Consider the following 54,575-nt stretch of genomic DNA (forward strand, 5'->3'; position numbering starts at 1 on the left):
CCCGATACGGTCGCGCCCGCGCCGAGCGCAGTGGCATTTGTCGCAGCCGCATTGCTCGACGTTCCGACCGCAACGGTCCCCTCGCCGTTGGCATTGCTGAAGACACCGACCGACGTTGCGGTGTTGCCGGTCGCAATGGCGTTACTGCCGAGCGCCGTTGCGAAATTGCCGTTGGCGCTGCTGGTTTCGCCGATGGCCGTGGCCCGGGTGCCCGTCGCGATGCTGCCCTGACCGTAAGCACTGGCCGAGCCGCCATTGGCGAAGCTGTTGGCACCGTTGGCGGTGGCGTATTGACCATTCGCCCTGCTGTTCTGGCCCGTGGCCGTCGCGGTGTCACCATTGGCGGAGCTGTTGGCGCCGGTCGCGGTGGCGTTGTTGCCGTTTGCGTTGGCGCTCGCGCCCGTTGCCGTGGCTGAGGTGCCGAATGCGAAGCTGCTTGCGCCCGTCGCCGTGGCCGTCGGGCCGTTCGCAATGGCCGATTGGCCGACCGCCGTTGCACTGGCGCCGCTTGCGGTTGCGTGCGAGCCGGCTGCAATGGCTCCGGCGCCCGTTGCGGTCGCGTTGTCACCGTAGGCGCTGGCCGACAGGCCCGTGGCGGCGGCGCCGTTGCCGATCGCGGTTGCCTGGTCGCCCGTCGCGCCGGACAACGCGCCGATCGCCACCGCGGCATTGCCGGTCGCGTTGGATGAGTAGCCATAGGCCGAGGCGAAGATCCCCTCTGTCGTCGCGCTCGGCCCCACCGCCGTGGCAAAGCCGGAGGGAGCGTTGTTGACGCCGCCGCCGGCCGAATAGTCGGCGGCAAGCGCGGAACCGGTGTGCAGGAAGGTGGTCGCGAGGAGGATAGAAAGGCAAGAGGCCAGCGGGTGGCGCCCCCTGCTGCCGATCCCGGCGATGATGCTGTTCGGTAAGGTCATTTTCGACTCCATTCCCTGCTTGTCGCAAGGTCTGGAGGAAGGGCGAAAGCCGCACATCAACCGTACGGTTGAAGAAGCCCGAAGGCCGGCAGCGCCTCATCGCTTTCCGGCAGGATGTTGCCGAGATGCATCGCTGGATAGTGCCATGGGCAAAGCGGAGCGTGCCCACCCATTTGCGAAACGCGGGGCAGTCGTGGGCACGGCGCCAATGCGCCTTGGCCCACCCTGCAAGAGCCGGGCGCGGCGAGACGGCCGCGCCCTCCTCACGCTCAGGTCTTGTTGCGCATCTTGCTGAGCAGGTAGTTGTCGTAGAAGTTTTCCGCGATCTGCGTATAGAACAGCAGCTCCTTCATATACGCGTCGTGACTTTCCTTGGTCCGCTTGAACAGGTCGCTCTTGGCGGCGAGCTCGTTCAGGTGCTCCTGGGTCGCGTTGTAGCAGGCCTCCATCACCGGCTGCGGGAACGCCTTCAGCTCGGCGCCACCGGCAATCAGCCGCTTCAGTGCCGCGGGGTTCACGCTGTCGTATTTCTCGACCATCCAGGCGCCGGCGGCCGAGGCCGCTTGGTTGACGATCGCCTGATACTGCTTGGGCAGCGACGCCCATTTCTCGTCGTTGACGATCATGTGCAGCATGGCACCGCCTTCCCACCAGCCGGGGAAGTAGTAATACTTGGCGACCTTGTGGAAGCCGAGCTTCTCGTCGTCATAGGGACCGACGAACTCGACCGCGTCGATGGTGCCCTTTTCCAGCGCCGGATAGATGTCGCCGCCCGCGATCTGCTGCGGCACGACGCCGAGCTTGGCCAGCACATGGCCGCCCATGCCCGCGATGCGGAATTTGAGGCCCTTGAGGTCGTCGACCGTCTTGATTTCCTTGCGGAACCAGCCGCCCATCTGGGTACCGGAATTGCCGCAGAGGATCGCGTGCGCCTTGAACGGCTTGAGCGCTTCGTTGGTGAGATCGGCGCCGCCGCCGAAGTGCCACCAGGATTCCTGATGGCGGTGGTTCATGCCGAAGGGCGCGCCGGTGGCATAGGCCAGCGCCGGCTCCTTGCCGATGTAGAAATACAGCGGGGTCTGCGCCATCTCCACCGAGCCGGTGTTGACGGCGTCGAGCGCCTGCAGGCCCGGGACGATCTCGCCGGCGCCAAAGGTCTGGATCTGGAATTTGTTGTCGGTGGCCTCGGCGATATATTTCGCGAAGGTCTGAGCCGTGCCGTAGATGGTGTCGAGCGACTTCGGGAAGCTCGAGGTCAGGCGCCATTTGATCTCGGGCGCGCTCTGCGCGATCGCAGGTGCAGCAACCAGCGTCGTCGCGCCGGCGACCGCGCCGCCCTTGAGGAATGTACGGCGTTTCATGATGAGCTCTCCTGAAAGTAAGGTTCAAACATATGGGCTTGCAGCGACGATCCTGGCGGATCGTTTGCCCGTTCCCAAAGCAGAGTTCAAGATGCGACAGAACGGCTGATGGCCTGTAGCCGGGGTGGAGCCAACGTCGGCGCGGAGCGCCGCCCGATGGCTTCATCCGGGCTACGAGCGATCCTCAGAGCAGCTTTGCGCTGACGAAAAGTGCGCGCACGGCATTGGTGGCCTGCACCGCCAGCATCGCGTTACCAGCCGCGTCTTCCAGGGCCGCGACGGCGTCCTCATGCAGCGAGCGGAATTCCATCCACTCGACCGACTTGAAGTTTGTGAGGAATTGGTAGGCCTGTCCGACCGTCGCGATCGCCAGCGTGTCCCCGTTCAGCTTGATCTTGAACGTCGTACGCAGCGGGGTCTCGGAACTTGATGGATCACTCATGGGCTGCTTCTGGACGATGACGGCTTAACGAAGGGGAAACGGCAGCCCCGCCGTCACAGGCGAATATCAGGAGTCGGTGCTCGCGCGCTGCGAGGCGGTCGCCGCCCCGCTCAGGCTCGGCACCACGACAAGACGGTTGAACTCGCCATTGTCCCAGGACTTGAGGAACCGATCATAGTCCTTGATCGAGACGCAGCCGTTGGAATCGCCGCGCGGGCCCAGCATGTAGCTGTGCGTCAGGAGGCCGACCCGGCCGAGCGCGCTGGTGCCCTCGGTTGGTGTCAGGCGCAGCGCCCTGATGCCGTGGAACAGCTTTTCACGCGGCTTCAGATCGTAGATCGCGGGCGGGGTCGCGCCGACCATGCGCTGATCGACGTGGTCGGGGTCGTCCATCAGTGCGCCCATGCCCGAATGGGCTTCCAGCGCGATGCCGCTCGGCAGGTACAGCGCCTTGGCCTTGATGTCGTAGACCGCGGTACGGGAATCGTAGCCGAGAGCGGCGAGATCCGGCGCCTTGCCGAATAGGCCGTCACCGGGCGTCAGCGACGCCAGGCGGATCTTGTCGGTGAATTTTTCGAAGAAGTTGCGGTTGTCGACCCTGGGATTGGTGTCGGCATAAGCCTGGCTTGACGCGATCTGGGCTGAGAAGTCCGCCTGCGCCGGGCGCGAGCGCGGCATCGGGACGGCGTCAGCGCGCTGCGCCGGCCTCGTCTCCTCGGTCACGGAGCGGTCGTCGTCGGTCAGGCTCGACCGCCACTCGTCGCTCTGGAGCCTCTGGGCCAGCATCGCCTTGGCGTCGCGAAGCTTGAGCTGGACCGCGCTCAGGGCGGAGCGCTCCTGCGTCCGCAGGCCGAGCTCCCGCGCCGGCGGATTGCCGGACGCCGAAGCGAAACGGTCCTCGAAGGAAGAATTATTGGCCGGCGGCAACGCGGCGGAGACGAGCGGGGTCGAAGCGCCAAATTTCGAATCGCCGATGTCAGCGACCCAGGCAGCGGCACCAAGTGCCAGCGCGACGGCAGCCAAAGACAGCAGAACGCGCTCGGGCCGCCCAATTCGGCGGCGCGACAACAGCCTCTCGGCGCGTGCGCGGTCGGAAACCATCAGATCCCCAAATCGACCCCCGGGGGGCCCAACCCCCACCCGGAGACTCTATACCAGCTACCACATTGGGAGCCAAAAGTTAGGCATAATCGCGGCCGGCAAGCTCCGAACAGGCGCCCCTGGGGTATCCAATGACCGATCCTTTCGATCTAGAACGCTTCGTTCAGGCCCAAAGCCCGGTTTATCGCGACGTCCAGGGGGAGCTGGCCCGGGGCCGGAAGCAGAGCCACTGGATGTGGTTCGTCTTCCCGCAGATCGCCGGCCTCGGCCTCAGCGCCGTGTCGCAGCGCTATGCCATCGGCTCCCGTGCCGAGGCGGCGGCCTATCTCGCCCATCCCGTGCTCGGGGCGCGCCTGATCGAATGCACCAAGCTCGTGCTCGCCGTGCAGGGACGGAGCATCAACGCGATCCTCGGCGCGCCGGACGACGCCAAATTCCGCTCGTCGATGACGCTGTTCGGCGCAATGTCCGACGATCCCGTTTTCGACCAGGCGCTCGCCCGCTACTTCGCAGGCGAGCGCGACGGCGCGACGCTGGATATCCTGGCCAGGCTCGACGGGAACGCCTCGCGCGGTTGATCAACGCCCCTGGAACACGGCTGCACGACGCTCGATGAAGGATTGAATGCCCTCCCTTGCGTCGGCGCTATCAAGCACACGATCGCGAATTGTCGGGATGTAGGCGATCGCCGCCGCCTCGCCGGCCTCGATGTATGTCGCGGCCGCCTCCTTGGTGACCTGGATGCCGAGCGGCGCGTTGCGCGCGATGATGGCGGCAAGCGCCATCGCACGCTCGATCTGCTCGCCTGCCGGAACGACCTCCTGAACGAGACCGATCGCACGGGCGCGCTCGGCCGAAAACTCGTCGCACAGGAACAGATGATACATCGCATCGCCCCAGCCGGCGCGCGACAGGAAGCGGAAATGCGCTCCGCCAAGCGGCGCGATGCCGCGCCTGGATTCCATCTGGCAGAAGCGCGCATCCGCGGCGGCCACCACGATGTCGCCGGCGAGCATCAACTCGATGCCGACGGTGAACACGATGCCTTGTACGGCCGTGACGACAGGCTTGCGGCAGCGCTTGGCAAGGCCAAACGGATCGACATTGCCTTCCCTGATGCTGCGTTTCTCCGCGGTCGGCCCGAAGAATTTCGGCATGTCCAGACCTGCGGTGAAGTCGCTGCCCTCGGCACAGATCACCCCGGCGCGGTAGGTCTCGTTGTCGTGCAGCTCGGTCAACGCATCGGACAATTGCTCCATCATCGCCGGCGTGAACGCGTTCTTCTTCGCGGCATTGTCGATGATGATCTTGAGAACGTGGCCGTGCGTCTCGGTCCGAATGTGTCCTTCGCTCATGCGTGTCTCTCCATGATTGATCGTGCTTGATGTCAGCGGGCGTCAGGCCGACGGTGAAATCGCAGCGCGGATTGCCTTGATCCGCTCCAGCGTAAAGACGCCGGACTGAAGCAGTTGGAGGATCGAGAGCACGCCGCCGCGCGAGCCCCAGCTTCCCTCCGCGATGACCTCGAAATTGACCCACCAGGTCGGCGCGGGCCTCTGCATTCCGCAGGCCTCCGCAAGCCGCGCGAGCACGTTGCGGATCACGTCGGCGCGCACCTCTGCCGGCCAGGCCGCGTTCATCACCGCAATCCTGACGGTGATGATGTCGCGCGGGCTCTCCCGATCGGACAGGAGCTGGCCGCCGATCGCCATGCAGTCGGGCGGCAGCTCGTGGAAATGAACCTGAAAACCCATTCGCGCGGCCGCCACCTGCTGGCCGATCTCGGGCACGAGCACGGCATCGGTCAGGCTTTCCGCAAGACGTCGACGCTGCACCAGGCTGAGCCGACCCGCAGGCGCGGTCACGGTGATGATGGTCAAGGGGCGCTCTCATTTCATAAGCTATGACACTCGTCATATTTCAGTGCCGCTTGCCTATGTCAAGCGTCATAGTCTAGATCAGGATGCCAACCACGGGATTTCCTATGACCTCCAGCACCCGCGACAAGATGATCGCCGGCGCCGCCGATTTGATGAGCCGCCGCGGCGTCAATGCCACCAGCATGCGCGACGTGGTCCGCCACACGGCGACGCCGCGCGGCTCGATCAGCCACCACTTTCCCGACGGCAAGCGGCAGTTGATCGCCGAAGCCGTGATCTTCGCCGGCGCGGAAGTCGCCACTCCCCTGGAGAAAGCCATGCGCGACCGCGGTGTGATCGACGGCTTGCGGGCCTTTGTCGCCTCCTGGCGCCGCCGCCTGCAGGCGACCGGCTTCGAGGCCGGATGCCCGGTGCTCGCGGTCGCCGTCGACCGCTATGCCGGAGAAGCCTCCGACAAGGATGATGAGGCGGCGCAGCAGCATCTGCTCGACCTCGCCGACGGCGTGTTCACGCAGTGGCGGCAAATCATGCGCGCAGCCTTGCTGCGGGAAGGCTTGGCTGAGGCGCGCGCCGAGCGACTCGCAACCCTCGTCGTCGCCTCGATCGAAGGCACGGTCGCGATGTGCCGGGCCAACCGCAGCACCGATGCGCTCGATCAGGTTCAGGAGGAGCTGGAAACGGCCCTCGCCGCCGCCCTCGCCCGCACCAACGAATAGATTGGAGACGTATCGTGGAAATATCCCGACAACGCGAACTGGCGCGTCATCTTGCCACTCTGCGCCGCGAGGGTCGGCAGCAAAGCGGCCTCGATGAACGGCTGGTCCCGCCCGATGCAGACACGGCGTACCGCGTCGCACGAATGGTGGAAGAGGAGTTGGGCTGGGATGTCGTCGGCTGGAAGATCGCCGGCATGAAGTCCGGGCTGCAGCGCCAGCTTCGCATCTCCACGCCGATCTATGGGCGGGTGTTCGCGCCGCTGATCAAGTCTTCGCCGGCCAGCGTCGAGCACGCCAGGCAATGCAGTCCGATACCCGAAGTGGAGTACCAGGCGCGGCTCGGCGCCGATCTGCCGCCGCGCACGAGGCCCTACACGGCGGACGAGGTCGGCGACGCCGTCGCCTCGCTGCATCCCGGCATCGAGCTCGCAGAGTGCCGCTTCGTTCACGACGCGGCGTTTCCACCAATGCCGGCAATCATGGCCGACGGCTCCGGATCCGGCACGATCGTGATCGGGGCGCCCATCGCGGACTGGCGCAACCGCGACATCGCCAATCAGGACGTGATCCTCAACTGCAACGGCGCCGAGAGGCGTCGCGGTTCCGCTGCAGCGGCGATCGACCATCCGCTACTGCCGCTGGCCTGGCTCGCCAACGAGCTGTCGCGGACCGGCATAGGTCTCAAGGCCGGCCAGACGATCAGCACGGGCACGCTGACCGGAATGCTGCGGCCGAAGGCCGGCGAAACCTACGTCGCCGATTTTGGTCCGCTCGGATCGGTCAGCGCGACCTACAACTGAGGATCTCCGCCGGCCCGCAGCGTAAACCCGGGATTAACACGGGCATCCTAGGTTCAGGAGAATATCCTTCTCCCCGCGCCAATTGCCGGACAGATCAATGAAAATCGGTACGCTCCTGACCACCGCCATCGTTTCGCTCTCAACCGTGGGCGGCGGCCTCGCCGTCTACGTCGCCGTGACGAAGTACCAGACGATGGACCGGATCAGCGAGGCCCAGGGCCGGCTCGCGATCGTCCGCGCCGCCAGCGACATCCCGCGCTACCTCAACCCCGAGCGCGGATTCTCGACCAACATCCTCTACGGACCCGCGACGGTGGACCCGGCGCAGGTGGCCGAACAGGGCAAGCTGCGCAAGCAGACCGACGGCGCGCGCGACAGGATGAACGCGCTGCGCAAGGAATTGCCCGGCTCGTTCGACGACGGCGCCACCATCGGCAGCGAGATCGACGGCATCAATTCGAAGTTCACCGCACTCCGCGAAGCCATCGACAAGGCGATCGCGGGACCTGCGGAGGCCCGCAAGGACGCGGCCCGGAAGGTCGTCGCCGACAACGCCGTTCTCAACGCCGGCGTCACTGCATTGCTCAACGAGCAGGTGCGCCGGATGGCGATCCTGAACGGCGATGCCTACCGGCAGTCGAACTACGCTAACATCGCCATGACGCTACGCGACATCGGCGGCCTCAATGCCAGCGTGCACAAGAACCTCGTGGGCGGCAAGAAGGTCGGAACCGACGCGGAGAAGGCCGACGTCGCCCGCATGCAGGGGCGCAGCGACCAGATCGTGATGTCGCTGATGGAGTTGCGCGGCAACCCGGCGACTCCCGCCAATGTCGGCGCGGCGCTGGAGAACATGAATTCGCGCTACGTCGAGGAATTCGGCCGCGAGCTCAAGCTGGTCAAGGACGGTTCCGTCAGCGGCAAGTATGAGCACGACGTCGACACCTATTACGCGGCTTCGCAAAAGGGCCTCGGCTCCATCATCGGAGTTCGCGACGCGTTCTACGACAACGCCGAGCAGATCCTCGCCGGCGCTTCCTCCGCCGCGCGCACCAGCTTCACCGTCGCGCTGCTCGGCCTTGCCGCCGTTTTGATCGCCAGCGTCGGTCTCATCGTGATGGTTCGCCGCCGCGTCTGCGCGCCGATCGTCCACCTGACCAGCCGCATGTCGCGGCTCGCCGAGGGCGAAGTCGCGGACAGCATCCCGGGCGCCGAGCGCTCCGACGAGATCGGGGCGATGGCCGCGGCCGTCCAGGTCTTCAAGGACAACATGATCCGGGCCGATCGGCTCGCTGCCGAGAAGCAGGCCGAGAATGACGGCAAGATGCGCCGCGCCCAAGCGCTCGACGTGCTCACCCGCGCGTTCGAAGCCAAGGTCACCGAGCTCGTCGGCGGCCTGTCCGAGGCGTCCTCGACCATGGAAAGCACCGCGCAGTCGATGACCTCGACGGCAGCCCAAACCAACAGCCAGGCCGCGGTCGTCGCCGCCGCCTCCCATCAAACCTCGACCAACGTGCAGACCGTCGCCAGCGCCACCGAGGAGCTGACCTCCTCGATCTCCGAGATCGGCCGCCAGGTCGCACAAAGCACGGAGATCGCGGCGCGCGCCGTCGAGAATGCCCGCCGCACCGGCGACACCGCGCGCACGCTCGCCGAAGGCGCGCAGAAGATCGGCGACGTCGTCACGCTGATCCAGAGCATCGCCGAGCAGACCAATCTGCTGGCGCTAAACGCGACCATCGAGGCCGCCCGCGCCGGCGATGCCGGTCGGGGCTTTGCCGTGGTCGCCTCCGAAGTGAAGTCGCTGGCGGGCCAGACCGCTAAGGCCACCACCGAAATCTCCGAGCAGATCGCCGCGATCCAGACCGCGAGCGACGAAACGGTAGCTGCGATCCGCAACGTCGCCGACGTCATCGGCGAGATCGACCAGATCGGCACCGCGATCGCCGCTGCGATCGAGGAACAGGGCTCGGCCACCAAGGAGATCGCCCGCAGCGTCCAGGAAGCCGCCCGCGGCACCCAGGAGGTCAATACCAACATCTCGGGCGTGCAGCGCGCCGCCGACGACACCGGCAGCGCCGCACGGGAAGTGCTCGGCGCCGCCGAGCAGCTCTCGACGCAGTCGCGCGATCTCGCGGGACAGTTCGACCGCTTCCTCGGCGAGGTCAGGGCGGCGTAATATCCGTTACCGAGACAGTCTCGTAGCCGGATGGAGCGCAAGCGTAATCCGGGACGGTGCATCCACGGTGAGGCTTTCCCGGATTTCGCTGCGCTCCATCCGGGCTACGAATATGCGCGGCCGGCCTAATACGGCGGCGCCTTGCGCGCCCGCTGCGCTTTCGCCGCCTCGATCCACCAGGTGAGATCGTCGGCGAAGCGCGGGAACGCACGCTCCAGCGCCTTGCCGCCGTCGCCGATCGGCTCGCCTTCGGCCGACAAGGTCTGCGCGATCGGGCCGACGCCGATGGTGCTCGACACCACGACCATGCCCATCTCCGACAGCGTGCCGTGCCAGGCCGTCGCGGCACGCGCGCCGGAGAGGCGGCCGGCGGAATAGCTGACAATCGCAGCCGGGCGCCAGAACCACTCTTCGAGGAAGTGGTCGGTGAGGTTCTTCAGGCCGGGCTGGATGCCCCAATTGTATTCGCCGGTGACGAAGACGAAACCGTCGGCGCCGCGGATCTGTCCCGCCAGCGTTTCCAGCGCTTCGGGCGCCTCGCCTTTCGGATACTCCTTGTACATGCGATCGAGCATCGGCAGGCCGATCGCCTTGGCATCGATGAAAGTGACATCGTCGCCACGGCCGCGCAGCCGATTAACGACGAAATCCGCAAGGCGGATGCCCATGCGGTCGGAACGGTAGGAACCGTAGAGGACGAGGATGCGGTTGCTCATGACGGCAAGCTAGCATGAAAGCGCCCGATGGCCCTAACTGATCTGCCAGCTAGCGTCCGCGCCCGCGCTCCAGGGTCTGCGACGGCGTCTCGCCAAACTGCTGGCGATACCCCCGGGAGAAGTCGCTGAGATGCCAGAAACCGAAGGCGAGCGCGACGGTCTTGACGCTGTCGGCGCCGGCAAGCAGCCGCTGGCGCACAAGCCACAATCGGCGCAGGCGCAAGTAACGGTGCAGGCTCATGCCGCGATAGCGGCGGACCACGTCGTGCATGGTGCGGACGGAAAGTCCGAGTTTGCGCGCAATCTCCTCACTGTAGATCGGGTGCGAGAGATCGTCGGACAAAAGCGCGCTGATGTCCCGGAATATCCTGAAGTTTCGCTCGTCATTGACGCGCAGGGTCCAGCGCGCCGAGACGACGTCTTCAAGGGCGTGGTCGACGGCTCCGAGCAGGGACTCCTTCATTGCCCTTGCCTTGAGGGGGAGATCCGACGCCTCGATCGGCTCTGAAGCCGCACTCAGCACCTCGCGCACCACACGGCGGAGCCGGTCCAGGCTGGCCGCGGTCGTCTCGAAGATCTTGAAGCTCTGGGCAGGTCTCGGCCAGCCGCGGTCCGTCACTTCCGGCCGAAAGACCACCGAGGCGATTTGCCGCTGCACCTCCTCGATGATGCTGTAGGCCGCGCCGCCGCTGCCGATCACGATCGCCGGACGCGCCCGCTGCGAGCCGTTGAAGCGTATGGGAACGTCGAGGTCGTCCATGGTGAACCCGACCGCCGTGCAATTCTCGACGACCTGCGCGTCGACCACGCGCGGAAACGCGGTCGTCAAGTTCACGTCGCAGCCGGGCAATGACAGAATGATCTGCTCGGCCGAAATCATCCGCACGAACGGCGTGAATTCGAAGTTCAGGCCTCGGATGGCATTCCGGAATTCATCGACGTCGGAAAAGCGAAATACTCTGGGTGCCAACCCGGGCACGTCATCAATGTTGTTCATGGTGATAAGAAACGCTGCGCCGCAATAGACGCGTGTCCCGGCGGCGGTGCCGGGCCCCTACCCCTGCGCTACGCCGAGTCGAGAGAATCAATCTTAAAGTGTCTCGCTCAGTTGGCGGAGGCACGACCGAGAGGACAAGCCGGGATGTCCGATCTCGCCAAATTTCGATAGCGTTTTTTCGACAATTCGGCGCTCAACCCGCACCGGTGACGCGACGCTTAAAATCGAAATTAACGCGCTTAAGGCGCAATGAAACGCGTTAGGTCACCAAAGTTATTTCAAATTCAGGCTCCTGCCATGACGGCAAATTTGCCTGCGGATATTCTGGTTGAGTTGGAATATGCGGTCGCGACGTGTCCGCTGGACCGTTGCGCCCGCATCCTTCAGGGCATTCTGCAACTGCTCGCCGGCAGCCGCGACCGGTCCCAGGAGTTGCTCGCCAACGTAGTCGATGGCGTTCTGCTCCGATTGACGGAGCGGGTCGAAATCAGCGCGTTGGTTCAACTCGGCGCCGCGCTTGCCGATCTCAAGGTGGCTCCGCCGGGGACGTTGCGACGCCTCGCCACCCACAACGATCCCGACGTGGCCTGTCTCGTTCTGCTCAAATCGCAGGCTTTGACCACGTCCGATCTGGAAATGATCGCGATCGCGTGCGGCGAACGCCAACACCTCGCGATCGCCGCACGCGATCGCGGATCGAACCGGCGCTGGCCGACACGCTGGTCGGGCGCGGCGGCCGCGCCGTCCATCTTGCACTGATCGGCAATGCAGGGGCGCAGCTCTCCGATGCCGCCTACCTCGTGCTCGTTGAAAGGTGCGCGAGCGATGACGAACTCACCAAGGCGCTGGCGCTCAGACCGGCGACGCCCGACGAGGTCCTTCGGAAGCTGCTATCGGCCTCACCGACCTCCTCTCGCGCGGAGCCGAAAACTCCTTCCGCCTCGCCTCCGCAAGCGGCTGCACCGGTAGCGCCAAAATTGCCCGGCCCGGCCGCCTATGCGAGCGCGCGGCCGGAGATCGTCGCGCTCAACCGCATCGGCAAGCTCAACGATTCCACCGTGAACCGCTTCGCTATCCGCGGCGAGACCGCCAGTTTGGTCACGGCCTTGTCGCTGCTGTCAGGCACTCCCATCGAGATCGTCGAGCACGTCATGACGGATGGCGATTGCGAAGGCCTCGTCATGGCCTGCCGGGCTTCGCGGCTCAACTGGCAGACCACGCTGGCCATCCTGAGCAACCGCAGCGGAACCCGGCTGTCCTTTGCCGAGCGCGAGCGCGCGCAACATACGTTCGAGACGCTGCTTCTGTCGACCAGTCAGTGGACGGTGCGGTGGGGCGAAATCGCAGCACGCGCAGGTACGGGCGATCCGGGACATCGCACCGCGAAAATGGGGGTTAGCCGATGAAGTTCGATGGTCGCAAGACGTCTCGGGTGAAGATGGACCACCGCCAGCCCGTCAACCTGATGGGCTCAGACGGCACATGGCGGCGCAGCTGCGTCCTGCTCGACGTGTCGCAGACGGGTGCGAAAGTCGAGGTCGAGGGCACGCTGGACGTGCTCCAGGCCAAGGAATTCTTCCTGGTGTTGTCGTCGACCGGCCTCGCCTATCGGCGGTGCGAGCTGGTCTGGATCGACGGCACCACGGCCGGCGTTCACTTCGTCCTGGCGGATGGCAAGAAGAGGCCAGCAAGTGCACCCCCGGCCAAGACGCAGACTGCCCCAGGATAATTGAGCCGAGAGTTCCTCCGCAATTCAGGACATCGCAGGTCAAGGCGTGCAGAACGCGCGAAAAATGCTCCACCCCGCAAAACCGGCCGGCCTCCGTGAGCAGGATCCGGCCCACGGGTTCGTGCATGTCCTGGCCGACACATCCGACAAGCTGGCCGGCGTCTGCTCTATTCTCGAGGAGCGTTTCGCTGTCGTGGGCGAGCGGCTGGATGCCGATGCCAAGCTGTCGCGGATGCCCTCCGCCATCGTCATCCGCGCGGACCTGCGCGATGTCGACAATATCGCGGCGATCAAGAGCCGGGCCGGCAGGCTGGCCAAGGCCGGGAAGCGGATATTTCTGCTCGAGCACTCCTCTCACGTCGGTATCTCGCAGGCCTACGCGCTCGGGGCGACGCTCGTTTTGCCCGGTGCGATCAATCGGACCAGACTGCTGGCCGCGTTGTCCGATCCAGCCGACCCGTCTGCTGTCTCATCGGGCGAGACTGCACGATCCGACAACGCGGTCGAGGCCGCTGCAACCGCGATCGCCTCGATGTTCACGGCGGTCACCCTTGGCCTGCCCCTCGACGTCGACGGTACAAGGGAGGCCGGCCGTCAGATCGCCGATCGCATCACCGAACGGGGGCTGTCGGAATGGCTCACGACGGTACGGCGCCACCACGAGGGAACCTACCAGCACTGCCTGCTCGTGACCGGCGTCGCCATCGACTTCGGCCTGAGCCTCGGCGTCGGAAGAGCCGATCTGGAGCGGCTCTATTCGGCGGCCATGTTCCACGACATCGGAAAGGCCCAGATCCCTCTCGCCATTCTCGACAAGCCAGGACGCCTCGATGCGGAGGAACGAGCCCTGATCGAAACTCATCCGGCCGCCGGCTACGCGTTTCTGAAGGGACACGACAAGATTTCACCGGAGATTCTCGATGCCGTCCGCCATCATCACGAATATCTCGATGGCAGCGGCTATCCCGATGCGCTCTGCGCCGAGAACATTGGTGACCTCGTGCGGATTCTCACGATCTCCGACATCTTCGCAGCCCTCATCGAGCACCGGCATTACAAGCCGACAATGCCTCGTTCCGAGGCCTACGACGTCCTGCGCGGGATGAGTGGAAAGCTGGAGAAAGCGCTCGTGACCTCGTTCAAGGCAGTTGCGCTAACGCGCTAAGGCTCCCGACCCGAGGTGATCGCAGCGCATCGACCCCGGCTAATGCGTGGCGCGATAGCGCGCGCGGCGGGGGATGGACCGGCAGGCCAGCCCTTCGGCCAGCAGCTTCATGTCCTCATGCCGGCCGCTACGAATCAAACGGCCGAACTCCTCGGGTGTGAAAGGAAGGGTTGGATCGTTATCGATCGGGCGCCGCAGCCGCGGGCCGAAGAACCGCAGAACCAGGCTAGCCAGCCGCCGCATGTCAATTCCCTCGCGCCAGCAACAAACCTCTCACGAGGCTTATTGTTCCTGCTAGCGCGACGAGATTGCAAGAGCCAACTGGCGGGTCGTCACCGAAATTTGCAGAACGCGGATTGGCGTCCTAGCCGATCCGCTTCAACGTCTCGATGTCGTTCATGGCGCTCGTCAATGCCCCGTTGCGGTCACGCACGAAGCTCTCGAGATCCGACAGCACGCTGTTGATCATCTGAAGATTCTTGAACATGTCCTCGATCTGGGTCACGATGCTGTCGTAGCCTTCCTGGGTCTGGATCAGCTGGCCCCGGGTGCTGTTGATATTGGCTCCGAGCGACTCGAGGGAGGTTTCCATGCCTCCGATCGACGCATGGGTGCGCGTGAGGCTGCTCTTGGTGTCATTGGCGAGCTTCTTCACCTCCGTCGCCACCACCGAGAAGCCGCGCCCCGCCTCGCCGGCACGCGCGGACTCGATCGTCGCGTTGAGCGCGAGCAGGTTGGTCTGGCCCGCGATCGTGTCGATGATCTTGAGGATGTCGCGCAGCCCGTTCATGGCCTGAGTGAGGCCGGCGAATTCCTGCGACAATGCCGTGGTGTCGGTCGCCTTCGCCGCCGATTGCGCGCTCGCCATGATCACCGAACGGATCTCCTCCACGATCGCGTTGATCGAGGCCGTCTGCTGCAGCGCCCCCTCCACCTTCCCGCTCAACGTGGCGCTGGCGCTCAGATACTCGGTCAGACGCTGCACGATGCCGTCCTTGATCTGGTTCAGGAGGACCATGCGGTTGAGATGCGTGCGCGTGAAATATTCGACGAAATGCGCATAGTGGATCGGGAACAGCTCGATGAAGGGATCGCTCAACGGCTTCTCACTGACGTCGAAGAACACGATCGCCGTCAGTGTCTGGTTGATGTTGATTCCGAACAGCTCGCCGAAGGTCGAGAATCCCGCGACCGGCATCGGCCACATGCCGCTCATGTTGCGGAGCTGGGTCTCGTTGTTGAGGCGGCGCAGGATGCAATCGTTCAGGATCGCGCCGATTGCCGGCGGCTTGTCGCGCAGGAACGACGCGAGGTCGCGCCGGGTCTGGTCGACGAAATCGGTGGCTTCCAGCAGTTCGAGCCTGTCGCCCGAATTCACGTCGCAGAAGAACGAGACGACGCCGCTCTGCGCATCGATGCCGGCGACCGAACGCACGAACAGGTCGCCGCCGACCTCGATGCCGAAGGAGTGCTTCGTCATCATCGACATGACGTTCACCGGGCTCGTGTTCAGCGCCTTTGCGACCGCGGACGCGAACGGCTTGATCTCGCCTCCCTCCAGGACGCCGGAGGCGGTGCGCCGATTGGGATCGGCTCCCATGACGACGAAGGACTTGCCGGTCTTCTTGAAGTTCTGAGTCTTGAAGATGCTGTAGGCCCGGCCCGGCGCCAGCTTCAGGAAGGCGATGAGCGCGTGGTTCTCGAGGATCTGCTTGCCGTCGTAGAGATAGGTATTCTTGAAGTCGAGCTTGCCGCCGGCCGAGCCTCCGACGAAGGCGCACGGAAACTTGCCGCTGCGGTACACCGCTTCCATGAAATAGTTTTCCGAAGCGGAGACGCCGTCCACGAGCGCGAAGGCGATGGTGTCGCGCACGTCCAGCCCAAAGGGCGTCCGGATCGTGCCGAGGTCGCGGGCGATCGCCTCGATCCGCGCATCATGCGCCTTGGACGGCTCTCCCTTGCGGATGTCCTCGTTGTGGAGGCGAACGCTGTGGATGCTGATCGACTGGAACAGATCGGCGGGGAAAACCTGCACGACGACCGACGACCAGCTCGCGCCCGTCGCCTTGTAGAGGGATTGGCCCGCCGAGCACAACTCGCCGGCGGTCGACATCGCGATCACCGGCGTCGAGCCCGCCAGCCTCTGCAGCGACGATATTACGCGCGCGAAGTCGCAATGCGGCGAGATGAATGCGAGCGCGAGCGGCGCGCGCGCCGCTCCGATCACGAAGTCGCTCTCGGAAATATTCTGCAGCCGGTCGTCGCTCTCCAGCACGCGGATCGCGCAAGGCTCGCGGGAGGCCGGCGCCGCATCGGGCGCGTCGGGTACGATCGACGGCGATGCCTGCTTGTGACTTGCCTGGGAAAAGAACGAGAGCATGGCAATATCCTTGTTCGACGCGAGCGACGTCTCGAAGGACGAGATTGCGGATTCGAAATTGCCATTCGGTTAGGAACCACGCCGCGTGGCTGCGTTTGTGCTTGGGATTGCCACCGTAGGACTACGGCACGGCGCGATCCTGCGGGTTCATGATACCGACCGCGGTTGCGATTTTGATATCGATCAAATTCTCGCCCCGCAGCGAATCAAGGCGAAGCGCATGCGCATGTCGGCGCGCATCAATCGGCGGAGCCGACGAAGCGCACGAAGTCGCCGTTGGGCTCGCGGTCGGATCGCACCGCATTCGCGGCGAACCCGTCGTCGGGATCGCGCATCGCGACGCAGGTCATGATGACCTCGTCTTCCGGAATCGTCGCGACCTCGCGCACGATGTCCGAGCGCATGATGCCCTGCCCGTTGATGACCGAACCGAGGCCGCGGTCCCACGCCATGTTGCGGCGACGAACTTCTTCGAGCGGCGCGCCGGTGAGCACGCACGCTGCGGCGTGACTGGACCAGCGCTTCGAATTCCACCTCGCAGAACCTCCCCGCCCTTCATCCGTCGGCGCGACGACGCGGCCGGTTGCCGATGCGGCGCGCAAAATCTATGCTGGCCCACAAGCAAGACCAAGAACCCTCAAGGAGCCACCATGGCCGCGCCACTCGATCCCGTCATCGCCCAGATCATTCCGCTCATGCCGATGCGTGATCCCACGGTCATGACGCCACAGAGCGCCCGCGATTCCTTGCGCGCACTGGCTGCCGCGCGCGCCGCCATTCCGCCGCCGCCGGTCGACAGCGTCGAGGACATCGAGGTGAAAGGCGGCGCCGGCCCGCTTGCTGCGCGGGTCTATCGGATCGGCAGCGCGCCCGCGCCGACCGTGGTGTTCTTCCATGGCGGCGGCTGGGTCGCGGGCGACCTCGAGACCCACGACAGGCAGGCCCGCAACCTTGCGATCGAGACCGGCGCCGTCGTCGTCTCCGTCGACTATCGCCGCCCGCCGGAGACACGCTTTCCCGGCGCCTTCGAGGACGCCTTCGCTGCCGTGCGCGACGTGTTTGGCCGCGTCGCGGAATTTGGCGGCGATGCAAAACACCTCGGCGTTGCCGGCGACAGCGCCGGCGGCAATCTCGCCGCGACCACCGCGATCGCCTGCCGCGATGCCGGAATCACGCTCGCCGCGCAATTGCTCGTCTACCCCGTCACCGACGTCCTCGGCGCTTACGCCGATGCGCGCGAGAACGCGCGCTTTCCCTCGCGCGCCGAGAATGCCGATGGCTACTTCCTGACGCGTGCCACGATGGAGTGGTTTTGCGGCCATTATCTCGCCGATCCCGGCCATGCCCTGGACTGGCGCGTCTCGCCGCTGCGGGCCGCCTCGCTGGCCGGCCTTGCGCCCGCGATCGTGACCACCGCCTGGTTCGATCCCTTGCGCGACGAAGGCGCGGCCTATGCGCGGGCGCTGGAGGCCGCCGGCGTGCGGGTCAAGCATCACGAGGGCCCCGGCCTGATCCATGGCTATTTCGGCATGGGCGATGCCTCGGACGCCGCGCGTGCCGAGGCACAGCGCGCGCGGGCCGACTTCAAGGCCTTGCTGATGCGGGGCGCGTGACGAGCGCTAGACGCTTCGCTTCTGTTGCGCCGCGGTGTGCCCCCACGTCTCGTCCCAATCCTGGCCAGCGGCGTCGATGACGCGGCCGTCGGCTTCGAAGAACTTGTTCGGCACCTGGAACACGGCCAGGATCAGGGCCCCGTCGGGACACCAGGCGGCGTGCCGGCTGCCCGCCTCGCGCCAGATGAATTCGCCGGCCTTGCAGGTAATCCCCTCGGCCGGCCCCTCCTTGTCGACCAGCGCGCCCTCGATCACCCAGCTCTGCTCGATGCCGACATGCTCGTGATCCGGCAGCACCGATCCCGGCGCAAACCGCATCAGGGCGGTCATCAGACCGGTGCGGCGATCGAACAACAGCGTCTTGGCCTCGCACCCCGGAAAGCGCGTGGCCTGCCATTCCATGTCTTGAGGCCGAACCAGGTGAGAATGCTGGTCGGCGGCTTCCTGGTGCTTCGAGGTCACGGCGTCCATCACGATGCTCCGTCCAGCTAAGCTGGCCGAGCCTAGCAGGCTTGCCCGCCGGGGTCAGCGAGCAGTGCAACAGGCCGCCGGCCGACCCGAGGTCCGGCTCCAAAAAACGCCGCACGGTCGGGTCGCAAGCCTTCATCCAGCTTGATTGCGCCACGATTCGCGGCTCCAATCCCTCCGCCATTTCTGGTTTACGGAGAGACCCATGATGAAGCGGATTTTCCTGGCTGCGATCGTTGCCACCTTTGCAGCAGGCTCGGCCTTCGCGGACGACACCTGCGAGAGCAAGGCAGTCGGCAAGGACGGCAAGGCGCTCGCCGGCGCCGCCAAGGCCTCGTTCATGAAGAAGTGCAAGGCCGACGCCTGCACGCCCAAAGCCGTCAGCGCCGACGGCAAGCCGCTCGCCGGCGCCGCCAAAAACAGCTTCATGAAGAAGTGCGAAGTCAGCGCGTAAGAGCGCTGCGACTTCTCGGCTTCTTTGGCGGACAATCGCCAAGCGAACCCGTCATGGCCGGGCTTGTCCCGGCCATCCACGTCCACGCTCAAACAAGAACGTGGATGCCCGGGACAAGCCCGGGCATGACGACACGGAGATGCTTCAGTCCCGCTTGAAGCGATAATCGAACGCATCCCCCAGCGGCCTGATCCACCCCACCGTCGGCGCCGGAAAATGCACCGGCAGGATCAGCGTGTCGGTGTCCGCGACCGACGCGAAGAACTTCCGCCGCGACACCGCCGACTGCTTCGGATCCCAGTCCGGCCGCGCCGACCAGTCGGGCTCGCGGCACTGGATCTGGTGATGCATGAGGTCACCAGCGACCACCGCGCGCTGGCCCTTCGAAAAAATGTTCACGCAGCAATGGCAGGGCGAATGTCCCGGCGTCGGCGTCAGCGTCACGGTGTCGTCGAGTGCGTAATCGTCGTCCACCAGCAGCGCCTGTCCCGCCTCGACGATCGGCAGACAATTGTCGCGAAACACGGTCCCGGGCGGGTTGTTACCCCCAGCGTTCTCCGCCTCCCACGCCGAGTACTCGCCCTTGTGGAAGACGTATTTCGCGTTCGGAAAGGTCGGCACCCAGCGGCCGTCGCGCAGGGTCGTATTCCAGCCGGTGTGATCGATGTGCAGATGGGTACAGAACACGTAGTCGATCTGCTCGAAGGAGATGCCGAGCGCGAACAATTCGTTGCGCCAGCGCCCCTTGCCGGGAAAGTCGAACGGCGGCGGATGGCCCTTGTCCTCGCCGGTGCAGGTATCCACGAGGATCGTATAGCGCGGCGTGCGCACCACGAAGGTTTGGTAGGTGATCACAATCATGCCGCGCGCGGCGTCGAACACCTCCGGCTCCATGGTCGGCAAATGTCGCTTGAAGACTGCCTCGTCGTAGGCCGGAAAGAAATCCTGCGGCCGCCGCCACGGCCCTTCCCGCTCGATCACCGAGTCAATGGTGATGTCACCGATCCGGATTTGCTTCATGGTTGTTCGCTCCCTTTTTGAGGGAGCGTAACAGCCTCGCCGAGGTGTTCAAGTCAGCAGCACCGCACAGGACGCTTGCCGGCGGACTAAAGTCCGCACTCTCAGCATCGTCATTGCGAGCGTAGCGAAGCAATCCAGAGTCTTTTCGCAGAGGCAGTTTGAATTGCTTCGCTACGCTCGCAATGACTGATGAGGCAACACCGCCCGCCCTTGGCGCGCCCGCGCAACCCGCGGGGCTACGACCGCAGCCCCGGCGCTTCCTGCCCGGTGCGCGCGACATATTCCGTGTAGCCGCCACCGAATTGGTGGATGCCTTCCGGCGTCAGCTCCAGCACGCGGTTCGACAGCGTCGCCAGGAAGTGGCGGTCATGCGAGACGAACAGCATGGTGCCTTCGAAATCTGCCAGCGCCGTGATCAGCATCTCCTTGGTGGCGAGGTCGAGATGGTTGGTCGGCTCGTCCAGCACCAGGAAGTTCGGCGGGTCGAACAGCATCTTGGCCATCACGAGCCGTGCCTTCTCGCCGCCCGAGAGCACGCGGCAGCGCTTCTCGACGTCGTCGCCGGAGAAGCCGAAGCAGCCGGCAAGCGCGCGCAAGCTACCCTGCCCCGCGGTCGGAAAGGCGTATTCCAGCGACTCGAACACCGTCTGCTCGCCGTCGAGCAGGTCCATCGCGTGCTGGGCGAAATAGCCCAGCTTGACGCTGCCGCCGACCGCAACCGTGCCCTGGTCCGGCTCGCTCGCGCCCGCGACGAGCTTGAGCAGCGTCGACTTGCCGGCGCCATTGACGCCCATCACGCACCAGCGCTCGCGCCTGCGGATCATGAAATCGAGGCCGTCATAGATGCGCTTGGAGCCGTAGCCCTTGTGCACGCTCTTGAGCGCGACGACGTCCTCGCCCGAGCGCGGTGCCGGCGGGAAGTCGAATGCCACGGTCTGGCGGCGGCGCGGCGGCTCGACCCGCTCGATCTTGTCGAGCTTCTTGACCCGGCTCTGCACCTGCGCCGCATGCGAGGCGCGTGCCTTGAAGCGCTCGATGAACTTGATCTCCTTGGCGAGCATCGCCTGCTGGCGCTCGAATTGCGCCTGCTGCTGCTTCTCGTTCTGCGCGCGCTGCTGCTCGTAGAACTCGTAGTCGCCGGTGTAGGTGGTGAGCGAGCCGGAATCGATCTCGATTACCTTGGAGATCACGCGGTTGATGAACTCGCGGTCATGCGAGGTCATCAGCAAGGTGCCTTCGTAATCGTGCAAGAACTTCTCGAGCCAGATCAGGCTTTCGAGGTCGAGATGGTTGCTCGGCTCGTCGAGCAGCATCACGTCGGGCCGCATCAAGAGAATGCGCGCCAGCGCCACGCGCATTTTCCAGCCGCCGGAGAGCTTGCCGACGTCGCCTTCCATCATCTCCTGGCTGAAGCCGAGGCCGGACAGCGCCTCGCGCGCGCGGCCGTCGAGTGCATAGCCGTCGAGCTCCTCGAAGCGGTGCTGAACCTCGCCGTAACGGGCGATGATCTCGTCCATCTGGTCGGCCTTGTCAGGATCGGCCATGGCGGCCTCGAGCTCGCGCAGCTCGGCCGCGACCTCGCTGACCGGACCGGCGCCATCCATCACCTCGGCCACGGCGCTGCGACCAGACATCTCGCCGACGTCCTGGTTGAAATAGCCGATGGTGATGCCGCGATCGATCGAGACCTGGCCCTCGTCGGGCAGGTCCTGCCCGGCGATCATCCGGAACAGCGTGCTCTTGCCGGCGCCGTTGGGGCCGACGAGCCCGATCTTCTCGCCCTTGTTGAGGGCGGCGGAGGCTTCGATGAACAGGATCTGGTGGCCGGCTTGCTTGCTGACGTTGTCGAGGCGGATCATGACTATCTTTTGGGGGGATTTTTGCGCTGCAGCGTCATATTCCATGCCGGCCGCCAGGGGAAGCCCGGCGGGGTACGGATTTCTGCCCGCGCGGGCGCCAATCGCCGTCGAGACCACCGCAGCGGCGTCCGTCGATCAGGTCTGGCGTGCGTGTACGACGCCCGCGGACATCGTGAAGTCGAACGCCGCGTCCGACGACGGGCATACGACGAGGGCCACGGTCGACCTGCGTGACGGCGGCGCGCGCTCGTCGCGCATCGAAGCCAAGGACGGCAGCAAGGGTTTGACTGCGTCGGCGCCTACACGAAGATCGTCGCACACAAGCGGATCGAATACGCGACGTCGCGCGTGCAGGAGGTAGCGGACCGGAAGGGTGTGGTCACGCCTTCCAACTGCTCGAAAACGCGGTCGTATGACGTTATGTCACTTCGCGTAACCCTGCGATCGGAGCCACGCGATCCGACGCTCACCGTTCATCCAATCGTCAATTTCGGCCTTGCTCGTGAAGCCCGTGATTTCTCGAGGTTCTACGCCCGGGTACTCGGCGATAATCGCCCAGTCGCCCTCTGACTTACGAATTGGTTTGAAGCTTACTTTTACTTTTGCCATGCCCAACTATGCAGGAAAGTGCCGGAAAAGGGAACCTTTCCAAGCACTCATGTTCGTTCCCGCAATCGTTCACCGGTTCGAGCGGCTCTCTCGCCTACAGAACAAAGACACCAACCATAATGAGAAGGGGCCGTCGCCTTCTACTTGAAGTCTCTCGGCTGCTGATGTAAGGTCTGGCATCGATACTGGCCGAACAACTGTTCCGCTTTCGCCTCAGATCCTGACGGCGCGCACGTTTCAGACATTCTCCAACATCGACTAACCGGAACGCTGGCCGCAAGTCAGCGCGCCAGCACTCCTGCGCGTCTACGAAAGAAAGACCTGATGAATACGGGAACGGTGAAGTGGTTTAACAGCCAAAAGGGCTTCGGCTTTATCCAGCCGGCAAACGGAAGCGCCGACGTCTTCGTTCATATCAGCGCGGTCGAACGCGCTGGCATGGGCACCCTGAACGAGGGCCAGACGCTGTCTTATGACGTCGTCGCCGACCGTCGTACGGGCAAGTCCGCTGCCGATAATCTTCGTGCTGCTTAATTAGGAGCACGACAGACCTGCCGCTCTCGCCACGGATGTACTGGCAGAGCTTGTGGTCCTGCCCCGCTCCTGAGTCATCAGGGCGGGGTTTTTGTTTCGCCCTGCAGGCGATTGTGACGTGCGCTACTCGTGGACTGTCGGTCCAGTGGTCGCCTTGCTCGTCGAAGCAGGCGATCCGATCAGCCGTTCATGCCGGAGTCACTCGCCAACTCGCTTATTCAGCTACAAAATCCATCCCAGAGGATTAGAGTGGCCTAGTATTCGATTTTACGAGTCAGGGCGGGAGCCGACGGCATGCGTTACGTCACTCCACGCTAGAGCGGCCGCAACATCGAGGTAACACATGTCGTATGCCTATAAGCTGAATGAAGACGTTCGCCATCAACCCCAAGGTCCGCAAGGACGTGCCACCACCGAACCGCCGATGGTTTATACCATCATTCAACATATGCCGATCGAGTCGGATGGTCGCGTGAGATACCGCATCAGGGCCAAGTCCGAGAAGATCGAGCGAGTCGTTACGGAAGATCAGCTCTCGTATTTTCAATGATCTTCCGACCGCGACCGGCAGCAGATGCGCGCGACCTGAGCGAAGCCGCCAGCCGCAGACCGGCCCCGCCCCGGCAAGACAGGAGGGCTGCTGCCAAAGGCCCCAATAACGATCTCACCGAATGGCGGTCGCGCTCTTCATGAGCGCCACCAACTGGCTTTGCTGGCCGGTGCCGGTCTTGCGAAAGATCTGCTCGAGGTAAGAGCGCGCCGTCGCAAACTTGATGCCGCTCTGTTCTGCCGCCGCCTTGAGTGTCAGGCCGGCGGAGAGGCTCACGGCGAGCTTCGCCTCAGCAGGCGTCAGGTCGAACAGACCCGACAGCAGGCTTGGCGCGGGAACCAGCGCGCTGGGCTTGGCTGGCGTGAACACCAGGATGGTATCCCCGCCGGAAAAGACGTCCCTGGCCGACCGCAACAGGGGTATCACATGAAGAACGCCCGGCGCCGCTTCGCCTGAGCTCGCGATCGGGATCGAGCGAACCGCAGTCGCAGCACCGCCCTGCTCTCGAACGGCGGCTTGCAGCAGCTCGTTGGCACGCCCCTGCGCGACGGTGACCCGGTCACTAGCACCGATGCTGAAGAGATCGGAATGCTGAAGGAAGGAGCTGTTGGTCGCGATCGCCTTGCCATTGGCGCAGACGGTGGCCGCAAGCCCGAGCGCGTCGAGAGCGGCGACGGTTCCCTTGGCACGCTCGATTCCCAGCCGCGCCGCGATCAGGCCGGTGCGCGCCAGATGCGGGCGCAGGGCATTGAGCCGCGCGAGCTCTTCCGGTTCGTACCGGCCTGCGCCGTGCGCCTTCTGGAGCACATAGATTGCCAATTCCCCTGTCGGCATCGGCACGGCCGTGCAGAGATGCGTTCCGATGTCGCGCGCGCGCAAGCGCTGGCGTATTGGATCATTCTCGATTTCCGCGGCTGACAGATAGTCATCGACCTCGACGAAACTGTTCGGCTTGGTATCGCACATTCGAACGACCGAGGTCGAAAAGCGAAGGTCGGGATTGGCGAGGAATTCGCGCAGGAGATCCTGCAGATTGTCGAGCGTCACACCGCTCGCGCCGCCGTCATCACCGAACAGAAACAACGACGAACCGACTGAGCGAGATGTTGCGGCCAGCTCGGATAAAAGTTTCGGCCAGAGTTCAGGAACGAAGGCAGTCTCATAAACGAGATCAATAATTTCCACTGGCATTCCAAGTCATCGGATCGTGCAATGCAGTCAGCTTAGCCGATGGATTTCTCGTCCCGCAAGCTCCGTCAGGGTTCCCGGTGCACGGCTGTCGGCAAGGATGACAGCTCGCCACGTCGATCGACCGATCGGGAAAATGTCGCATGTGGCTCAATTGCCTCAATTCAGAAAAACGGCCCTGTGAGCCTGCCGTCACCGGCATATGCCGGTATCGGCAGTCAGCAGGCTGACCAATCTGGAGCAGTTGCCGATTCATAAGATGAAAGAGCACCGATCTCGCTCTTCGCATCGTGGTCCGATTGCCCTGCAGGTCCTTTATGCCGTCGAAAATGATCGCTGCCCTGAATTTGATCAACCAGGCTCCTCGGCATACCGCTTTCATCCGAAGCCGAGGCTCTTTCCGAAATATCTGTCTGCTTGGTTCCGCACTTGGTGGTTCGCTTGCCTGCGCAGGCGAAGCATATAGCCAGGCCTTCAATGCGACGCCCGCCACTCAGGATGGCAGCGTGACCTACAACCGGGCAAATCCCGATGGTCCGGACACCGAGAGGGTTACGGTCAACACGGCCGGCGCCGTGATAGACCCGCCCGCTGCGGTCATTTCGTGGGCTTTGAACAACAACCAATTCATGTTTCCGGGCCACACCGCAACGTTTCAAGGTGCCCCGGGAAACGGCAACTACGAGGTTCTCAACCGGCTCGATTCAGGCCAGGCCGGAACGTTCGTGATTGACGGCACGATCGTCGGCCGCCTGAGCGCCTTGAATCCGAATGCCGCGGGCACCCTCGCGTTTTCGGTGTCTTCAATCCAGGGACAGTCCATCACTGTCGGCTCCAACGCCGTCTTCGATGTCAATCGCGTGAAGTTCCAAAGCGACCCGAACTATCCCAACGCCGTGACGCCCGTGATCTGGAACGGGACGTTCACGACGCGATCCACGGGCGGCGGTCTCTTCCTGGAGAACTCCGACTTTACGGCCGCCGGCGGCTCGATCGGCAAAAGTCCAGGAGTCAACCTCACGACGCTGGACCTGCAGAACTCCACCTTCCGGCTGGGCAATACGAGCCTCGGACTCGATGCCGTCCAGATGACGTCGAGCATCTTCGTCTTCAATGGAGGAGCATCCACGTCTGCACGCACGCTCACGCAGGGGTTTACCCTCAACGGCATCGAGACGATCAACACTCAGGACTCGCGCAGACTGACGCTCACCGGACCGATCGACGGCGGGGGCTCGCTGATCATCTCGGGTCTCGGGACCACCGTTCTGGCTGGCGCCAACACCTATACCGGCGCGACGAGCGTGATCCAGGGTACGTTGGAGGTGAACGGCTCGATTGCAACCACGGCCAACGTGGCCGTGTATTCCGACAGCACGCTGCAGGTCGACAACAGCGGGGCACTGGGCGCGGCTCCGGTGTCGCTTCCAGAAGGCACACTTCGCACCAATTTCAATGGGAGCTTCACCAACGATCTCACATTCGTGGGCGGGGTCGTCAGTACGATGTCTGCGGCCGCCGGAACGCGGGTCACTCTCGACGGGCCAGTAACCCTGGGTGCCAACGCGACGGCGCGGTTCGGCTCACCCACAGACACCGGCACCATCGTATATCAGCCGGTCATCGGGATCACCGACGTGTCGTCTCAGGTCGTGGTCGCCGGCGGCAGACTGCTGGTGAACGCGTCCCTCACGGCTCCGACGATGACCACGGTCAATTCGGGCGCCACACTCGGCGGCACAGGGTTATTGGGAAATACCACCATCAACGGCGGCGGCGTCTTCGCGCCCGGGCCGCCGGGAGCGCCGGGGTCGATGACGATCTATGGCAATCTGGCCTTCCAATCCGGCGCCATCTACCTAATTCAGGTCACCCCCGGCGCGTCGTCAAGAGCTCAGGTCGTCGGAACGGCCAATCTGACCGGCGGCAGCGTGCAGACGGTTTTCTCGCCTGGCAGCTACATCAGTCGCCAATACACCATCCTGACCGCACAAGGCGGGTTCGGCGGCACGACCTTCTCCGGCGTGAGCGGTGCTCCCGGATTTCAGCAAAGCCTGAGCTACACCGCGACTGATGTCATCCTGAACCTCACCGCCACGCTCGGCAATGGTTCTGCATTCAATCAGAACCAGCAGAACGTCCTGAACACCGTCAACAACTTCTTCAACAGCGGCGGCGCCCTGCCCGCCGCGTTCGGCAGTCTCTTCGGCCTCACCGGCGCGAACCTCGGCAATGCGCTCACGACCTTGTCCGGCGAGATCGCCACCGGCTCGCAGCAATCCACCTTCGACGCAATGAGCCAGTTCATGGGCGTGCTCACCGACCCCTTCATCGGCGGTCGCGGCAATCCGATCAGCGGCGGCGGCAATCCAAACGCCTTCGCGAACGAAGACGAACGCGCGACATCGCGTTCGGGCAGCGAGCGCGACGCCTATGCGGCGATCTCCACCAAGGCGCCGCTGGCGGCCTCGCCCTTTGCGCAGCGCTGGGCCGTCTGGGAAGCGGGCTTCGGCGGATCGCAACGCACCGACGGCAATGGCGCGGTGGGCTCCAACAACACAAGCAGCAACCTCTACGGCGTCGCCGTCGGTGCCGACTATCGCTTCTCGCCGGACACGATCGCAGGCTTTGCGCTGGCCGGCGGCGGCACCAATTTCAGCGTCAACGGTCTCGGCTCCGGCCGCTCCGACCTGTTCCAGGCCGGCGGCTTCATCCGGCACAATGCGGGAGCGGCCTACATCACCGCCGCGCTCGCCTATGGCTGGCAGGACATCACCACCGATCGCGCCGTGACGATCGCAGGCCTTGATCGCTTGCGTGCACGTTTCCACGCCAACGCATGGTCGGGGCGCGTCGAAGGCGGCTATCGCATCGTCGGCCTCGGCGTCGGCTGGACGCCCTATGCGGCCGGACAGTTCACCACCTTCGACCTGCCGGCCTACGCCGAGCAGGCCGATTCCGGCTCCAACGTGTTTGCCCTAAGCTACGCGGCCAGAACCGTCACGGCGCCGCGCAGCGAACTTGGCCTTCGCACCGACAAATCGTTCGCGATGGAAGACGGCATCTTCACCCTGCGCGGCCGTGCCGCCTGGGCGTACAATTTCAACACGGACCGCAACGCGCTGCCGACCTTCCAGGCCCTCCCCGGCGCATCCTTCGTCGTCAACGGGGCGGCCCAGGCCGCGAACGCCGCACTCGTCACGGCAGCCGCCGAGATGAAGTGGATCAATGGCTGGTCGGTCGCGACCACGTTCGACGGCGAGTTCTCGAACGTCACGCAGTCCTACGCCGGCAAGGGCATCGTGCGATACGCGTGGTGATGGGGCCGCGGCGCGCTAAGCCTTCCGCATCAGTTTGAGCGAAGCCGCCAGCCGCAAGCTGCGCTTTCCCGCCAGCGCGATGCCTTCGAGCTCGCCGCTGTCGTCCGTGCAGGTGCCGGAGAAGCCGATCCCGACCTCGAAGCCGCCGAACACGGGGTTTTCGCCTTTTGCCGGCGTGTGCTCCTGGTTCAGCATCTCGCCCTTCCAGCGGCCGTCCGCCGAGGAGTAGGAGCCGAGATAGTAGAACGAGGCATCGCCGCCGAGGATGCGGCCGTCGATCAGCAGCATCACGCCGGAAAGGCCAGCATCGACGCCGTCGAGGGCTCGCAGGCTCATCCCGTAGAGCCCGTTGGCGATGCCGCCCTGCCCGATCGTGCCGCGCGGCGGCAGCGCCCCGTCATCGAGCCGGGTGAGATTGGCCCAGAAATGGGCGCCGGGCATGGTGTTCGCGCCGCCCTGCAGACGGATCTCGTTGCCGATCAGCCGGCCGCGCGCGCCGATCGCGGCGACGTCCGCCCCCATCAGCGGCTTGTAGTTGGGATCGAGATTATGCCGCTCGGTGATGACCTCGGCGACGATCTCGCCGCCCTGCTCGGCATAGGTGCCGAGATGCGCAAAGCCGGAATTGCCGCCCAGCATCTTGCCGTCATGCAGGCACATGATGCTGCGCCCGAACGCATCATTGACGCCGTATTCAACCTTGTACAGTCCGTCCAGCAACGCAATCAGCCCACAAAACCGAAAAGGAATCGTGGGCTACCTAGCACTGCCGCCGCAGCTCGGCCACCCGGCTTTTGCGCGCAGGGGGCTTGCGGGCCCCCGGGCGGCCTCGAAGCCCTCATCCCCTGCCTTGCGCCCGGCGCGGCCGTCCATTTCGCCTAATCAGCAGCGAGCGATTTCAAGGACTTGGCTACTGTGCATGGGGTTGTTTTCGCATTTCTTGCTTGCCCCAAGGGCATCGCGCGTCAGTGACGCCTAGAATACTCCACCTCGCGCTCGTGCTTCTTGAAGGTCCCGAGATGCTCCGGCGAATTCAGGGCTCGAGGCCCGATTGGCGCAGCACGGGAATGACCTCCGGCGAGGCCAGATAACGCAGAAGGCGATCCGCAGCCGCGGCATGCCCCGCGCTTGCGATGCGGCCGGCGGAGAACACGGCAGGCGTCTGCAGTTCGTGCGGGATCGGGCCGATCACCTCGATGCCCTCAACCTGCTTCAGCTCGCTGATCTGCTGCACGGCAAGGTCAGCTTCGCCCGTCACGAGCCGTTCGGCGGTAAAGCCCTGCTCGACGACGGTGGCCGTGGCGTTGATCTCCGCGGCGATCTCCATCCGGACGATCAGCTGGGCGAAATAGACGCCGCTTGCGCCAAGCCGTGAATAGGCGATGGACCGCGCGGCCAGCAGCGTCTTGCGCAGCGCCGCTTCGCTGCCGATGTCGGGATGCGCCGCTCCGGCCCGGACGGCGAGGCCGACATAGGAGCGTGCCAGGTCCTTCGCACCGTCCGCAACGACGCGGCCCTCGCCGATCATCTCGTCGAGGCCCTCGCGGGTGAGGATGACGAGATCGGCGGGCTCGCCGGCGCGCAGGCGCTTGAGCAGCGCCAGGGTCGGCGCGTAGTCGGCATCGACATGGATGCCCGTTGCGGTCTCGAAGGCCGAAGCCAGGCTGCGCATCGCACCCATCAGGCCGAGCGTAGAAAGCATGCGAACCGTTTCCATGAGATTTTCCCGTCGCGTTTAGGCGCGATGCATCAGCTTGAGCGCGGCGGTCAGGCGCAAGGAACGCTTGCCGGCAAGCGCCGTCGCCTCCAGCACCGCCTGCTCCGCGTCATATGTGCCGGAGAAGCCGATGCCGACCTCGTGGCCGCCGAAGATCGGATCATCCTTGGCAGGCGTGTGCTCCTGGTTGAGGATCTGGCCCTTCCAGCGGCCGTTCGCGGCGGTGTAGCTGCCGAGATAGTAGAACGCCGCATCGCCGCCGAGGATGCGGCCCTGGTTGAGCAGCATCACGCCGGAGAGGCCGCCGTCGACGCCGTCGAGCATCCGCAGGTGGATCGAGTAAAGGCCGTCGGCAATGCCGTCCGCGCCGACGCTGCCGGCGATCGGCACCTCGTCGTCGGTGATCGGCGTCATCAGCGACTGGAAGGGAACGCCGGGCAGCTCCTTCAACTCACCCTTCAAGCGATAGAGATCGCCGTCGGCCCATCCCTTCGCGATCAGGGTCGCATCATCCGTTCCGGCCATGGCACGGTAGTTCGGATCCGGGTTGTGTCGAACGGTCTTGATGACGATGTCGACGCCGGCTTCGCTCGGTTCATAGGTGCCGATATGGGCGAAAGCCGAATTGCCGCCCAGCAGCTTGCCGTTCGCCACATGCATCACGCTCCGGCCGACCGCGTTGCCGAGCTGAAATCTCGTCTTGTAGAAGCCTTCAAACACCAGCCGTCCCCGGCCCCGCGCATATCCTGGCGGCACTCTATCCCGCTTTGGGCGGCGATGGACAGGCTTCAGGCCGGCATGGCCGCCAGACTCACAACAACGGCTGTCACCAGAACGCAAAAATCCGCCGGAGCCTTGAAAGCTCCGGCGGATTGAGCACCAACCCGGGCCAGCCCCCCAGCCCGGGCCGGGAGGATCTTAGGCCGCGGCCTTCTTGTCGGCGGGCACCGAGGCGATCGTCTTCAGGATCTGCGAAGCGATCTGGTATGGGTCGCCTTGCGAGTTCGGACGGCGGTCTTCCAGATAGCCCTTGTAACCGTTGTTGACGAAGGAGTGCGGGACGCGGATCGAGGCGCCGCGGTCGGCAACGCCGTAGCTGAACTTGTTCCACGGCGCGGTCTCGTGCTTGCCGGTCAGACGCTTGTCGTTGTCCGGGCCGTAGACGGCGATGTGGTCCATCAGGTTCTTGTCGAAGGCAGCCATCAGCGCTTCGAAATACTCCTTGCCGCCGATCGTACGCATGTACTCGGTGGAGAAGTTGGCGTGCATGCCCGAGCCGTTCCAGTCTGTGTCGCCGAGCGGCTTGCAGTGGAACTCGATGTCGATGCCGTACTTCTCGGTCAGGCGCAGCATCAGGTAGCGTGCCATCCACATTTCGTCAGCGGCCTTCTTGGAGCCCTTGCCGAAGATCTGGAATTCCCACTGGCCCTTCGCGACTTCCGCGTTGATGCCTTCATGGTTGATGCCGGCCGCGAGGCAGAGGTCGAGATGCTCTTCGACGATCTTGCGGGCGACGTCGCCGACGTTCGAGTAGCCGACGCCGGTGTAGTACGGGCCCTGCGGCGCCGGATAGCCGGCGGTCGGGAAGCCGAGCGGACGGCCGTCCTTGTAGAAGAAGTATTCCTGCTCGAAGCCGAACCAGGCGCCGGCGTCGTCGAGAATGGTGGCGCGCTTGTTGGAGGCGTGCGGGGTCTTGCCATCGGGCATCATGACTTCGCACATCACGAGCACGCCATTGGTGCGCGCGCCGTCCGGGAACACGGCGACCGGCTTCAGCACGCAATCGGAGCTGTGGCCTTCGGCCTGCTGGGTGGAGGAGCCATCGAAGCCCCAGAGCGGAAGCTGCTCGAGCGTCGGGAACGACGCGAATTCCTTGATCTGAGTTTTGCCGCGCAAATTCGGAGTCGGCGTATATCCGTCGAGCCAGATGTACTCGAGCTTATACTTGGTCATTGAGCCTCTCTGTAGATGATGCGAAAGGTTGGGGGCCTGGGGGCCCCCGAACGTTTTGTACCCGGCCACCATCGGCCGGCCCTTTACAAGCATTTAACGTGCCAAAAGGCCGCACTGCGCGGGGTTTTCCACCGCGGCTGAAGCCCATCCGCCGCGAGGAGATTTTCCCCTGCGGTCTGCGTCATAGCCGCGCACCTTCGCGTGAAGCTGCAGTGCAAAAATCCCGGGGAAATCGCCCGTTTCTGCAGCAAGCGGCGCCAAGCCGGAAGTTGCCGATCAAACACGCATCAACCGCCAGCAATTTTCGCAAAGTCACCCGCCCCTACGCAGCAACCTTTGGAATGGCCGAGGCGTTGGTCACCGAGACGGTGCCTTCGGGGATGCAGGCCTCCACCTGCCTACAAATTGGGCGGCAACTGATTTCCTTTTCAGCACTTTCCAATTGGGAAGACGCGGCCGATATGGGGATTCCAGTAACCACAATCGAATGAGTCGAGCGCACCATGGAGGCCAAGGCGCTTTGACCAAGGAGAAATCGAAATGATGAACAATGGTCTGAGTCACGGATCGGCAACGATCTACCAATTCCCGGTCGGGGGCCGCGCGGCTCTTGCCGGACGCCGCTATGGCGAAACCCGCCTTCCTGCCGATCACGCCTCGCTGCCCGCGAACGCCTCGATCTGCAGCGACAGCTGGTATCACCAGGATGCGGTCGACGAAGCCAAACCCAAATGGGATCGCTGATGCCAGTGTCTGGCTTGAAACCGCGGCGCTCGCGCATGCGCCTCGCAGCAGTTGAAAGAGGGTCGAAACAACGGTGTTTCGGCCCTTTTTGATTCTCGCTGCCCGCCCGGCTAGATCCCCGGCCTTTCGATCACCGCACAGGCCGTCACCGGCCGCTTCAGGTGCTTTACCGTGGTGGCGCCGGTCGTCGGGATCTTCAGCGTGACGCCCGCCCCCGAATAGCGGACGCCCGAGACCGACAGCCGCTTGGCGAGCGTGACCGGCTCGCCATCGATCTGGAGAAAGGCCCGCTTGTCGGCGTCATAAAATCCAACGATGAACTGCGTACCATCGGCGCATCGATAGCTCCGGAACGTCTGCGCATCGGCCTGCGGTACATCGAAAATTCCGCCCGACAGCATGATGATCGCCAAGACAATGGCCTTGTGCCGGCCCATGATCGCCCCCTGTGATAGACCTCAAGGACGCCCGCCGTGCGCCCGCTGCAACCATAACCCAAGCTGATCCCATGCAAGACTCCCCCCGCAACGACACCCCTGCCCGTCACCTCGCCCTGCAAGGCGCCAGCAATTTTCGCGACCTCGGCGGCTACAAGACCACCGATGGCCGCACCACGCGCTGGCGGCATATCTTCCGCTCCAACCATCTCGGCCAGCTCACGGCCGATGACGTCGCCATCGTTCGCGCGCTCGGCGTCAGAAGCGCGTTCGATTTCCGCGGTCGGGAAGAGCGTGAGGCCGGCGTCTGCGTGGTGAACGAGATCACGGTGCATTCGCTGCCGATCGAGCCGACCGTCGTGGCGGCGCTGCGCGCCGAGATCGCCGGGGGCACGCTGACCGCGCCGGTTGCGCTCGAGCTGATGCGGGAGTCTTACCGCAATTATGTCCGCCACAACACGCAGACCTTTCGCAGCCTGTTCGGCCATCTCCTGGAAGACCGCGCGCCGCTGGTGATCCACTGCACCGCGGGCAAGGATCGCACCGGCTTTGCCAGTGCACTGATCCTGCATGCCCTCGGCGTGCCCGATGAAATCATCGCCGAGGACTATCTGCTGACCAACCAGCACTACAAGCGCGATGCGACGGCGGCCACCGACCTGCCCGAGGACGTGCGCAACGCCATCGGCAGCGTCGAGACCTCGTATCTTGCTGCAGCTTTCGAGGCCGTCGGCCGCGAATATGGCGATCTCGAAACCTATCTGCGCGACGGGCTTAAGCTCGGGGCGACCGAGCGGGCCGCGCTGAAAGCACGCTATCTGGAATCATAGGCCGCAGCGCCGGGAGATCGACAATGCAAGGCAAGGTCCTGGTCATCACCGGCGCGCTCGGCGCGCTGGGCAAAGTGGTTGCCGACGTCGCGCAGTCGCGCGGCGCGCGCATCGCCGGCATCGATCATGCGCCCTCGCAACTGCCGGCGACACCGGAGCGCATCGAGATCGGCGGTGTCGACCTGTCCGACACAGCGCAGGCCAAGACTGCGATCGACGCGGCGGCCAATCATTTCGGCAAGCTCGATGCGCTGATCAACATCGCCGGCGGCTTCGCCTTCGAGACGGTCGGCGACGGCGACATCAAGACCTGGCAGCGCATGCACGCACTGAACGTCCTGACCGCGCTCAACACCTCGCGCGCGGCGCTGCCGCATCTCGCAGCGTCCAAGGCCGGCCGCATCGTCAATATCGGCGCCATGGGCGCGCTCCAGGCCGGCTCCGGCATGGGGCCTTATGCGGCATCGAAAGCGGGCGTGCACCGGCTCACCGAGGCGCTGGCCAGCGAGTACAAGGGCAAGGTCACGGTGAACGCGGTGCTGCCGTCGATCATCGACACCAAGGCCAATCGCGCCGACATGCCGAAGGCGGATTTTACCAAATGGGTCACGCCGCAGGAGCTCGCTGAAGTGATCCTGTTCCTCGCCAGCGATGCCGCCAGCGGCGTCACCGGCGCGCTGATCCCGGTGGGCGGACGGGTGTAGGTTCAACTGCCTTGTATCTTTTCTAAGCCACCGCACATTGCTATATTCGAGCCATGAAAGCGGATGAGATCGAGCGAGCGGTCGAGCAACTTGCGCCTGACGAGTTGGCGCGATTTCGTGCGTGGTTCGAGCATTTCGATGCCGAGCGCTTCGATCAGGCCTTGGAGCAAGGCATTAAGGCGGGAAAGCTCGATGCCTTTGCCGAAGAGGCGCTGAGCGTTTATCGCACCGGCCAAACTCGCGACTTGTGAAGCACACGGCGTCGCCCAAGTTTTGGAAAGCCTATGAGGCTCTGCCCCTCAAGGTTCGACAGTTGGCCGATGCCAATTTCCAGCTCTTGAAAAGCGACCCCTCCCATCCCTCGCTTCAGTTCAAACGGGTCGGACATTTGTGGTCGGCCAGAGTCGGGCTCCGATATCGTGCTTTGGCTGTCGAGACTGACGACGCCTATGTCTGGTTCTGGATCGGCTCTCATGCAGACTACGACCGTCTCGTGAGCTGAAACGTCAATCCGGCACCAGCAGCCGCAGATTGCCTTTGAAACGGATGCTCTGCTTGCCGGCGAGCGCGATGCCTTCGCCGTAAGCGGTCTCATCGTCGTAGGTGCCGCTGAAGCCGATGGTCACGATCTTGCGGCCCCATACCGGACGCTCGTCGAACGAGGGCGAGTGTTCCTCGTTGGTCAGTTCGCCCTTCCACTTGCCATTGGCCGAGGCGTAGCTGCCATAGGCGAAGAAGAATGAATCGCCGCCACGCATGGTGCCGTCACGCAGCACCATGACGCCCTGGTTGCCGCCCTGGACGGCATCCAGCATCTCGATGCGAATGTGGTAGAGCCCGTTCCTGATCGTCATCGTCGCCAAACGTCCGACTGTCCCGGTCGCAGGATAACCGGATCATCCGTTCCCGATCAAATGGCGCAGGGGCCGGACTCCGTTCCGGGCTAGACTGATCGCAACTGATTCTCCGATCGGACGCCCCGTGGAAACCGCGCTCTACCTGCCCGTCAAACGCTTTCTCGAAGAGCTCGGCTTCACCGTGAAGGGCGAGATCGGCGGCTGCGATCTCGTCGGCCTCAGCGCCGGCGATCCGCCGGTCGTGGTGATCGGAGAGCTGAAGCTCGCCTTCAATCTCGAGCTGATCCTGCAGGCGGTCGATCGCGCATCGGCTGCCGACGAAGTCTGGATCGCGGCGAAGATGTCGATCCGCGGCAAAGGGCGCGAGAGCGATGCGCGCTATCGCAATCTTTGCCGCCGCCTCGGCTTCGGCATGCTCGGCGTCACCGATCGCGGCCAGGTCGAGGTGCTGGTTAAGCCGCCGACGGCAGCGCCCCGCCGCGAGCCGAAGGTGCGCTCGCGCCTCGTTGCCGAGCACCAGCGCCGCCAGGGCGATCCCGCCCTCGGTGGCAGCACCCGCTCACCGATCATGACGGCCTATCGGCAGCAGGCGCTGGCCTGTGCCTCGGCCCTCGCCGAGGGGCCGCAGCGCGTGCGGGACCTGCGCGAACGCTGTCCGGATGCCGGCAAGATCTTGCTTAACAATGTGTATGGCTGGTTCGAGCGGGCCGACCGGGGAATCTACGGGCTCACCGAGGCCGGGCACGCCGCCCTGAAGCGCTGGCCGCAGCAACCGGTCGAGGTCAAGGGCGGCGCCCCCTCACGGCGATCGATGCAAGCGGTGAATAGCTGAGATGCCATACCAAATTCATATTGCAATGCAACATAGGCGGCACTAGGTATCCAGAATCGAAACGAGGCCCCCATGAGCGCAGACTGGAATACCAAGTACGGCACGCGTCGCGTCCGCCACGATCCGCCGACCCTGGACGAGGCGATCTTCGCCGCCATCGGTATCACCGACGATCACGAGCAGCAGGCCGAGATTGCCGCAGCCTTGATGGGCATGCCCATCGACGTCGTGCAGGCCGAAGTGAAGAAGCAGGCGCGCACCAACAGCCGCATCACCGCGACGCGCGTGATCGCCGGCGAACAGGGAGCGCAGCGCTCTGTCGTGGTCGAACGCCGCGTCGTCCGCCGCTTCGGCAACGACAAGCGCACCGGCACCTGAAGCGCGCGTTTCACGACCCCAGGAATACGAAAGCGGACCGGCCATGCCGGTCCGCTTTTTGATTCAGCCAGCGACCTGAGATCAGGCCGCGCGATTGGCGTACATGCTTGAGATGATCTTCCAGCAGGTCGAGTTGAAGCTGAGCAGCGCACGCCCGGCCGTGAAGGGCGAAGCCGCGAGATCGGCGAGCTCGGCCTCGGGCGTCTTGCCGAGATCGATCGTCCCGGTCGATTCGCCGTGACGGAAAGCCAGATGCGCCCCGAACTTCCTGGCGAGCGCCCGCATCGCGTGGTTCTCGGCACCCGTCGTGATGCGCAGGCTCTTGTAGCCTCTCCAGCGCGCTTCCGCGATCAGGCGGCGGAACAGCACGGTGCCGACGCCCTGGCGTCGCGCGGAGCCTTCCACGCTGAAAGCGACTTCAGGCAGCGCCTCGTCCTCCGGCGGATGCAACTCGGCCGCACCGCGGACCACGCCGTCGACGATATAGGCAACGATCACGGTGCCGTCCTCGGCGCAGCGGGCGGCGTAGCGCTCGATGAAACTGTCGTCGAGAAAGCCGTTGAAACGGTCGTGCCGGCTTTCGGCATCGAGCCTCAGCAGATGATCGCGCAGAAGCGGCAGTTCTTCCTGCTGGATCAGGGTCCGCACATAGCCCGGGGCGGTGCGGACGGTCTCTTCAAGTATCACGTCAAAACTCCTCTTGGTGTCCCTCGAGGAGGCGTTCGAATCCCTAGGCCTCCTATATTGTGCATCGCAGCATCTTTTTCAAGACGAGGACCTGCCCAACTTAAAGGCACCTGAGACGACTAATTCGTTAATAGAATCAAAGCTCCGTAGTCTTACAGGACCAGTTGGGTCTGGGTGACCACGGCAACCAGCTTGCCGTCCTCGGTTTCGAGCCGGGTGGTCCAGACCTGGGTTCGCCGGCCCCGATGGACCGGGGTTGCGGTGGCAATCAAGGTGGTTCCCTCCTTGGCCCCACCTATGAAATTGGTCTTGCTCTCCAGCGTGGTCGTGCCCTTGGCATCCTCGGGCAGGTTGATGACGGTCGCGGCCGCGCCGACCGAATCCGCCAGCGCCATCACCGCGCCGCCATGGATGGTGTGATGCAGCGTGCAGAGATCGGGCCGGACCGTCATCCGCGCCACCACGCGGTCCTTCCCGGCCTCGATGAACTCGACGCCCTTGAGCTCGGCGAACGGCATCTTCATCGCTTTAAGTTTCTCGAGCGGCGTCATCAGATCTCCTCCCAATTCCTTGTTGCCTCAACGTGAATTGCTTCGCGCAGCAAAGCAATGACGTCCGAGGTCATGGGCCTGCTGACATCGGCGCGCACATTGTGCATAGGCTCCAGACCATGCGCCACTTCCCGCCCCGCCGGATCGTCTGCCTGACCGAGGAGACCGTCGAGACGCTGTACCTGCTCGGCGAGCAGGACCGCATCGTCGGCGTCTCCGGCTACGCGGTTCGTCCGCCGCAAGTACGGCGCGAGAAGCCGCGGGTGTCGGCGTTCGTCTCGGCTGACATCCCGAAGGTCCTGGCGCTGGAACCCGATCTGGTGCTGGCCTTCTCCGACCTCCAGGCCGGCATCGTCGCCGACCTCGTGCGCGCCGGCATCGACGTCCACGTCTTCAACCAGCGCGACATCGCCGGCATCCTGGCGATGATCCGCACGCTCGGTGCGCTGGTCGGCGCGGCGGAACGCGCCGAGGTGCTCGCGCAAGATCTGGAGCAGCGCCTGGCAGATGTCGCCGCAACGCCCCGCCCCTCGCCGCGACCAAAAGTGTATTTCGAGGAATGGGACGATCCCTTGATCTCCGGCATCGGCTGGGTCTCCGAGCTGATCGAGATCGCCGGCGGCGAGGATGTGTTCCCGGAGCTGCGCCATCGGCAGGCCGCCAAGGACCGCATCGTCTCAGCGGAGGCGGTGCGCGAGGCCGCCCCCGACGTCATCCTGGCCTCCTGGTGCGGCAAGAAGGTCGTGCCGGCCCGCATCTGCGCGCGCGATGGCTGGGGCGAGATCCCCGCCGTGCGCGACAACCGCATCATCGAGATCAAGTCGCCGATCATCCTGCAGCCGGGACCGGCGGCGCTGACGGACGGACTGGACGCGATCGTGATGACGTTGTGGGGCGAGCGCGAATAGCGAGGCCGCCACCGCTATCGTGTCCCGGACGTGCTGCAACGCGTCAGCGTTGCGGCGCTGAGCCGGGACCCATCTCGCAACAGAGCACGATGCGGCATGGGCCCCGGCTCTGCAGCGCACCACGCCGCAAATGCGGCGCGCTGCGCTGCGTCCGGGGCACAGCTCGGTTCACGTCACCGCATTGACGACTTCATATTCCGGCTGACGCCACACCTCGCCGGCGATCACCTCCTCGATGATCTCCGCCGCCCGAACGATCTCGCTCTCGCCGATGTACAGCGGCGTGATCCCGAACCTCATGATGTCAGGCGCACGAAAATCACCGATGAGGCCGCGGGCGATCAGCGCCTGCATGGCGGCGTAACCGCCGTCGAAGGCGAAGGAGACCTGTGAGCCGCGCTGGTCATGCGCGCGCGGGGTGACCAGCCTCAGGGACGGACAGCGGCGCTCGATTTCGGCGATCAGGAGATCACCGAGCGCCAGCGAGCGTGTACGCACCTCGGCGATATCGACGCGGTCCCAGATGTCGAGCGAGGCCTCCAGCGCCGCCATCGCCAGCACCGGCGGCGTGCCGACGCGCATGCGCTCGACACCGCCCGCGGCCGCATAGCCAAGCTCGAAGGCGAACGGCTTGTCGTGCCCCATCCAGCCCGACAACGCAGCGCGCGCTGTATCGGCGTGGCGCGGCGCGACATAGAGGAAGGCCGGCGCGCCCGGGCCCGCGTTGAGATATTTGTAGGTGCACCCCGCCGCGAAATCCGCGCCGCAGCCGGCAAGATCGACCGGCAGCGCCCCGGCCGAATGCGCGAGGTCCCACACCGTGACGACGCCGAGCGCATGCGCCTTCGCGGTCAGATCCGCCATGTCGTGGCGACGGCCGGTGCGGTAATCGACTTCGGTGATGTAGAGAACCGCGATCTCTTCCGACAGCGAGGCCTCGATGTCCTCCGGCGCGACCAGACGCAATTGATGGCCGCGCCCGAGCGTCGCGATCAGGCCTTCAGCCATGTAAAGATCGGTCGGGAAATTGCCGGTGTCCGACAGGACGACCTTGCGGGAGACGTTCATGTCGAGCGCGGCGGCGAGCGCCTGATAGACCTTGAGCGACAGCGTATCGCCGACCATCACCGAGCCGGCTTGCGCGCCGATCAGCCGCGCGATGCGATCGCCGACATGGCGCGGCTGGGCGTACCAGCCCGCGGTGTTCCAGGCGCGGATCAGCTCATCGCCCCACTCCGTCGTGATCACGCGGTTGACCCGCTCGGCGACGCCCAGCGGCAGCGCGCCGAGCGAGTTGCCGTCGAGATAGATCACGCCGTCCGGCAAGTGGAACAGGGCTTTGGTATCGTCGTAGACGCGATATCGGGTCATGGTCATTTCTACAGAATGGTTCGCACGCGCCAGAGCTCGGGAAACAGCTCGACCTCCAGCATGCGCTTGAGATAGCTGACGCCACCGGTGCCGCCGGTGCCGCGCTTGAAACCGATGACGCGCTCGACCGTGGTCACATGGTTGAAGCGCCAGCGACGAAAATAGTCCTCGAAGTCCACCAGTTTTTCGGCGAGCTCGTAGAGCATCCAATGCGTCTCCGGCGCCTCGTAGACGACGCGCCAGGCCTGCAGCACACCCTCGTTGAAGCTGTGGGTCTCGCGAACGTCGCGGGCCAGCACGGACGCAGGCATTTTCAGCCCGTTGCGATCGGCAAGACGCAGCACCTCGTCATAGAGGCTCGGCGTCGCAAGCTCGTCTTCCAGCAGCTTCGTCGTCTCTGCATCGTGCGCGTGCGGCTTCAGCATGGCCTGGTTGCGGTTGCCAAGCAGGAATTCGATCAGCCGGTACTGGCGCGACTGGAAGCCGGAGGACTGGCCGAGCTGCGAGCGGAAGCGCGTGTACTCGCTCGGCGTCATCGTCCGCAGCACGTCCCAGGCATTGTTGAGCTGCTCGAAGATGCGCGACATCCGCGCCAGCATCTTCATGGCGGGCGACACTTCGTCCCGGGCAATGGCGCGGCGCGCGGCGCTGAGCTCGTGGATGGCGAGGCGCATCCACAGCTCCGTGGTCTGGTGCTGGATGATGAACAGCATCTCGTCATGCGCTTCCGACAGCGGATGTTGCGCACCGAGGATCGAATCCAGCGAAAGATAGTCGCCGTAGGACATGCGCCGGGAAAAATCGGTCTCGGCACCTTCTCTCGCGGGATCGTAGTCGCTGGACGTCATGACAGGCCCTCCCGATCGATCATTCCCGGCCGGCTCAATCGAGGCCGATCAGGCGCGCGGTGATCGGCGACGCCGGATCCTTCAGCCCGTCGATCACGGTAAAATGGTTGAGCCCGGGATCGACGACGAGGCGCGTCGGCACGTCGAAGCCGGTCCACACATTGGCCAGCAGGTCGGACTGGCGGATGAACTCCGGCCGCTCATTGCCCCCGACCCAGGCGGTGACGGGCGAATGTCCCAGCGGCAGATGCAGCGCCGCGCTTTCGAGGCTCGCCTCCTCCATGGTCATGCGCAGCGTGTCGTTCATCCCAGTCTTGAGCAGCGGGCGCAGATCATGCAGGCCGCTGATCGAGAGCGTGCCGGTGACGCGGCCATAGACGACGGGCTCCAGCCGGCTGTCGTCGCACAGCATACGCGTCACGAGATGGCCGCCGGCGGAATGGCCGGCAAGCCGGATCGGTCCCGCGACGAGCGAAGCTGCCTTGGCGATGGCACCAGCGATTTCGGCGGTGATGTCGGAGATGCGCGCGGCCGGCGTCAGCGTGTAGCTCGGCAGCGCCACGGCCCAGCCGTGATGACGCGCACCTTCGGCGAGATCGGTCCAGGTCGACTTGTCGAAGCGCATCCAGTAGCCGCCATGCACGAACACGACGAGCCCCTTGCTGTCGCCATCCGGCAGGATCAGGTCGAACTTCTGGCGTTCGCCGCCGCCATAGGCGATGTCAGCGCGAAAATTTGTCAGCCTCGCCCGGTAGGCCGCCGCCCGCTCCGCCCACAGCCCCGGCATCTTGTCCGACCCCGGGATATGGGCCGAATTGGCGTAAGCATCATCCCAATCGCGCATTGTCACTCCCAGGGACTCGTCCGGCATACCGGACGCCAGTCTGCCACCGGGACGCCCGGCATCCTAGTCTTTCTTTTAAGCTTAAAGGATTTTAGGAAGCCGCAGATTAGGTGGCGAAGCGGCAAGATATTTCCGTCGTCATTGCGAGCGAAGCGAAGCCATCCAGTCTGCCTCTGCATGGGCAGTCTGGATTGCTTCGTCGCTTTGCTCCTCGCAATGACGCTGAGAGGACCTAGGCCTTCTCCACCCCGCACCACTCCGCGATGAACAGCGCCATCGCCTTGGTGGTCTTCTTCAACGACTCCAGATCGACATATTCATTGAAGCCATGCATCTCGCCGCCGCTGGCGCCGAAGCACAGGCTCGGGATGCCTTCGTTGAGGCCATAGAAGCGGGTGTCGGTGAGCGCGGTGAAGACGAGATCCTCGGGCTGGCCGCCGTAGACCTTGTTGAAGGCCTTACCGAAGGCGGCTTCCGGCGCTGCGGAGTCGGTCAACTCATAGCCTTCCGACAGGAAGCCCGACCAATCGACCTCCGGCGGATTGTTGGCGAGGAAGCGATGGTTGCGCGAAGCAGCCGCAACGCAGGCCAAAATCTCCTTCTGGTGATCGGCGATCGACCAGCCCGGCAACACCGCAATGCGGCAATCGACATCGCACCAGGCCGGAACGCTGGAAGCCCAGTCGCCGCCCTTGATGATACCAGGGTTGAAGTTGATGGGATGGTTCAACGTCTTGAAATGCTTGTCGGCCTTGGCACGCTCGTTCCATTCGATCTCGAGCTTCTGCAAGGCGTGGACGAGATGATAGGCCGCCATGATCGCGTTGGAGCCGGAGCCGGCAAAGGCGACATGGGTCGGATGCCCCTTCACGCGCAGGCGAAACCAGATCACGCCGACCTGCGAGCGCACCATCTTGCCGCCGGTCGGCTCCGGGATGAAGCAGGCATCCGCGCGGTAGCCGCGCTGCAGCGTCGAGAGCGCGCCGACGCCGGTGCTCTCCTCCTCGATCACGGACTGGAAGTGGATGCGCGCCGTCGGCTTGAGACCCGCGGCCTTGATCGCATCCAGCGCATAGAGCGCGCCGATGGTGCCCGACTTCATGTCGCAGGCGCCGCGGCCGAACATCTTGCCGTCCTTGATCGTGGGCGCGAACGGCGGGGTGTCCCACAACTCCAGCGGCCCGGCCGGCACCACGTCGCAGTGGCCCTGCAGGATCAGCGATTTGCCGGCTTCCGTGGTCGGACGATATGTGCCGACGACCGTGCGCGCCTTCGAGAAATCGTGCTCGATCGGGCCGAAGCCGCGCAGATCCTTGAGATCGTCGACTTTGATGTGCCAATCGTCGACTTCATAGCCGCGCGCACGTAGCAGGTCGCCAATCATGTCCTGGCACGGTCCCTCGGCGCCACGGGTCGAGGGGATCGCGACAAAGTCGCGCGTGGTTGCGAGCTGGGCCTCGAAGCCGGCATCGACGGCGTCGAGAATCCTCTGCTGCGTTTCGGCATTCATCAGGCAACTCCAGGCATTTCATTGCTCCCAAGGAGTGCGCAAGCTAGCCGATTTCAGCCGTTCGGGTACTCCACAAAATATGCATCCCGCAATGCATCTTCGAGCAGACGGCCTTCCGAATAGCCATTCAGCGTCGCAGGGCGGCTCACCCCGTCGAGCAGGCGCGGACACGGTTCCGGCGCGCCGAGCACCGTGCGCACCGGGATGCGCTCTGCATAGATCGGCAATTCGTAGTCCTCATCGTCGTCGGCCACACCCTTGGCGCGGACCTTGGCGGAGGCTTCCTCGATCTCCATCGCGATGAAGGAGGTCGCCTTGATCTCCTGCGTGTTGCTCGCCCGCAGGCTCGCGGTGCGGTCCGGGAAGAAGCGGTCGACCATGGCGATCACCGCGCGCTCCTTCTCATCAGGGTCGGTCACGAGATAGGCGGTGCCGAACGCCATCACCGCGCGGTAGTCGGCGGAATGGTTGAAGCCGCAGCGCGCCAGCACGAGGCTGTCGAGATGCGCGACCGTGAGACACACGCGCTCGCCCTTGGTCTGGTTACGCAGCATCCGGCTTGCGCTCGAGCCGTGCCAATAGAGCTTTGTCCCCTCGCGCCAAAAAAAGGTCGGTGTGCAATAGGGCTGGCCGTCGATCGCATAGGAGACGTGGCACATCATCGAGGAATCCAGGATGCGATGCACCGTCTCGTGATCGTAGAAGCCGCGGTCGTGCCGGCGCTTCACCTGGTTGCGCGCGGAGGTCGGGTAGGAATTGGTGGTCTCGGTCTGGCTCACGGCCGCTCCTGCTCGGACTGGAAGGATCTGGGCGCAGTTGTAACGGCGCATTTGGTCTGCGATAGTTCCAATTCCATGCAAAAAATTCCGACCAATTCCCGGGCCTCACCGCCCAAGTCTTCCTCGACAAAGGCTTCCTCGAAAAAGTCTTCCTCGACACAGTCTTCCTTGGCGACAAAGACCGAGCTGCCGCTCGACCTCACCGGCCCGCACGTCACGGCGGGAGCGTCCGCCGCGCACCGGCTGTATCAGGCGCTGTGCGAGATGATCGTCTCCGGCCTCGTCAAGCCTGGCGAGCCGTTGCCACCATCACGCACACTGGCGAGACAGACGGGTTTCCGGCGCAACGCGGTCGTGATCGCCTATGAGCGCCTGATCGCCGACGGCTTTGCCGGGGCTACCGTCGGCTCCGGCACCTTCGTCGCCGCGCGAATCCCGGCGCGCGCGGCCGCGCCGGGCAAGTCGAACATCGTGGTCGATGCGCCCAGGCAAGGCGCGTTCGCGCTCGGCTGCACCCATATCGACGAGCGAGCGGTGCAGCGTTTTCGCGCTTTCGTCGGACGGCGCATGCGCGCCTTCGGATCCGAGCATCTGCACTACGGAGATCCGCGCGGCAGCCGCGAGCTGCGCGCGGCAATCGCCGATCATCTCCTGTCGGCGCGCGGGCTGCGCTGCGATCCCGACCAGATCATGCTGACGTCGGGCACCCTGCATGCGCTGCGCATCGTACTGAGCGCGATCCTCAAGGCAGGCGACCAGGTCTGGTGCGAGGACCCCGGCTACCCCGCCGCGCGAAAAACCATCGCGCATTGCGGCTATCGCGCGGTGCACGTCCCCGTCGACGAGCACGGCATGCGGGTCGCCAAGGGCCGCTCCGCAGGACCGTCCGCGCGCGCGGCCTATGTCACGCCGTCGCACCAATTTCCGCTGGGCGTGCAGATGTCGATGCAGAGGCGGCTCGAGCTGCTGGACTGGGCAAGGCAAGCCGGCGCCTTCGTGCTGGAGGACGATTACGACAGCGAGTTTCGTTATGACGGCGCACCGCTGATGTCGCTCGCCGGCATCGACCGCCTGCAGCGCGTGATCTATCTCGGCACGTTCGCCAAGACGCTGTTTCCAGGCCTGCGCATCGGCTATTGCGCCCTGCCCGAACGCCTGATCGCAGACGTCGCGGCAGCGCGCGCGGCGCTCGACCGTTTCCCCGGCACGCTGATGGAGGGCGCGGTGGCGGACATGCTCAATTCGGGTGCGTTCGCCGCCAATCTCAAGCGCGTGCGAAAGCTCTATCGCGAGGCGCGCGACGTGCTGGCCGAAACACTGGAAGCCGCATCCGATGGCGCGCTGTCGGTGCCGGTGCCGTCACAGGGCCTGCATCTGGTCGCCCGGTTCGATCCCTCGGTCGACCTGACGGTCGCCGCGCGGGCGAAGCAGGCGGCTGGCGCAGAAGGCTGGCTGCTGGCCGACACCTATTCGCGCGCGCGCCCACTGCCTGGCTTCGTGCTGGGATTTTCGGGACATGCGGTTCCACAGCTCGTGGCCTCCGCAAAATTGCTGGCGCGGGAATCGCGTGCTGCCCTGCGCATGAGGAACAAGCCGGGCCGGCGCGCGTGACGAAGGTTCACTATGAGAATCGCCAGCCAATCCCTACATTGCGGCATCGCTGACGAGATATCTCACCATGCCGCTACACCGCACGACCTGCCTCGCGCTCCTGATCTCCATCGCGCTTCCCGCAACGGCACATGCCGCCACGGTCGGACGCGAGCAGGATATCGTCGATCTCAAGCTGGGTCAGCGCGTGCAGGTGGATGACGGAACCTGCCCCGCCGGACAGGTCAAGGAAGTGCGCGGAGCGAAGATGTCCGACCAGGGCGTCGTGCGCACCACCACCTGCGTGCAGCGGTACGGTCCGAAGACGAAATAGCTACTGCCTGGCTGGATCGAACATGCACTGCAGGGTCGGCTTGGCGATCCTTGTGAAGGTCGGGCCGATCTCGCTCTGCTTGGACGCCGGCACCCAGTCGGTCTCGATGGTGGGCACGCCGGTCTCGCTGATGCCGCGCAGCAGCGCCTCGCGCAGGTCACGATCCTCGACCGCGGCTGCGGCGTGATCGTGCAGGCAGCCGCAGACTTCCTCGGGATGTTCCCAGCGCCCCAGCATCCGCGGCGCACATTGGCGCACGAACTCGCTGCGGGGATCGGGTAGCCGCGAGGGCGCGCGCACCTGCGCCTCGGCGGCATTGATCGTCAGGACGGTTACGAACGCGGCGGCGCAAAATCGTGCAAGCATGACGGCCTTTATCGGCTGATTTTCTTGTTGTCGATCAGAAGCGCGCGGCGACCACGATCGGCTGCGACGTCGTGGTGGTGACCGGCGAGCCGCTGTACTGGAAGGTGCCGACACCCGGCAGATTGCCGTCCGGCATGCCCGCGAACGAAGAGCCGGCGATCACGAAAGCGAAGGCAAGGATGAAGCTGAGCGCGCGCATGGTCTTGTCTCCGAATTCCGTGGCCGGCCACACCGCCGTTCGTCGTTGTGAAGCTGATAACCATGGGCGGTTTCGCCCGTGATGCGCCAAAAGCGCAAAATGGTTTCATTTTGCGTGAGAATTGTTTCGTCCGGGCCGGGGCGACGACACAATTCCCGGAAATGGCCAATCATTTCAATCCGGTCGCGGCTGGCCTCCAAGCGCCCCACCGGGTTCCGCCGCGTCCCGCGCAACGGCATCGCACGCCGCCGCGTCACGGTCCCGCCTTGCGGGCTTCACATGCATTTTACGTTTTTCTGCTGAAAGAAGCGGCGAACGAAGGCTGGGTCGAACCGGGGACGCTGTGGCTGCGACCCAAGCCATCGAACCGAGAGCCGGAATCACCGGACGCATTCAGTTGAGGGATGGTCATGACGATGCAGGATCGCGCAATGTCGCGCGAGACGGACCAACGGACGGACGACAGGGATCAACGACCCAGCCGCACCTCCCAGACCAGCGCGATGTCGCTGCAGTCCGGGCGCGGCTTCGAGGCGGCGCCACAAGCCTTCGTGCGGCTGACCGGCTCGCATCTTGTCAGACCGCAGGCCAGCCGCACCTTCGTCACGGAGTGACGTGCAAACGCGTTACTGCGTGAAGAACTCACCGCATTTCTGGACGTTCGCATCCGCCGGTCCCCACGGCATGATCGGCACCGTCGAGGTCGAATTCTTCGGCGAGCCCTCGATCAGCCTGTCCGAATAGACCATGTACACCAGCACGTTGCGCTTGGCGTCGCAGCCGCGCACGATCTGCATCTTCTTGAAGAACAGCGAGCGGCGCTGGCGGAACATGTCGTCGCCCTGCTCCATCTTGTTCTTGAACTTGATCGGGCCGACCTGGCGGCACGCCAGGGAGATGTCCGAGACCTCCTCGGCAAGGCCCAGCCAACCCTTGAAGCCGCCCTTCTCCGGCACCGTGAAATGACAGGCCACGCCCTCGACCTCGGGATCGTCGAGACCATAGGTCGCAAGCTTGTCGTTCGGGCTCATCCATTTGAACACGGTGGAGCGGCGGAAGATCAGATCTGGCTCGTCGGCAGCAACCGCGGGCGCCGCCGGCGCGACCAGGGCCAGAAGGAGGAAAGCAAAGCCTTTCAAGCGGATGCCGGAAAGATCGAGGAAACGAGGTGACATGAAGTTCTCCGGTAACAAGTCTCCCCAATGTAGGGACGAGGCAGCCGCTCAGGAAGACGACGGCCAACCGGCGCGGCCGCCGTTTACCGCTCCGTGAGGCTTTTTTGCTACGTCTAGAACAAAAGTATCTGACCGCAGAACCGCCCTGCTGGTGAACGCGTATCCCCTCTGCGAGACTAACGTCTGATTTGGATTATGGATTCGAGGATGAACAGCGTGAACGGGTCGGGTTTTTCTGCCAAGCCGGCGCGGCTCTGGCAGGTCGCCATTTTGTCGGCGGCGGGTGCGATGGGCGCGAGCAGCCAGGCAGACGCAGCATTCTATTATTGGACCGATTATTCCGACGGATCCTATTACGCCCGGCAGGACCGGCATCCCGAGATCCCGCGCCAGAAGCCGCAGAAGCGCAGCGCGACCGGCAAGAAAGAGGTTGTCGCCGAGAAGGAAGCGGGCACCAAGCCGCAGGGGCCGCTGGTCATCGTCGTCTCAATCGACCGGCAGAAGGTTACCGTCTACGACAGCAACGGCGTGTTCGCGGAATCTCCGGTGTCGACGGGCATGAAGGGCCATTCGACGCCGATGGGTGTGTTCAGTGTCATCCAGAAGCACAAATTCCACCATTCCAACATCTATAGCGGCGCGCCGATGCCGTACATGCAGCGGATCACCTGGTCCGGCGTCGCCATGCATGCCGGCGTGCTGCCGGGCTATCCGGCCTCGCACGGCTGCATCCGCATGCCGATGTCGTTCGCGATGAAGATGTGGAATTGGACCAGGATGGGCGCGCGCGTCGTCGTCGCGCCAGGCGAGATGTCGCCGCACAGCTTCTCGCATCCCCTGCTCGCCTCGTCGCGCATGCCGCCGCAGCCCACCGCCAGCCTCGAGCCGCAGACCAATGTCGGCGACAAGGCCGACAAGGGCGCCGCGGACACCAAGGCCGCCGAAGCCAAACCGGTCGAAACCAAGCCGGTCGAAACCAAGACCGCCAGCGCCGACAGCGTGCTCGAGCTGCGCACCTCCGTCGGCCATACCGTGATGTCGGATGCGACCACGGGGAACGCAGCGACCCACGAGGAAGCGGCTGCGGCGACAAAGACTGCCGAGGCCGCCGACGCGCCCTCTCCGGCTCAAGCCGACAAGTCCGCCGCCAAGACCGAAGCGGTCAAGGCCGAACCCGTGCAGTCCGAGCCTGCCAAAACTGACGCTGGCAAAACCGAAGCTGCGAAGACTGAAGCTGCAAAGCCCGAAGCAGCAAAGACTGAAGCGGCCGACGCGGCGAAGAAGCCGGATGCACCGGCAATCGCTGCCTCTCCCGAGGCCAAGAAGGACGAGAGCCGCCTGGCCGAGCCCGCGCCCGCCGCGAAGCCGGAAGCTCCCAAGCGGGCCGGCCAGATCGCCGTCTTCATCAGCCGCAAGGATTCCAAGCTCTACGTGCGGCAGAATTTTGCGCCGCTGTTCGAGGTCCCGATCACGATCGCCACGAGCGACCGGCCGCTCGGCACGCATATCTTCACCGCCGAGCTCGACAAGACCGATACCAACGCACTGCGCTGGTCGGTGGTGTCGCTCCCCGTCTCCGCCCGTTCGGCAGCCCGCGAGGACGACAGCCGCCTCACGCACCGCCAGCGCGGCGCTGCCGTGATCCCGGTCGCCGCCAAGCCCGTTGCCAAGCCCGTGGTCTCGCCGGACAGCCCGGCCGCGGCCCTCGACCGCATCTCGATCCCCGCCGACACCATGGCGAAGATCAACGAGATGCTGACATCGGGCGGCTCCATCATCATCTCCGACCAGGGCATCAACCAGGGCGAGACCGGCGAAGGCACCGACTTCATCGTCCGCCTGTACTAGCCGCGTTCACCCGCGCCCGATAACGCGGTGTTGACGAGGCAGGTCGCAGCCGCGGAGTAACATGCCTTCCGGATCATTTCGGGGGATGCCGGCATGATGAATCGCAGGACCTTACTCACCGCGGCGCTGGCGGGCACGCTGGCGCCGACGACACGTGCGTTGGCCGAGGGCGCCATGAGCCGCGTCTCGGCCTATGCGTTCTCCTTCCCCGCACTCTCGGGCGACGACATCCGCCTCGCCGCTTTCACCGGCAAACCGCTGCTGGTGGTCAACACCGCTTCGCTTTGTGGCTACACGCCGCAATATGCCGGCCTTCAGGAAATCTGGAGCGAGTTTCGCGAACGCGGCCTCACCGTGATCGGCGTGCCCTCCAACGATTTCGGCGGCCAGGAGCCCGGCGGCACCAGCGAGATCTCGGAGACCGCGCACCACCAATATGGTGTTACCTTTCCGATCACGGCCAAGGCCGTCGTGGTCGGAGCCAAGGCGCATCCCTTCTACAAATGGGCCGCCGAGGCGCGGCCTCGCGAGGTTCCGCGCTGGAACTTCCACAAATACCTCGTGGGCCGCGACGGTTATATTGCCGAGGTCTTTCCGTCCGCGGTGGAGCCTGCCGACACGCGGGTCAAGACCGCCATTGCGAGGGCGCTGGCCGACAGTTGATGCTGGAGCGCCCAACCGGGTTGGGCACAATTGCAGCAAGGTGCCAAACAGCCGTTGCAATGGCGACGGCCCACCATCTAGGCTAGGATCGTTTGGGGCAGGACGGTTTGGCCGGAGGCGAAAAGCCGCGGCGGAACAACGGGATCAATCTCGAGGACAACACCATGCGTGTGGCGGCAGGACTGATTTTGGCGAGCGCGATGTCGGTTGCGATGACCGGCGCAGCATGGTCGCAGACCCCGGCGAAGCCGGCTGCCGCCTCGCAGGCCGCACCGGCGGCGACGCCGGCCGCAGCAACGCCGGCTGCAGCGCCCGCAGCCGCTCCCGCGGCAGCCGCCGCGCCGGCCGGCTTCGTCAATCCGCCCCCGCCGCAACAGGCGCCGCAGCCGGCGCGCGCGGCCTGCAACACGCCGGGCGCGCTCGGCGTTGCCCGCACCGTCGAGATCGACACCACGGGCGGTCCCGGCTTCGGCTTCGAGCATTTCAAGGAGCTCGACTTCCTGCGCGACAAGGAGGTCGTGCTGACCTTCGACGACGGCCCCTGGCCGAAGAACACGCCCGCGGTGCTGAAGGCGCTCGCCGACGAATGCACCACCGGCATCTTCTTCTCGATCGGCAAGCACGCGACCTACGAGCCGGAGATCCTGAAGCAGGTCTATGCGGCCGGCCACACCGTCGGCACCCACACCTGGTCGCACGCGAACCTCAACAACAAGAAGCTCAACGAAGCGCAGCGCAAGGAAGAGATCGAGAAGGGCCTGTCCGCGGTGAAGTGGGCGCTCGGCGGCATCTCGCCCTCGCCGTTCTTCCGCTTCCCGGCGCTGCAGCATCCGCCGGAGATGGTCACCTATCTCGGCAACCGCAACACCGCGATCTTCTCCTGCGACATCGACTCGTTCGACTTCAAGGCCTCCAAGCCCGAGAAGATCATCGAGACCGTGATGAAGAAGCTCGACGCCAAGGGCAAGGGCATCATCCTGATGCACGACTTCCAGAAGCACACCGCCGAAGCCCTGCCCGAGCTGCTCAAGCGCCTCAAGGCCGGCGGCTACAAGGTGGTGGCGATGCGCGCCAAATTCCCGGCGTCCTCGTTGCCGGAATACGACCAGGAGCTGGGCAAGGACATCAAGCTGCCGACGGTGAGCCAGCGGCCGGTCAACAGCGTCGTCACGACGGTCAACGAATAGCCGGCCATTGTCTGTCCGCATTGAAGGCTACGTCATCGTCTCAGCGGACGGCATGCTTGCCGACGCCGGCCATGTCATGCCGGACAGCCTGAAGTTCGACGGCGACAAGCTGTTCTTCGAGCAGGCGCTCGATCGCGCCGCGCTGATCGTGCACGGCCGCAACTCGCATGAGCAGCAGGCGAACTCCCCACAGCGCAAGCGGCTGATCCTGACGCGCAAGATCAAGGCGCTCACCGTCGATCCCGAGATGCCGAACGCGACACTGTGGAATCCGAATCATGCGAGCTTCGAGGAGGCCTGCGCGTTCGCCGACGTCGCCTCCGGCATGGTCGCCGTGATCGGCGGCCCCGCCGTGTTCGAGATCTTCATGGACCGCTACGACACGTTCTGGCTGTCGGAGGCGCCGCAGGTGCATCTGCCCGACGGCGAAGGCTGCTTTGTCGAGGTGCCCAAGCGGACGCCGCACGACGTGCTGGCGTCGCACGGGATGAAAGCCGCCGCACCCTACCTGCTCGACGCCGCGCATGACGTTACCGTTACGCCGTGGCGCCGAGGTAAGTGAAGGCGAACCGCGCTACGGCGTCGGAAGATGGTAGACCAGCGAGCCGCGGAGCGTGTGGATTGTTCCGCCCGCGCTCAGACTGGTGAAAAAGCCATCGGTCAGATCGTCGCGAGTCTCGACATGCGTCAGGCGATATTCTGCACGCGCCGAAATCCTGTCGCTGAAGAAGCGCTCGAAACCGCCGCCGACAGTCGCGCCGTGATATTCGCGCTCGGGGCTGGTGCTCTGAATGACCCCCAGGAGGTTGTAGCTGACGGATCGCGCGGTCGACCCGCTGTAGCCACCGAGCACATAGACCAACGTCTCCGGGCTGACGAGATAGCCGAAGCGCCCGCCAACGGTCCAGGCCCACTTCACCGATGCCAGGTCCGATGTGATCGTTGCGCCGCCGCCATTTGCCGTGATGCTGGCTCCACCGTTCGTTGCGACATCGATCAGGCCGAATGCACCGATCACCCATTTCGGCGCGATCTGGCGATCATAACCGATGGTGAAGGTGCCACCGACATCCGCGCCGCCGAGGCCTGCCGCATTGAAATCCAGCATGCCGGGGACTGAAGCCGCCACGTGGGGCGTGATGGCGTCACCGCCAATGCCGGCGCCGACATAGACACCGGTCCAAACCGGGCTGAGCGCCGGCGCGGCTGCCGTCGTGGCCGGGCCGCCAAACTGGCCGAAACGATAGGCCGCACCGACCCGGATTACATGCTGTGACAGGTCGGTGGTCCAGACCGCGCCGAGCGGATCGACAGTCGTGTTGCGGCCCAGTGCGACGTAGCGGTATTCGCCGCGCAATGAGACGTTGCTGGCGAGGCGATATTCCGCGCCGGCACCGACCGTGTAGCCGTGCGCATTGACCGCTGGTTCCTGCGCGGTGAACGAAGGACCTCCCCCGAGGATCGTATAGTTCAAATCCCAATTGTTGATGCGCATCTGGCTGTAGCCGGCAAGGCCGTAGAGCAGAATATCGGGCGTCGCCAAAAATCCTGCGCGACCGCCGATCGTCCAGCCTTGGTCGAGCGACGGCATGCTTGCGGCTATACTCTGCCCGAAGCCATTCCCGCCCACGTTGACCGTCGTCCGCTGGCGCGACCAGTCGTAATCGACGAAACCGCCGACCACGACGCGCGGTGCAACCTGAACGTCGAAGCCGGCGAACGCGGACAGGCCGAGGTCGGCGCCCTGCAAGCCGTCGAGCGTGAACAGATCGGCGCCACCGCCAACCGGCGCGAGCCTCGACCGCCCCGTCGAGAAGTCGAAGCCGAGGCCGCCGCCGACATAGAATTGGGTCCAGTTGGAGACCGGCGCCGCCTGTGACCGCGCCTTCACCGGCAAGTCGGCTGCATCGACCGCCGTTGCCGCAAAGGTCGCGACATGCGCCGCACCGAGAATTGTCAGAGCACGCGCCGCCCGTCGCTTCGAATGAACCAAGTACCGCCCCTATGACCCCGCACCGGTCGCCCACATGCAACCGGACGACCGGTCATATTCCGCACCGGCGCGGGTTCACAAGCGGACAGGCACAAGTGGCTCGCAGCAGATGCGATTTACGGAGCCGCTGTGATCTCGAAGCCATAATGTGTGAATGAAGGTTCACGCGGCAATCATGTGGCGCGTTCGCCGCGTGCTGCTGCCCCGACTCATCCTTGCGCGTGCCCGCATGAAAGGCCGGGACCGCGCGCCGGGTCTTACACGTCCCCGTATGCCGCTTCGGCCGGACGCGTGGTGCGGCCGTATCCCATCAGCATGAACAAAGCGCCGATGATCGAGAGGTTCTTCAGCGCGTCCACCACCATCTTCGCGTTGTCGGGCGGCGTCTGATTCCAGAAATCATCGAACAGCACGGTCGCGACCGCGACGTAGACGATCATCAGCATCGCGAAGAACCGCGCGCCGAAATTCAGCGCGATCATCAGCCCCGCGATGATCTCGAGCGCGCCGACCGCGATCGCCAGCAGTTGCGGCGTGGTCATGGCGGTGGCCGTCTCGACCTGCTTGGCGTAAGGCGCAATCACCTCGGGCACCACGACCTTGGTGGCGATGAAGTCGGCCGTCGCCTGGATGGCAACGAGCTTGGTCGCGCCCGTGTAGATGAACAGGACGGCGAACAGGATCCGCCCGAAAGTCACGAACGCTGGCATGATCGGCCTCTTGGCAAAACGCTAAGCACGGAACGCGCCGGCGGATTATGAAGAGTCGTGCGCCGGTTTACAAACGGGGAAATTGAGATCTGCGAGAATTCAAAGTTGGCGGCCCGTTCCCTTCTCCCCCTGCGGGAGAAGGTGGCTCGCGAAGCGGCGAGACGGATGAGGGGTATCTATCGGCACGAGAACCTTGCGATCGTGACTCGCGGGGAGATACCCCTCATCCGGCGCTTCGCGCCACCTTCTCCCACAAGGGGGAGAAGGATTTGCTCTTCCCGCATGGCTCGATCTCTCGCCTCTACGTAAACAGCGTCGGCTGCCGGGCGGCGCGCTCCTGCGCTTCGACGACTGCGACGGCTGTCATGTTGAGGATGCCGCGCGCCGTCACCGAGGGGGTAAGGATGTGGGCCGGACGGGCCGGGCCGATCAGGATGGGACCAACAGGCAGCGCGTCCGCCAGCGACTTGATCATCTGGTAGGCGACGTTGGCGGTGTCCAGCGTCGGCATCATCAGGATGTTGGCCTCGCCCTCCAGCTTGGAATGCGGCAACACCATCTTTCG

62 protein-coding genes and 2 pseudogenes (2 of these 64 running past the window's edge) are annotated in these 54,575 nt (G+C 64.6%); 30 read left to right on the forward strand and 34 right to left on the reverse strand.

Annotated features, from left to right (window positions below):
- The 4 genes from QRQ56_RS08235 to QRQ56_RS08250 form a co-directional block, all read right to left on the reverse strand.
- A protein-coding gene (locus QRQ56_RS08235) for a YadA family autotransporter adhesin (protein WP_438739016.1) crosses the window boundary here: on the reverse strand, positions 1-914 show its 5' portion. It extends 445 nt beyond the left edge of the window; the window shows 914 of its 1,359 coding nt (coding positions 1-914); it begins with the start codon at positions 912-914; its stop codon lies off the left edge, out of view.
- 269 nt (positions 915-1,183) lie between these two features.
- Complete coding sequence (locus QRQ56_RS08240; protein ID WP_438739017.1) at positions 1,184-2,275, reverse strand: TRAP transporter substrate-binding protein; 1,092 nt, start codon at positions 2,273-2,275, stop codon at positions 1,184-1,186.
- 184 nt (positions 2,276-2,459) lie between these two features.
- Positions 2,460-2,717, reverse strand: coding sequence for a hypothetical protein (locus QRQ56_RS08245; protein ID WP_438739018.1), 258 nt, complete (start codon positions 2,715-2,717; stop codon positions 2,460-2,462).
- A 66-nt stretch (positions 2,718-2,783) separates the two neighbouring features.
- On the reverse strand, positions 2,784-3,749 hold the full coding sequence (locus tag QRQ56_RS08250; protein ID WP_438740115.1) for a DUF2778 domain-containing protein: 966 nt from the start codon (positions 3,747-3,749) through the stop codon (positions 2,784-2,786).
- Between the two features lie 200 nt (positions 3,750-3,949).
- Here QRQ56_RS08250 and QRQ56_RS08255 point away from each other — a divergent pair, with 200 nt between their 5' ends.
- Complete coding sequence (locus QRQ56_RS08255; RefSeq protein WP_438739019.1) at positions 3,950-4,396, forward strand: DUF1810 domain-containing protein; 447 nt, start codon at positions 3,950-3,952, stop codon at positions 4,394-4,396.
- On the opposite strand, the gene QRQ56_RS08260 is transcribed toward QRQ56_RS08255, so the two are convergent.
- Together QRQ56_RS08260 and QRQ56_RS08265 are read right to left on the reverse strand one after the other, a co-directional pair.
- Positions 4,397-5,173 (reverse strand): crotonase/enoyl-CoA hydratase family protein, encoded by a 777-nt coding sequence (locus QRQ56_RS08260; protein ID WP_438739020.1) that lies wholly within the window; start codon positions 5,171-5,173, stop codon positions 4,397-4,399.
- Positions 5,174-5,215: 42 nt separating this feature from the next.
- Positions 5,216-5,698 (reverse strand): tautomerase family protein, encoded by a 483-nt coding sequence (locus tag QRQ56_RS08265; protein ID WP_438739021.1) that lies wholly within the window; start codon positions 5,696-5,698, stop codon positions 5,216-5,218.
- A gap of 128 nt (positions 5,699-5,826) precedes the next feature.
- Between QRQ56_RS08265 and QRQ56_RS08270 the strand changes: the two genes are divergently transcribed.
- The 3 genes from QRQ56_RS08270 (at position 5,827) to QRQ56_RS08280 (ending at position 9,393) form a co-directional block, all read left to right on the forward strand.
- On the forward strand, positions 5,827-6,414 hold the full coding sequence (locus QRQ56_RS08270; RefSeq protein WP_438739023.1) for a TetR/AcrR family transcriptional regulator: 588 nt from the start codon (positions 5,827-5,829) through the stop codon (positions 6,412-6,414).
- Positions 6,415-6,428: 14 nt separating this feature from the next.
- The gene (locus QRQ56_RS08275) at positions 6,429-7,214 is read left to right on the forward strand and encodes a 2-keto-4-pentenoate hydratase (protein WP_438739024.1); all 786 of its coding nucleotides are present in this window, start codon (positions 6,429-6,431) and stop codon (positions 7,212-7,214) included.
- Positions 7,215-7,311: 97 nt separating this feature from the next.
- Complete coding sequence (locus QRQ56_RS08280) at positions 7,312-9,393, forward strand: methyl-accepting chemotaxis protein (RefSeq protein WP_438739025.1); 2,082 nt, start codon at positions 7,312-7,314, stop codon at positions 9,391-9,393.
- A 125-nt stretch (positions 9,394-9,518) separates the two neighbouring features.
- On the opposite strand, the gene QRQ56_RS08285 is transcribed toward QRQ56_RS08280, so the two are convergent.
- Positions 9,519-10,109, reverse strand: coding sequence for an NADPH-dependent FMN reductase (locus QRQ56_RS08285; RefSeq protein ID WP_438739027.1), 591 nt, complete (start codon positions 10,107-10,109; stop codon positions 9,519-9,521).
- A gap of 49 nt (positions 10,110-10,158) precedes the next feature.
- Entirely contained in the window at positions 10,159-11,106 is a 948-nt protein-coding gene (locus QRQ56_RS08290) for a helix-turn-helix domain-containing protein (RefSeq protein ID WP_438739028.1), read from the reverse strand.
- A 297-nt stretch (positions 11,107-11,403) separates the two neighbouring features.
- Between QRQ56_RS08290 and QRQ56_RS08295 the strand changes: the two are divergent.
- The 3 genes and pseudogenes from QRQ56_RS08295 (at position 11,404) to QRQ56_RS08305 (ending at position 14,000) form a co-directional block, all read left to right on the forward strand.
- Positions 11,404-12,512: pseudogene (locus QRQ56_RS08295) on the forward strand (DUF2336 domain-containing protein).
- The gene (locus QRQ56_RS08300) at positions 12,509-12,835 is read left to right on the forward strand and encodes a PilZ domain-containing protein (RefSeq protein ID WP_438739029.1); all 327 of its coding nucleotides are present in this window, start codon (positions 12,509-12,511) and stop codon (positions 12,833-12,835) included. The pseudogene QRQ56_RS08295 and the gene QRQ56_RS08300 overlap by 4 nt, the downstream one beginning before the upstream one ends.
- A 46-nt stretch (positions 12,836-12,881) precedes the next feature.
- On the forward strand, positions 12,882-14,000 hold the full coding sequence (locus QRQ56_RS08305) for an HD-GYP domain-containing protein (protein ID WP_438739030.1): 1,119 nt from the start codon (positions 12,882-12,884) through the stop codon (positions 13,998-14,000).
- A gap of 39 nt (positions 14,001-14,039) precedes the next feature.
- Here QRQ56_RS08305 and QRQ56_RS08310 read toward each other — a convergent pair whose 3' ends face one another.
- From QRQ56_RS08310 to QRQ56_RS08320, 3 genes are all read right to left on the reverse strand, one after another.
- On the reverse strand, positions 14,040-14,243 hold the full coding sequence (locus tag QRQ56_RS08310) for a hypothetical protein (protein WP_438739031.1): 204 nt from the start codon (positions 14,241-14,243) through the stop codon (positions 14,040-14,042).
- A 121-nt stretch (positions 14,244-14,364) separates the two neighbouring features.
- A complete protein-coding gene (locus QRQ56_RS08315) occupies positions 14,365-16,380 on the reverse strand; it encodes an FIST N-terminal domain-containing protein (protein WP_438739032.1) in 2,016 nt (671 codons plus the stop codon).
- Between the two features lie 239 nt (positions 16,381-16,619).
- On the reverse strand, positions 16,620-16,874 hold the full coding sequence (locus QRQ56_RS08320; RefSeq protein WP_438739033.1) for a hypothetical protein: 255 nt from the start codon (positions 16,872-16,874) through the stop codon (positions 16,620-16,622).
- Positions 16,875-17,030: 156 nt separating this feature from the next.
- On the opposite strand from QRQ56_RS08320, the gene QRQ56_RS08325 reads away from it, so the two are divergent.
- Positions 17,031-17,993 (forward strand): alpha/beta hydrolase, encoded by a 963-nt coding sequence (locus QRQ56_RS08325; RefSeq protein WP_438739035.1) that lies wholly within the window; start codon positions 17,031-17,033, stop codon positions 17,991-17,993.
- 6 nt (positions 17,994-17,999) lie between these two features.
- Here the strand turns inward: QRQ56_RS08325 and QRQ56_RS08330 are convergent, their stop codons facing one another.
- Positions 18,000-18,464, reverse strand: a complete 465-nt coding sequence (locus QRQ56_RS08330) for a cupin domain-containing protein (protein ID WP_438739036.1) — start codon at positions 18,462-18,464, stop codon at positions 18,000-18,002.
- A 202-nt stretch (positions 18,465-18,666) separates the two neighbouring features.
- On the opposite strand from QRQ56_RS08330, the gene QRQ56_RS08335 reads away from it, so the two are divergent.
- A complete protein-coding gene (locus tag QRQ56_RS08335) occupies positions 18,667-18,915 on the forward strand; it encodes a hypothetical protein (protein ID WP_438739038.1) in 249 nt (82 codons plus the stop codon).
- A gap of 144 nt (positions 18,916-19,059) precedes the next feature.
- Here the strand turns inward: QRQ56_RS08335 and QRQ56_RS08340 are convergent, their stop codons facing one another.
- Both QRQ56_RS08340 and QRQ56_RS08345 read right to left on the reverse strand, forming a co-directional pair.
- Positions 19,060-19,935, reverse strand: a complete 876-nt coding sequence (locus tag QRQ56_RS08340) for an MBL fold metallo-hydrolase (RefSeq protein WP_438739039.1) — start codon at positions 19,933-19,935, stop codon at positions 19,060-19,062.
- 236 nt (positions 19,936-20,171) lie between these two features.
- Positions 20,172-21,794, reverse strand: coding sequence for an ABC-F family ATP-binding cassette domain-containing protein (locus tag QRQ56_RS08345; RefSeq protein WP_438739041.1), 1,623 nt, complete (start codon positions 21,792-21,794; stop codon positions 20,172-20,174).
- Between the two features lie 43 nt (positions 21,795-21,837).
- On the opposite strand from QRQ56_RS08345, the pseudogene QRQ56_RS08350 reads away from it, so the two are divergent.
- The 3 genes and pseudogenes from QRQ56_RS08350 to QRQ56_RS08360 form a co-directional block, all read left to right on the forward strand.
- Positions 21,838-22,133, forward strand: a pseudogene (locus tag QRQ56_RS08350) (SRPBCC domain-containing protein); the annotation flags it as partial.
- Between the two features lie 594 nt (positions 22,134-22,727).
- Positions 22,728-22,937, forward strand: coding sequence for a cold-shock protein (locus QRQ56_RS08355; RefSeq protein ID WP_438739043.1), 210 nt, complete (start codon positions 22,728-22,730; stop codon positions 22,935-22,937).
- Between the two features lie 343 nt (positions 22,938-23,280).
- A complete protein-coding gene (locus QRQ56_RS08360) occupies positions 23,281-23,487 on the forward strand; it encodes a hypothetical protein (protein ID WP_438739044.1) in 207 nt (68 codons plus the stop codon).
- 114 nt (positions 23,488-23,601) lie between these two features.
- Here QRQ56_RS08360 and QRQ56_RS08365 read toward each other — a convergent pair whose 3' ends face one another.
- On the reverse strand, positions 23,602-24,570 hold the full coding sequence (locus QRQ56_RS08365) for a helix-turn-helix transcriptional regulator (RefSeq protein WP_438739045.1): 969 nt from the start codon (positions 24,568-24,570) through the stop codon (positions 23,602-23,604).
- 611 nt (positions 24,571-25,181) lie between these two features.
- Here QRQ56_RS08365 and QRQ56_RS08370 point away from each other — a divergent pair.
- Complete coding sequence (locus tag QRQ56_RS08370; RefSeq protein ID WP_438739047.1) at positions 25,182-27,995, forward strand: autotransporter domain-containing protein; 2,814 nt, start codon at positions 25,182-25,184, stop codon at positions 27,993-27,995.
- A 15-nt stretch (positions 27,996-28,010) separates the two neighbouring features.
- Here the strand turns inward: QRQ56_RS08370 and QRQ56_RS08375 are convergent, their stop codons facing one another.
- The 4 genes from QRQ56_RS08375 to QRQ56_RS08390 all read right to left on the reverse strand — a co-directional run bounded on the left by QRQ56_RS08375 (position 28,011) and on the right by QRQ56_RS08390 (position 31,665).
- Complete coding sequence (locus QRQ56_RS08375) at positions 28,011-28,715, reverse strand: GrlR family regulatory protein (RefSeq protein ID WP_438739048.1); 705 nt, start codon at positions 28,713-28,715, stop codon at positions 28,011-28,013.
- 313 nt (positions 28,716-29,028) lie between these two features.
- Positions 29,029-29,712, reverse strand: coding sequence for a substrate-binding domain-containing protein (locus tag QRQ56_RS08380; RefSeq protein ID WP_438739050.1), 684 nt, complete (start codon positions 29,710-29,712; stop codon positions 29,029-29,031).
- Positions 29,713-29,730: 18 nt separating this feature from the next.
- On the reverse strand, positions 29,731-30,432 hold the full coding sequence (locus QRQ56_RS08385; RefSeq protein ID WP_438739052.1) for a GrlR family regulatory protein: 702 nt from the start codon (positions 30,430-30,432) through the stop codon (positions 29,731-29,733).
- A 198-nt stretch (positions 30,433-30,630) separates the two neighbouring features.
- Positions 30,631-31,665: a glutamine synthetase beta-grasp domain-containing protein gene (locus QRQ56_RS08390; RefSeq protein ID WP_438739053.1), complete on the reverse strand. Its 1,035-nt coding sequence runs from the start codon at positions 31,663-31,665 to the stop codon at positions 30,631-30,633.
- A 98-nt stretch (positions 31,666-31,763) separates the two neighbouring features.
- Between QRQ56_RS08390 and QRQ56_RS08395 the strand changes: the two genes are divergently transcribed.
- Both QRQ56_RS08395 and QRQ56_RS08400 read left to right on the forward strand, forming a co-directional pair.
- Positions 31,764-32,156, forward strand: coding sequence for a hypothetical protein (locus QRQ56_RS08395; RefSeq protein ID WP_438739055.1), 393 nt, complete (start codon positions 31,764-31,766; stop codon positions 32,154-32,156).
- Between the two features lie 49 nt (positions 32,157-32,205).
- On the forward strand, positions 32,206-32,409 hold the full coding sequence (locus QRQ56_RS08400) for a DUF2735 domain-containing protein (RefSeq protein ID WP_247317203.1): 204 nt from the start codon (positions 32,206-32,208) through the stop codon (positions 32,407-32,409).
- A 110-nt stretch (positions 32,410-32,519) separates the two neighbouring features.
- Here QRQ56_RS08400 and QRQ56_RS08405 read toward each other — a convergent pair whose 3' ends face one another.
- Entirely contained in the window at positions 32,520-32,846 is a 327-nt protein-coding gene (locus tag QRQ56_RS08405) for an MliC family protein (protein ID WP_438739057.1), read from the reverse strand.
- A gap of 71 nt (positions 32,847-32,917) precedes the next feature.
- On the opposite strand from QRQ56_RS08405, the gene QRQ56_RS08410 reads away from it, so the two are divergent.
- The 4 genes from QRQ56_RS08410 to QRQ56_RS08425 are packed head-to-tail and all read left to right on the forward strand — an operon-like array spanning position 32,918 to position 34,882.
- On the forward strand, positions 32,918-33,676 hold the full coding sequence (locus QRQ56_RS08410) for a tyrosine-protein phosphatase (protein WP_438739059.1): 759 nt from the start codon (positions 32,918-32,920) through the stop codon (positions 33,674-33,676).
- A gap of 23 nt (positions 33,677-33,699) precedes the next feature.
- Positions 33,700-34,380, forward strand: coding sequence for an SDR family oxidoreductase (locus QRQ56_RS08415; RefSeq protein WP_438739061.1), 681 nt, complete (start codon positions 33,700-33,702; stop codon positions 34,378-34,380).
- A gap of 53 nt (positions 34,381-34,433) precedes the next feature.
- Positions 34,434-34,631, forward strand: a complete 198-nt coding sequence (locus tag QRQ56_RS08420; protein ID WP_438739063.1) for a hypothetical protein — start codon at positions 34,434-34,436, stop codon at positions 34,629-34,631.
- Complete coding sequence (locus QRQ56_RS08425) at positions 34,628-34,882, forward strand: ParE family toxin-like protein (protein ID WP_438739065.1); 255 nt, start codon at positions 34,628-34,630, stop codon at positions 34,880-34,882. Before QRQ56_RS08420 ends, QRQ56_RS08425 begins: the two co-directional genes overlap by 4 nt.
- Positions 34,883-34,886: 4 nt before the next feature.
- Here QRQ56_RS08425 and QRQ56_RS08430 read toward each other — a convergent pair whose 3' ends face one another.
- A complete protein-coding gene (locus tag QRQ56_RS08430) occupies positions 34,887-35,234 on the reverse strand; it encodes a hypothetical protein (RefSeq protein ID WP_438739067.1) in 348 nt (115 codons plus the stop codon).
- A gap of 127 nt (positions 35,235-35,361) precedes the next feature.
- On the opposite strand from QRQ56_RS08430, the gene QRQ56_RS08435 reads away from it, so the two are divergent.
- Positions 35,362-36,069, forward strand: coding sequence for a DUF2161 domain-containing phosphodiesterase (locus QRQ56_RS08435; protein ID WP_438739069.1), 708 nt, complete (start codon positions 35,362-35,364; stop codon positions 36,067-36,069).
- 72 nt (positions 36,070-36,141) lie between these two features.
- Positions 36,142-36,447, forward strand: a complete 306-nt coding sequence (locus QRQ56_RS08440; RefSeq protein ID WP_438739070.1) for a hypothetical protein — start codon at positions 36,142-36,144, stop codon at positions 36,445-36,447.
- A gap of 81 nt (positions 36,448-36,528) precedes the next feature.
- On the opposite strand, the gene QRQ56_RS08445 is transcribed toward QRQ56_RS08440, so the two are convergent.
- Positions 36,529-37,134, reverse strand: coding sequence for a GNAT family N-acetyltransferase (locus QRQ56_RS08445; protein ID WP_438739072.1), 606 nt, complete (start codon positions 37,132-37,134; stop codon positions 36,529-36,531).
- 152 nt (positions 37,135-37,286) lie between these two features.
- Entirely contained in the window at positions 37,287-37,685 is a 399-nt protein-coding gene (locus QRQ56_RS08450; protein ID WP_438739074.1) for a PaaI family thioesterase, read from the reverse strand.
- 119 nt (positions 37,686-37,804) lie between these two features.
- On the opposite strand from QRQ56_RS08450, the gene QRQ56_RS08455 reads away from it, so the two are divergent.
- Positions 37,805-38,593 (forward strand): cobalamin-binding protein, encoded by a 789-nt coding sequence (locus QRQ56_RS08455; protein WP_438739076.1) that lies wholly within the window; start codon positions 37,805-37,807, stop codon positions 38,591-38,593.
- 168 nt (positions 38,594-38,761) lie between these two features.
- Here the strand turns inward: QRQ56_RS08455 and kynU are convergent, their stop codons facing one another.
- The 5 genes from kynU to QRQ56_RS08480 form a co-directional block, all read right to left on the reverse strand.
- Positions 38,762-39,964 (reverse strand): kynureninase, encoded by a 1,203-nt coding sequence (gene kynU, locus QRQ56_RS08460; RefSeq protein WP_438739078.1) that lies wholly within the window; start codon positions 39,962-39,964, stop codon positions 38,762-38,764.
- Positions 39,965-39,972: 8 nt separating this feature from the next.
- Complete coding sequence (gene kynA / locus QRQ56_RS08465; protein ID WP_438739079.1) at positions 39,973-40,812, reverse strand: tryptophan 2,3-dioxygenase; 840 nt, start codon at positions 40,810-40,812, stop codon at positions 39,973-39,975.
- 34 nt (positions 40,813-40,846) lie between these two features.
- Positions 40,847-41,656 carry an alpha/beta hydrolase gene (locus QRQ56_RS08470; protein ID WP_438739080.1) on the reverse strand — a complete coding sequence of 270 codons (810 nt, stop codon included), beginning with the start codon at positions 41,654-41,656 and terminating at the stop codon, positions 40,847-40,849.
- 232 nt (positions 41,657-41,888) lie between these two features.
- Positions 41,889-43,166, reverse strand: coding sequence for an ArgE/DapE family deacylase (locus QRQ56_RS08475; RefSeq protein ID WP_438739082.1), 1,278 nt, complete (start codon positions 43,164-43,166; stop codon positions 41,889-41,891).
- A 53-nt stretch (positions 43,167-43,219) separates the two neighbouring features.
- On the reverse strand, positions 43,220-43,945 hold the full coding sequence (locus tag QRQ56_RS08480) for a pyridoxamine 5'-phosphate oxidase family protein (protein WP_438739083.1): 726 nt from the start codon (positions 43,943-43,945) through the stop codon (positions 43,220-43,222).
- Between the two features lie 75 nt (positions 43,946-44,020).
- Between QRQ56_RS08480 and QRQ56_RS08485 the strand changes: the two genes are divergently transcribed.
- Entirely contained in the window at positions 44,021-45,556 is a 1,536-nt protein-coding gene (locus QRQ56_RS08485; RefSeq protein ID WP_438739085.1) for a PLP-dependent aminotransferase family protein, read from the forward strand.
- Between the two features lie 67 nt (positions 45,557-45,623).
- On the forward strand, positions 45,624-45,869 hold the full coding sequence (locus tag QRQ56_RS08490) for a DUF6719 family protein (protein ID WP_438739086.1): 246 nt from the start codon (positions 45,624-45,626) through the stop codon (positions 45,867-45,869).
- On the opposite strand, the gene QRQ56_RS08495 is transcribed toward QRQ56_RS08490, so the two are convergent.
- Entirely contained in the window at positions 45,870-46,235 is a 366-nt protein-coding gene (locus tag QRQ56_RS08495) for a hypothetical protein (protein ID WP_438739088.1), read from the reverse strand.
- Positions 46,236-46,269: 34 nt separating this feature from the next.
- A complete protein-coding gene (locus QRQ56_RS08500) occupies positions 46,270-46,434 on the reverse strand; it encodes a hypothetical protein (protein ID WP_438739089.1) in 165 nt (54 codons plus the stop codon).
- Positions 46,435-46,496: 62 nt separating this feature from the next.
- Here QRQ56_RS08500 and QRQ56_RS08505 point away from each other — a divergent pair, with 62 nt between their 5' ends.
- Both QRQ56_RS08505 and QRQ56_RS08510 read left to right on the forward strand, forming a co-directional pair.
- Positions 46,497-46,835, forward strand: coding sequence for a hypothetical protein (locus tag QRQ56_RS08505; protein WP_438739090.1), 339 nt, complete (start codon positions 46,497-46,499; stop codon positions 46,833-46,835).
- A 9-nt stretch (positions 46,836-46,844) separates the two neighbouring features.
- Positions 46,845-47,048, forward strand: coding sequence for a hypothetical protein (locus QRQ56_RS08510; RefSeq protein ID WP_438739091.1), 204 nt, complete (start codon positions 46,845-46,847; stop codon positions 47,046-47,048).
- 12 nt (positions 47,049-47,060) lie between these two features.
- Here QRQ56_RS08510 and QRQ56_RS08515 read toward each other — a convergent pair whose 3' ends face one another.
- Positions 47,061-47,609, reverse strand: coding sequence for a CreA family protein (locus QRQ56_RS08515; RefSeq protein WP_438739092.1), 549 nt, complete (start codon positions 47,607-47,609; stop codon positions 47,061-47,063).
- 207 nt (positions 47,610-47,816) lie between these two features.
- Here QRQ56_RS08515 and QRQ56_RS08520 point away from each other — a divergent pair, with 207 nt between their 5' ends.
- The 4 genes from QRQ56_RS08520 (at position 47,817) to QRQ56_RS08535 (ending at position 51,869) form a co-directional block, all read left to right on the forward strand.
- Positions 47,817-49,457, forward strand: a complete 1,641-nt coding sequence (locus QRQ56_RS08520; protein ID WP_438739093.1) for a L,D-transpeptidase — start codon at positions 47,817-47,819, stop codon at positions 49,455-49,457.
- Between the two features lie 93 nt (positions 49,458-49,550).
- Entirely contained in the window at positions 49,551-50,120 is a 570-nt protein-coding gene (locus QRQ56_RS08525) for a glutathione peroxidase (RefSeq protein WP_438739094.1), read from the forward strand.
- Between the two features lie 164 nt (positions 50,121-50,284).
- Positions 50,285-51,307 carry a polysaccharide deacetylase family protein gene (locus QRQ56_RS08530; protein WP_438739095.1) on the forward strand — a complete coding sequence of 341 codons (1,023 nt, stop codon included), beginning with the start codon at positions 50,285-50,287 and terminating at the stop codon, positions 51,305-51,307.
- A gap of 7 nt (positions 51,308-51,314) precedes the next feature.
- Positions 51,315-51,869: a dihydrofolate reductase gene (locus QRQ56_RS08535; protein WP_438739096.1), complete on the forward strand. Its 555-nt coding sequence runs from the start codon at positions 51,315-51,317 to the stop codon at positions 51,867-51,869.
- Between the two features lie 12 nt (positions 51,870-51,881).
- Here the strand turns inward: QRQ56_RS08535 and QRQ56_RS08540 are convergent, their stop codons facing one another.
- The 3 genes from QRQ56_RS08540 to QRQ56_RS08550 form a co-directional block, all read right to left on the reverse strand.
- Positions 51,882-53,300: an outer membrane protein gene (locus QRQ56_RS08540; RefSeq protein WP_438739097.1), complete on the reverse strand. Its 1,419-nt coding sequence runs from the start codon at positions 53,298-53,300 to the stop codon at positions 51,882-51,884.
- A gap of 257 nt (positions 53,301-53,557) precedes the next feature.
- The gene (locus tag QRQ56_RS08545) at positions 53,558-54,010 is read right to left on the reverse strand and encodes a DoxX family protein (RefSeq protein ID WP_438739098.1); all 453 of its coding nucleotides are present in this window, start codon (positions 54,008-54,010) and stop codon (positions 53,558-53,560) included.
- Positions 54,011-54,311: 301 nt separating this feature from the next.
- Positions 54,312-54,575, reverse strand: the 3' portion of a protein-coding gene (locus QRQ56_RS08550) for an NADP-dependent malic enzyme (protein ID WP_438739099.1). It continues 2,043 nt past the right edge of the window; 264 of the gene's 2,307 nt are visible here — the last part of the coding sequence; its start codon lies beyond the right edge, outside the window; it ends in the stop codon at positions 54,312-54,314.

The sequence above is a fragment of the Bradyrhizobium sp. U531 genome, assembly GCF_051710265.1.
Taxonomy (GTDB): Bacteria; Pseudomonadota; Alphaproteobacteria; order Rhizobiales; family Xanthobacteraceae; genus Bradyrhizobium.

Excerpts from the sequence above, each read along its gene's own strand:
- QRQ56_RS08440 (WP_438739070.1), top strand. The coding sequence starts at position 36,142 with ATGAGCGCAGACTGGAATACCAAGTACGGCACGCGTCGCGTCCGCCAC.
- QRQ56_RS08335 (WP_438739038.1), top strand. The coding sequence starts at position 18,667 with ATGATGAAGCGGATTTTCCTGGCTGCGATCGTTGCCACCTTTGCAGCA.
- QRQ56_RS08525 (WP_438739094.1), top strand. The coding sequence starts at position 49,551 with ATGATGAATCGCAGGACCTTACTCACCGCGGCGCTGGCGGGCACGCTG.
- QRQ56_RS08245 (WP_438739018.1), bottom strand. The coding sequence starts at position 2,717 with ATGAGTGATCCATCAAGTTCCGAGACCCCGCTGCGTACGACGTTCAAG.
- QRQ56_RS08415 (WP_438739061.1), top strand. The coding sequence starts at position 33,700 with ATGCAAGGCAAGGTCCTGGTCATCACCGGCGCGCTCGGCGCGCTGGGC.
- QRQ56_RS08280 (WP_438739025.1), top strand. The coding sequence starts at position 7,312 with ATGAAAATCGGTACGCTCCTGACCACCGCCATCGTTTCGCTCTCAACC.
- QRQ56_RS08355 (WP_438739043.1), top strand. The coding sequence starts at position 22,728 with ATGAATACGGGAACGGTGAAGTGGTTTAACAGCCAAAAGGGCTTCGGC.
- QRQ56_RS08285 (WP_438739027.1), bottom strand. The coding sequence starts at position 10,109 with ATGAGCAACCGCATCCTCGTCCTCTACGGTTCCTACCGTTCCGACCGC.
- QRQ56_RS08520 (WP_438739093.1), top strand. The coding sequence starts at position 47,817 with ATGAACAGCGTGAACGGGTCGGGTTTTTCTGCCAAGCCGGCGCGGCTC.
- QRQ56_RS08530 (WP_438739095.1), top strand. The coding sequence starts at position 50,285 with ATGCGTGTGGCGGCAGGACTGATTTTGGCGAGCGCGATGTCGGTTGCG.
- QRQ56_RS08255 (WP_438739019.1), top strand. The coding sequence starts at position 3,950 with ATGACCGATCCTTTCGATCTAGAACGCTTCGTTCAGGCCCAAAGCCCG.
- QRQ56_RS08505 (WP_438739090.1), top strand. The coding sequence starts at position 46,497 with ATGGGCGGTTTCGCCCGTGATGCGCCAAAAGCGCAAAATGGTTTCATT.
- QRQ56_RS08485 (WP_438739085.1), top strand. The coding sequence starts at position 44,021 with ATGCAAAAAATTCCGACCAATTCCCGGGCCTCACCGCCCAAGTCTTCC.
- QRQ56_RS08315 (WP_438739032.1), bottom strand. The coding sequence starts at position 16,380 with ATGCTCTCGTTCTTTTCCCAGGCAAGTCACAAGCAGGCATCGCCGTCG.
- QRQ56_RS08290 (WP_438739028.1), bottom strand. The coding sequence starts at position 11,106 with ATGAACAACATTGATGACGTGCCCGGGTTGGCACCCAGAGTATTTCGC.
- QRQ56_RS08510 (WP_438739091.1), top strand. The coding sequence starts at position 46,845 with ATGACGATGCAGGATCGCGCAATGTCGCGCGAGACGGACCAACGGACG.
- QRQ56_RS08475 (WP_438739082.1), bottom strand. The coding sequence starts at position 43,166 with ATGAATGCCGAAACGCAGCAGAGGATTCTCGACGCCGTCGATGCCGGC.
- QRQ56_RS08240 (WP_438739017.1), bottom strand. The coding sequence starts at position 2,275 with ATGAAACGCCGTACATTCCTCAAGGGCGGCGCGGTCGCCGGCGCGACG.
- QRQ56_RS08405 (WP_438739057.1), bottom strand. The coding sequence starts at position 32,846 with ATGGGCCGGCACAAGGCCATTGTCTTGGCGATCATCATGCTGTCGGGC.
- kynA (WP_438739079.1), bottom strand. The coding sequence starts at position 40,812 with ATGACGTCCAGCGACTACGATCCCGCGAGAGAAGGTGCCGAGACCGAT.
- QRQ56_RS08345 (WP_438739041.1), bottom strand. The coding sequence starts at position 21,794 with ATGATCCGCCTCGACAACGTCAGCAAGCAAGCCGGCCACCAGATCCTG.
- QRQ56_RS08455 (WP_438739076.1), top strand. The coding sequence starts at position 37,805 with ATGCGCCACTTCCCGCCCCGCCGGATCGTCTGCCTGACCGAGGAGACC.
- QRQ56_RS08330 (WP_438739036.1), bottom strand. The coding sequence starts at position 18,464 with ATGGACGCCGTGACCTCGAAGCACCAGGAAGCCGCCGACCAGCATTCT.
- QRQ56_RS08260 (WP_438739020.1), bottom strand. The coding sequence starts at position 5,173 with ATGAGCGAAGGACACATTCGGACCGAGACGCACGGCCACGTTCTCAAG.
- QRQ56_RS08270 (WP_438739023.1), top strand. The coding sequence starts at position 5,827 with ATGATCGCCGGCGCCGCCGATTTGATGAGCCGCCGCGGCGTCAATGCC.
- kynU (WP_438739078.1), bottom strand. The coding sequence starts at position 39,964 with ATGACCCGATATCGCGTCTACGACGATACCAAAGCCCTGTTCCACTTG.
- QRQ56_RS08545 (WP_438739098.1), bottom strand. The coding sequence starts at position 54,010 with ATGCCAGCGTTCGTGACTTTCGGGCGGATCCTGTTCGCCGTCCTGTTC.
- QRQ56_RS08450 (WP_438739074.1), bottom strand. The coding sequence starts at position 37,685 with ATGACGCCGCTCGAGAAACTTAAAGCGATGAAGATGCCGTTCGCCGAG.
- QRQ56_RS08325 (WP_438739035.1), top strand. The coding sequence starts at position 17,031 with ATGGCCGCGCCACTCGATCCCGTCATCGCCCAGATCATTCCGCTCATG.
- QRQ56_RS08495 (WP_438739088.1), bottom strand. The coding sequence starts at position 46,235 with ATGCTTGCACGATTTTGCGCCGCCGCGTTCGTAACCGTCCTGACGATC.
- QRQ56_RS08410 (WP_438739059.1), top strand. The coding sequence starts at position 32,918 with ATGCAAGACTCCCCCCGCAACGACACCCCTGCCCGTCACCTCGCCCTG.
- QRQ56_RS08400 (WP_247317203.1), top strand. The coding sequence starts at position 32,206 with ATGATGAACAATGGTCTGAGTCACGGATCGGCAACGATCTACCAATTC.
- QRQ56_RS08500 (WP_438739089.1), bottom strand. The coding sequence starts at position 46,434 with ATGCGCGCGCTCAGCTTCATCCTTGCCTTCGCTTTCGTGATCGCCGGC.
- QRQ56_RS08420 (WP_438739063.1), top strand. The coding sequence starts at position 34,434 with ATGAAAGCGGATGAGATCGAGCGAGCGGTCGAGCAACTTGCGCCTGAC.
- QRQ56_RS08470 (WP_438739080.1), bottom strand. The coding sequence starts at position 41,656 with ATGCGCGATTGGGATGATGCTTACGCCAATTCGGCCCATATCCCGGGG.
- QRQ56_RS08340 (WP_438739039.1), bottom strand. The coding sequence starts at position 19,935 with ATGAAGCAAATCCGGATCGGTGACATCACCATTGACTCGGTGATCGAG.
- QRQ56_RS08360 (WP_438739044.1), top strand. The coding sequence starts at position 23,281 with ATGTCGTATGCCTATAAGCTGAATGAAGACGTTCGCCATCAACCCCAA.
- QRQ56_RS08515 (WP_438739092.1), bottom strand. The coding sequence starts at position 47,609 with ATGTCACCTCGTTTCCTCGATCTTTCCGGCATCCGCTTGAAAGGCTTT.
- QRQ56_RS08380 (WP_438739050.1), bottom strand. The coding sequence starts at position 29,712 with ATGGAAACGGTTCGCATGCTTTCTACGCTCGGCCTGATGGGTGCGATG.
- QRQ56_RS08300 (WP_438739029.1), top strand. The coding sequence starts at position 12,509 with ATGAAGTTCGATGGTCGCAAGACGTCTCGGGTGAAGATGGACCACCGC.
- QRQ56_RS08310 (WP_438739031.1), bottom strand. The coding sequence starts at position 14,243 with ATGCGGCGGCTGGCTAGCCTGGTTCTGCGGTTCTTCGGCCCGCGGCTG.
- QRQ56_RS08430 (WP_438739067.1), bottom strand. The coding sequence starts at position 35,234 with ATGACGATCAGGAACGGGCTCTACCACATTCGCATCGAGATGCTGGAT.
- QRQ56_RS08490 (WP_438739086.1), top strand. The coding sequence starts at position 45,624 with ATGCCGCTACACCGCACGACCTGCCTCGCGCTCCTGATCTCCATCGCG.
- QRQ56_RS08390 (WP_438739053.1), bottom strand. The coding sequence starts at position 31,665 with ATGACCAAGTATAAGCTCGAGTACATCTGGCTCGACGGATATACGCCG.